Genomic DNA, 57,671 nt, shown 5'->3' on the forward strand with positions numbered 1-57,671 from the left:
CGCCCACCCTCACCCCCACCCCCGTCCGCCGACCCGGACACCTGTTGTCTTTCGACAAGGACTTCGTATGACAGCCACGATCACACCCCCGGGTGCCCCCTCGCCGTACGCGGGGATCAAAGCGCCGACCGCGGCTCGCAGGGTGCTCACGGCGCCTACCACCGGGCCGCTGGTCGCCCTGCTCCTGGCCTGTGCCTTTTTTTCCTTCTCTACCGAGCAGTTTCTGACCGGCGGGAACTTCTCGCTGATCGTGCAGCAGGTCATGGTCGTGGGGACGCTCGCCATCGGGCAGACGCTGATCATCCTGACCGCCGGGATCGACCTGTCGTGCGGGGCGGTGATGGCGTTCGGGAGCATCGTGATCGCCAAGATGGCCGCCGAGGGGTCGCTGCCGCCGCTCGTCGCCATCGCCCTCGGGATCGGTGTCTGTGGCGGGTTCGGGCTGGTCAACGGGCTGCTGGTGCAGAAGATCCCGCTGCCGCCGTTCATCGTCACCCTCGGCATGCTCAACGTGGCGTTCGCACTGACCCACATCTACTCCGAGGAGCAGACGGTCAGTGATCTGCCCGGCCCGTTGACCGCCCTCGGCGAGACCTTTCCCCTCGGGCACACCGACATCACGTACGGCTCCCTCGTCACGATCGGCCTGTTCCTGCTCCTCGCCTACTCGCTGAGCAACACCGCCTGGGGCCGGCACGTGTACGCGCTGGGCAACAGCGCCGAGGCCGCGCGGCTGAACGGCATCCGTACGTCCCGGCTCACCATCGGCATCTACACCGTGGCCGGTCTGCTGTACGGCATCGCCGCCCTGCTGCTCATCTCCCGTACCGGGGTGGGCGATCCGCAGGCGGGGCAGACCGACAACCTCGACAGCATCACGGCCGTGGTCCTCGGCGGTACGAGCCTCTTCGGGGGACGTGGCTCGGTGCTCGGCACCTTCATCGGTGTACTCATCGTCGGTGTGTTCCGCAACGGGCTGCAGCTGATGGGCGTCGCCTCCATCTACCAGACCCTGATCACCGGCGTCCTGGTGATCCTCGCGGTGACCGTCGACCAGCTCTCCCGGAAGAAGGCCCGATGACCGGCATCGCCACCTCCTCCCCCGTACCCGTCGTACCCGTCGTCCCCGTCCTTCAGGCTCGTGGGCTGGTGAAGCGGTACGGGCACGTCACCGCCATCGACGGCGCCGACTTCGATCTGCTGCCCGGTGAGGTCCTCGCCGTGATCGGCGACAACGGCGCGGGCAAGACCAGCCTGATCAAGGCCCTCACGGGTGCGGTGACCCCGGACGCGGGCGAGATACGGCTCAACGGCGAGCCGATCACCTTCTCCGGGCCGCAGAGCGCCCGCGCCCACGGCATCGAGACCGTCTACCAGGACCTCGCCGTCGCCGCGTCCATGGACATCGCCTCGAACGTGTTCCTGGGGCGCGAACTGCGCCGCCCCGGCGTCCTCGGCAGTGTCTTCCGCATGCTCGACAAGAAGCGCATGCGGCAGGAGGCCGCCGAGCACATGGCCGATCTGAAGATCGGACTGCGTTCGCTGACCCAGTCGGTGGAGACGCTCTCCGGCGGTCAGCGGCAGGCCGTCGCGGTCGCCCGTTCCGTCGCCTGGGCCAGCAGTGTCGTGGTCATGGACGAGCCCACCGCCGCGCTCGGCGTCAAGGAGTCCGGCCAGGTCCTGGACCTGATCCGCCGGGTCCGGGACAAGGGCATGCCGGTCGTCCTGATCAGCCACAACATGCCGCACGTCTTCGAGATCGCCGACCGGATCCACGTACACCGACTCGGCCGCCGCGCGGCCGTGATCAAGCCCTCCGACCACTCCATGGCCGAGGTCGTCGCCATCATGACCGGCGCTCTCACGGTCGACGCGGCCGGAGATACTGTCGTAGCGGACTCCGAGGCGGCGAAGGCCGCCGGGGTCCAGGCCACCTGACAGCACAACCCGGCTCTCCTGGTGTCCGGCCGAGGCCGCGGCCGGAACCGCGAGCCCACAGGACGGTTTCTCCATGGCAGCGAACCGCCGCCCCACCCTGACCGATGTCGCCCGCGAAGTCGGCGTCAGCGCCAAGACGGTCTCCCGGGTCCTCAACGAGGACGGACCCGCCTCCGCGCGGACCAGGGAGCAGGTGCTCGCCGCGGTGGCCAGGCTCGGCTTCCAGCCGAACCTCATGGCCCGCAACATCCGCGTCGGCGGGCCCGACACCACCGTCGGACTGGTCATCCCCGACCTCGGCAACCCGTTCTTCGGCGCGGTGGCCCAGAGCATCGAGGACACCGTCCGCGACCGGGGCCTGACCCTGCTGATGGGCTCCTCCGCGGACGACCCCGAACGCGAGCGCGCCCTGACGGACAAGTTCCTCGCCCGCCGGGTCAGCATCCTGATCGTCGTACCGTCCGTCGGCGCCGACCACTCCCACCTCAAGTCACACCGTACGGCGGGACTGCCGGTGATCTTCCTCGACCGGCCCGGCGTCGGACTCGCCACGGACAGCATCGTCAGCTCCAACCGCGCCGGAGCCCACGACGGCGTCGCCCACCTCGTCGCCCACGGGCACCGGCGCATCGGCTTCGTCGGCGACCTGCCCCTCAAGCTGTACACACGCCGGGAGCGGCTGGCCGGCTACCGCTCGGCGCTGCGGGAGGCCGGCCTCCCGGACGACCGCTCGCTCGTCACCAACGCCCACGACCAGCAGGGCGCCGAGGCCGCGACCGCCCGGCTCCTCGCGCTGGCCGATCCGCCGACCGCCCTGTTCGCCGGGAACAACATCACGGCGCTGGGCATCGTCGCCGAACTCGCCCGCAGCAAGCGCAAGGACGTCGCCGTCGTGGCCTTCGACGACCTGTCGCTGGCCGAGGCCCTCGAACCCGCCCTGACGGTCGTCGCCCAGGAGGCGGAGGAACTCGGCAGAGCAGCCGCGACCACCGCCCTGACCCGCCTCGACGGCGACCGCACCCGGGCCCGCACGATCACCGTGCCCACCCGGCTGATCGTCCGCGGCTCGGGCGAGCAGCGGGCGCCCAAGCGGTAGCCCCGCCGGGGCAGGAGCGCACACACCGAACTCGCCGGAGGACTTGGCGCCCCGAAGGCCCGTGCTCCGGCGCTTGGGTCCTCCGATGCTCCAGCGCTCTGAATACTTCGGCGCTCCGACGCTTCGGGTTCACCCGCCGTCGGGTCGTCCCGTCACCCGTCGTACCAGGTCCGTCCAGGTGGCCTGGAGTCGCGCCACCGGGATCTGGCGTCCGATGCGCAGGTAGTCCGTCGTCTCGAAGGTCGTGAAGGCGAGGAGGGCGTGGGCGAGCATGTCGTGGTCGCCGTCGACTCCGGCCTCTCGCAGGAGAGTTGAGATGTGCTGGTGGAAGGCGTGGCCGGTGGTGGAGGCGTGGCGGCGTTCGTGGCGGAGTTGGCGGCCGAGGGCGGCGCCCAGGTCCGCGTCGGCGGCGACGCGGGCGATCAGGGCGGCGCCGAACGCCTCCAGCCGTTCCCTCGGGGGTGCGCCCGGGCCCAGCGGCGGGGCGCCTTCGGTGTACGCCTCCTGGAACGCGGCCTCGGCCTCGTCCAGCAGGGCGAGCAGGAGGCCGTCGCGGTCGCCGAAGCGGCGGAAGAGGGTGCCCTTGCCGACTCCGGCGGCCTCGGCGACCGCCCGCATGGTCAGGTGCTCGGCCCCGTGTTCGGCGACCAGCCGGGCTGCCGCCGCCAGCAGCAGGGCGCGGTTGCGGGCGGCGTCGGCACGCTCGGCCGCGGTGTTCCTGGTGTGGCCTGGGCCGCGTCTCGTCACGGGGTGAGCTGCTGGTGCCCTATGACCGAGAGCAGTTCCAGCTTGCTGTGGCTCTCCGTGCCGGGGCGGGTGGTCAGTACCACCAGGGTCTGGGCGCGGTTCTCGGTGAACAGGACCTGGCCGTCGACCTCGATACGGCCCAGCTCGGGGTGAATGATGGTCTTGCCCTCGTCGTAGCGCTGGGCGACCTCCTGGAGTTCCCAGAAACGGACGAACTCGGGGCTGTGTGACCGGAGTTCGGCGAGGATGCGGGCGGCTCGGGGGATGTCGCTGCCTGCGGTCAGTGCGACCCGTAGGCGTGCTGCCTGGGCGCGGCCGTGGCGGTCGTGGTCCTCCTCCGGGTACACCAGGCGCTCGGCGGGGTCCATGAACCAGCGGTGGTAGGCGCTGCGGGACAGGCCGGTGTGTCGGGTCTGGTCGCCGAGGAGGGCGAGGGCCAGGGGGTTCATCGCGAGGGTGTCGGCCATGTCGGTCAGTACGAGGGCCGGGGAGTCGTCCAGGCGGTCCAGGACCCGCATCAGGGTCGGGCTGACGTGTTCGGAGCGGTGGAGACGGGCCGGGGCGTTGTGGCCGATGAGGACGAAGAGGTGGTCGCGCTCGTCCAGGGTCAGCCGCAGTGCCCGGGCGAGGGCGGTGGTGATCTGGACGGACGGCTGCGGGGCGCGCTGCTGCTCCAGCCGGGCGTAGTAGTCGGTGGACATGCCGGCGAGCTGCGCGACCTCCTCGCGGCGCAGCCCCTGGGTACGCCTGCGCGCACCCTCGGCCAGGCCGACGTCACGCGGTCGCAGTGCCTCACGCCGGTGACGCAGGAATCCGGCCAGTTCCTTCTTGTCCATGCCCACCATGCCCACCATCCTCACCGCTCGCCGCCCGGCTATCCAGAGACCGCCGATCCGTGGCTGAGCGGTCTGTACGCGCGTACGACGGTGTTCAGGCGCCGCTGAGGACGGCGAGGACGTCGTCGTAGGAGCCGTTTGCCTCCGCGTCGCGCACGAACCGGGCGCGTTCCACGACGAGTTCCTTCGCGTCGGGCTCGTCGCGCAGGATCCCGAGGGTCTCGTCGAGGAACTCCTCCAGCGGCATGGAGTTCTCGTCGTCCTGCTGACCCAGCAGTGTCGTCCGCACGCCCGGCGGCGCCACCTCGATCACCTGGACACCGGCGTCGGCCTGCGCGAGCTGCACGCGCAGGCTCTCGGAGAAGGAGTGCAGCGCGGCCTTCGTCGCGTTGTAGGTGGGGGTGATCGGCAGCGGTACGAACGCCAGCGCCGAGGTGACGTTCACGACGGCCGCGTCGGCCCTGCCGACCAGCAGCGGCAGGAAGGCGTACGTCACCCGGATCGTGCCGAGCAGGTTGACGGTGACGTGGTCCTCGGCGACCGGGAGCGAGGCCGGGTCGAGGAGGTTCTCGCGCTGCATGATGCCGGCGTTGTTGACCAGGACGTTCAGGTCGGGGTAGGTCGCCGCCACGGTCTCGCGGACCCGGGCGATCGAGCCGGGGTCCGCGACGTCGAGGACGAGCCCGTCGATGCCCGGGTGCCCGGCCGTGATCTCGTCGAGCAACTCCTCGCGCCGCCCGGCGACGACCACCTTGTTCCCGGCCTCGTGCAGCCGCAGGGCCAGCCCGAGCCCGATACCCGAGGTACCGCCGGTGATCAGGATCGTGTTGCCGGTCAACTTCATGGGATCTCTCTCCTTGGTCGAGGCTGCCGCGGGCTGGTGAACACCTGCGGCAGCCTCGACCGTAGGAGCGTCGGCGGAGGCGCGGGAGAGGAAGGTTTATCCGTGGATCAGCGGTCTCCGCCTGGTGGCGGCGGTGCACTCCGTGTGCGCTGCGGGCGCCTGCGCCCCTACCCGACAAGCTCCTTCCACAGTTCGAGTTCGGGTGCCTCCGACTTGTACGGGCGAGTACGTTCAGGGCGAGCCGCCTGGTAGCGGGCCACCAGCGACCTCGCAGTCCGTACGGTGGCGGCCGGCAGGTCGTGCTCGATCGCCTTCTCCCAGGGAAACGCCGACATGGCGTCGTGCAGGGCGTGCAGGGGCAGGGGCTGGGTCAGGGAACGGCAGGCCTTCCAGCAGATCAGTTCCGGCGCGTACTCGATCAGGTGGCCGTACCCCTGCCGAGCCCTCTTCGGCATCGCCGCCAGTGCCGCGTGCGCGGACTCCCATGCCTCGACGGCCCGCATCACGCCCACCGGGGTCATGCTCCTGTGGAAGAGGCTCCGGTAGACGGGGGAGGCGTGGTCCTCCCACAGGGCTTCCCGTCCTCCCGGGGTGGCGGCCAGGTTCGCCGCGACCGGCTGCGGGGCGGCCGACAGACAGGCCAGGGCAGACGTCACGTCCGCCATGGAGAAGCGCCGTCCACGGGGTCCTGCCGTCATGCCCCGACGGGGATCGAAGTAGCCCTTCTCCCAGTCGCCCCGCATCAGGTTCACGATGTTCGGGCACCGGATCAGGCGGTCCTGGGCCGTCGACGGGTTGAGAAGGCGATCCGCGACGTCGTGGACCCGACGGGCCCGATCCCGCTCGGGGCCGCGACGGATCTCAAGGCGGACGACGGCGCGCTGCAGGTGCTCGTACGGCAACCGGTGTCGCATGTCCGCGATGACCTTCAGGCGCTGCATACCGTCGATGCACTCCGGGCCGATGATGTGCACCGAGTCTCCGAACAGCCCACGGCTGGCCTGGACTTCGACCGTGTCCGCACCGAGCACGATGCAGCCCACGGCGCCGAAGTCCTCGGGCCGCTCCTCCAGCATCCGCGCCAGCCCGCTGTTGGCCTCGGTCGCCCCGAGGTGGCCCCGCCTGGCGGAGAGCTGACGCGTGGCGTCGACCGGTCCGGCGACCATGACGAGGTCGGCGGCGGTGACATCCACGGCCCAGCCCCGGGTCAACTGCGCGACGCGCAAGGGCCGGAGGCTGAGGACGTGTTCGGCCGAGAGTGGACGCTCGGCGGACGAGAAGATCGAATTCACGCCTGTTCAACGCAGCAGAGCGTGGTGTGTGACGGTATCCGGCCACACAACATCCCGGAGTTGACCACCCCCGCCGGAAGTAATGCGCGCGGCCGGCTCTGGCAGGTCATCCACTGGTCATCGGCTGAGCCCGACCGTCGGTTGGGTCCCGGACGTGTCTCCGGGCCGCCCCCGGACAGGACGGGGATGCAACCATTCACTACGGAGCTGGAACCCCCGGAAGCCGACCGCGCACTTGAGACCGTAGTCGTCGGCACTGACAACGGGTCCGACCGTGATGGACCCCGTGACCGCCAATCACGTCCGCTGGTTGTGTCCGCTCCGTGCTCAGGCCGTCCCCCGCGGTCTCACCAACCCGCTCTCGTACGCCAAGATCGTCGCCTGTACCCGGTCCCTCAACCCCAGCTTGGACAGCAGGGCGTTCACATGGGTCTTCACCGTGCCTGTCGTCACGCCCAGGGTGGAGGCGATTTCCGCGTTCGTCAGGCCCGACGCTATGTGCAGCAGGACCTGCCCCTCCCTCGGGGTCAGGGACGACAGGGCTCCCGTCATCGGCGGGGGTGGTGGGGCGGCTTGGGCGAAAGTGGTGATCAGGCGGCGGGTGATCGTCGGGGACAGGATCGCCTCTCCTGTGGCCACCACTCGGATCGCCGTCAGGAGGTCCTCCGGGAACGCGTCCTTCAGGAGGAAGCCCGACGCTCCGGCTCGCAACGCCTCGTAGACGTGGGCGTCCAGGTCGAAGGTGGTCAGGATCAGGATGCGGGGGGCGTTCTGCCGGGACGTGATCAGGCGGGTTGCCGTCAGGCCGTCCATGCCTGGCATGCGGATGTCCATCAACACCAGGTCCGGGGTCTTCTCGGCGGCCAGCGAAACCGCCGTCGCGCCGTCGCCCGCCTCGGCAACCACCGTCAGGTCGGGTTCGGCATCCACTATCGCGGCGAATCCAGCTCGGACCACCGCCTGGTCGTCCACGACCATCACTCTGGTCAGGGTGGGGGTGGGGGTCACGAGGGGACCTCCCCAATGGGCTTCGTCGGCTTCGGGAGCCTCGGGGTGGACAGCAACACCCGTACCGTACCTGTCCGTTCCAGGGTGATCCTGCCGCCCGTTCCTTCGCCCACCTGGACCCTCAGGCGTTCCGCCACCGGGTCCGTCGTCGCCAGTCGTACGCCCGTCACCGTCAGTTGGAGGGTGTCCCTTCGTCTGCGCAGCGTGATTCCTGACGGGGTTCTGTCTCCTGCCGTCAGTGCCGCCTCCACTATTCGGTACGCCGACAGAGTCACCGTGGGCGGCAGGTTCTGTGTCGCCTCCGGCAGGCCCCTCAGGGTTATCTCCCTGCCCGTCGCCCGTAGCGTCGCGCACAGGGTGGGGATGTCCTCCGCCGTGGGGGTCGGGGGGAGGGGGTGACTCGGGTTCTCGTCCGGGGTGGCCAGGTCGTGGAGGAGTTCTCGCATCGCCTTCAGCGCCGAGCGCGCCCCCGTCGCCACCTCCTCCAGGCGGCCCCTGCCCGCGTGTTCGACCACCTTCGCCGTGGGGTGCAGGACCGATTCGTGCAACTTCCTTGCCAGGCGGTGGCGTTCGGCGTCCGCCGCGCGTTCCGCTTGCCACAGGGCGCCGGCCAGCGCGTAGTCGTCCCAGGCCAGGGTGCTCAGGCGTTGGTGACGTACCGCCAGTCCTGCGCCCCACAGGGCTGCCATCAGCGCCGCCAGCGCCAGAGTCAGGGGTACCGACATCAGTACTGCGGTGGGCCATTGTGTGGGCCTGCCCAGCAACTCGCCGTCCGCGCCCGCCGTCGCCACCAGGGTTGCGGCCAGCGACACCGAACCCGCGCACCACGCCGGCCAGGTGCGGTCCGCTCCACCGCCGTAGACCGCCACCGCGTACACCGCCAGCAGTTCCGCCAGCGCGCCTCCCGCGAAGAACTCCGACACCCTCGGGTGCAGGCCGAACACCGTCACCGCCGGCGGCCACAGCCATGACGTGGCCAGCACTCCGGCAAGTGCCTTCCCCGGTGCGCGTCTTCGCCACAGCAGGGGGAGCGCGTGTGTCGTCAGCAGTACGGTCACCAGCAGTAGGTCCGGGAGAGTGGACCGTCGGCTCGTGGTCGGCCATTCCTCCACCGTGATCAGGGCGAAGACCAAGGGGAGGAGTGTCGCCGTCAGCACCAACGCCGGGTCTGCCAGGCGTTGTTCGCGTAGCACGTCGCGTCTGGGTCGGCCCTCCGGCGGGGTCCGCGGGCCCGTCGTGTCGGGGAGGGTGGCGTGGACCCGCCAGCCGCCGTCGGGTGCGGGGCCGGCCGTCAACTCCCCGCCCACGGAAGCCGCCCGCTCCCTCATGCCCGCGACACCGCGACCCGAGCCCAGGCCTCCCACGCCTTCCTGCGCCGTGCCTCGCGGGGGTGCGTTGGTGACGGTCAGTTCCAGTACGCCCTCGCCTCGTACGACGTTCACGTGCGCGGCGGAGCCCGGGGCGTGGCGCAGGGCGTTCGTCAGGGCCTCGCGGACGATTCCGTGGACCGCCTCGGCCGCCGGACCGGCCAGGTCGTCGGGGAGTACGGCGTCGATCGGACGGCCCAACCTGCCGAATCCCGCGATGAGTTCCTCGATACGGGCCGTCATCGGGCGGGGGTCCGGGCGGTCCGTCTCGTGCAGCAGGCCCACGAGGCGCTGCAGTGTCGTCAGGGTCTCGGTGCCCGTGCGCTCCGCGAACTCCAGCGCCTCCGCCGTCAACTCCGGTCTGCTGTCGCCCAGTCGGTGCGCCGCGTCCGCCGTGATGACCACCGAGGTGAGGTGGTGGGCGCTCACGTCGTGGAGTTCTCGGGCCAGTCGGCGGCGTTCCGTTTCGCCCGCGCTGCGGCGGGTCTCCTCCGCTCCCGCCAGGCGGCGGGTCGCCAGCGTACGGCCCTTCAGCCACTGGCGCCTCGCCTCGCCGAGGCCCGCGCAGGCCACGTACAGCAGTGCGCCCAGCGTCAACTCCGCGGCCAGTGCCGGGCGTAGGCCGAGGTGGAGGAGGGAGAGGAGCCACTCCACGCCCACGGTCGCCGCGACCGCTCGTATCGTCGTCGGTACCGGGCAGCGGACCGCCACCGAGTACAGCGCGATCGGTGTGCCCGCCCCCAAGTAGCCGTCCTGCCAGGTCAGTTGGCCCAGGATCAGGGCTGCCAGTGACCAGGCCAGGGCGGGGAGCGGGGTCTGTCGGCGTCCGGCCAGCGCGGTCGTCTCGACTGCCGTCGCCAGCAGTACCGCCGCCAGTGCCGCCGGGGCCGGCACCTCCGCGCCCGCCAGGCCGGCTCCCGGCCACAGCCACGCCAGTTGTGCGGTGGCGAGCAGTGCGGGGAGCAGCCAGTTGCGTATCGTCTCCGTCTCCGCCTCCATCGTCCGCACGAGCGTAGGACCAGGGTGCTACGGCGGGCACCGGACCCAGGTATTACAGCGCCATCTACCTTCCGGCATAGGCGGCGCTCGTGCTCGCGGGCGATGTGCGGGCCATGGGTCCGCGGGGAGGCTTGCCCCCATGAACACTCCCATGAGCACTCCGGTCAACATTCCGGTGAACATTCCGGCCGACGCCGCTCCCCTCCCCGAGGCTCTTGCCTATCACCGCATGGCACGCTCCTCGGTTCGCCATCGATGGTGGCGGTCCTTGCTCGGCACCGGGTTCGTGGTCGTCGCGGGGGTGGTCGCGGCCGTGCTCGTCTATGGGATCGGGTCTGTCCTCGGGATGGTCAAGGGGTATCCCGAATCCCCGGACGGGACCGTCGAGTTCGGGCTCGTCAGCGGCACCGCGCTCGATCTGCTGGCCATCGCCTCCGCCGTGCCCGTCGTGCTGCTCGCGGTGCGGTGGATCGGGCGGCGGCCGGCCGGCACCGTCTCGTCCGTGACCGGGCGGCTGCGGTGGGGGTGGCTGGGGTGGTGCGTGCTGGCGGCGCTGCCCGTTCTCGCCCTGACCACCGGGGGCGTCTTCCTGCTGCCCGTGGACGATGCCGAACCGATGCCGTGGGCGGGCTGGGCGGTCTTCGGGCCCGCCCTCGCCATGCTGCTGGTCCTCGTGCCGTTGCAGGCCGCCGCCGAGGAGTACGTCTTCCGGGGCTGGCTCACCCAGGCGGTCGGCGGCCTGCTGCGCAACCCGTGGTGGGCGCTCGTGCCGCAGGCCTTGCTGTTCGCCGCCGCGCACGGCTGGGGCACACCGTGGGGCTTCGCCGATCTGGCCGTGTTCGGGGTGGTCGCGGGCTGGCTGACCGTCCGCACGGGCGGGCTGGAGGCGGCGATCGGGCTGCACGCCGTGAACAACCTGCTGGCCTTCGGTGTCTCGGCCGCCGTCGTCGACGGCCTCAAGAGCGACGAGACCGCCGCCGACGCGCCCTGGCAGCTCGTCGCCGTCGACCTCGCGGGCATCGCCCTGTACGCGGCGGCCGTGCTGTGGCTGGCGCGACGACGGCCGCCGGTTCGTACCGTCCCCGCGCCCGTACTCGTCCCGGCGCCCGTGCCGGTCCCGGCGCCGCTGACCGTCCACCCCGCTCGTCTCCAGGCGCCCACCGCTGACGGTCCGTGGAGCCGTCCATGAGCGCACACCCCGCCCCTTCGAAGGTGTGTGCGAGCACCGGTTCGCCCCGAACGTGGTACGCCGCCACCACCAGGTCGGCCGCTTTCCGTGCCGTACCGCCTGTCACCTCGGAGTTGTCCGTCAGCCGGGCGTGCGCGGCGGTCACGGCCGTCCGCCGGGTCGGCGCATCGCGCCGGGGCTCACGCCCCACGTCACTGCTACGGCCCTCCTCGATCAGGTGATTTCTGTCCAGTCGGTGACGTAACTGGACCTAATATCCCGTCTCATGACAGAAAGCCAGACCCGGAGCACCGCCGACGTGGTCATCCTCGGCGCCGGACCCGCAGGGCTCGTACTCGGCAATCTCCTTCAGGACAGCGGCGTCGACTGTGTCGTCCTGGAGCGGGCCGAGCGCGCGCACGTCCAGACGCGGGCGCGTGCCGGGTTCCTGGCGGCCAACACCGTGCGCATCCTGGAGCGGCACGGGCTGGCCGAGGGGCTGCGGCGGCGCGGACAGGCCCACAGCACCTGCGAGTTCCGTACCGCCGACGGCCGGTTCCGGCTGGACTACAGCGGGCTCGGGCACGGCGAGCGGCACACCGTGTATCCCCAACAGGAGCTGGTCACCGACCTGTTGACCCGGTTCCTGGCGGTCGGCGGGCGGATCGGCTTCGGCGTCGAGGCCGTCGCCGTCCTCGACGCCGACACCGACCGGCCCTCGGTGACCGTGCGCGACGCGGACGGACGGCCCGGCACCTGGCGGGCGCGGTACGTCGCCGGCTGCGACGGGCGGCACGGCGCGGCCCGGCGCTCGCTGCCTGCCGGGTCGGTGCGCCGGCACCACTGCGACCACGGCGTGACCTGGCTCGGCCTGCTCGCCGAGGCACCGCCCAGCCTGGACGCCGTCGGCTACGCGGTGCACGAGCGCGGTTTCGCCGGGCACATGGCCCGTACGAGCGAGATCACCCGCTACTACGTGCAGTGCGAGCGCGGTACGGCGGCCGGCTCCTGGTCCGAGGAACGGATCTGGGACGAGCTGGACCTGCGGATGCGCGGCGCCGAGTACGGCCCGCTGCACCGGGGCCGCGTCGTCCAGCGGACCGTCGTCGACCTGGACTCCGACGTGCTCGAACCCCTGCGGCACGGCTCGCTGTTCCTGGCCGGCGACGCCGCCGGTCTCGTCAGCCCGTCCGCGGCGAAGGGCGCCAACCTCGCCGTCCTGGCGGCGGAGATCCTCGCCGAGGGTCTGACCGACGCCCTCCTGCGCGACAACTCCGCCGCGCTGGACGCCTATTCGGCGCGCTGTCTGGCGTACATCTGGCGGGCGCAGGAGTTCTCGCACTGGATGATCCGGCTGCTGCACGGCCCGACCGGCTCAGACGAAACGTCACTGTTCCACAACTCCCTGCGGCACTCCCGCATCACCTCGCTGCGCACCTCGCGCAGCCACCAGGACTGGTTCGCCGAGCACTACGTCGGCGTCTGACAGCCAAGTCCCCCCTCCCCACCGGGCGTACGCCATCCGAAGTCCCCAACCGAAGTCCCCAACCGAATGAGGAACCCCGCAATGATCACGACGTTGTCGGGCGACACGTCCCGCCTGCTCGCGACCGTCGACTTCGTCAGGGAGCAGGACACCGCCGCCCTGCTGCCGCTGCTGTTCCCCGGGCTCGACGGTCCCGAGCTGCGCACTCTCGTGGAGCACTGCCGCTTCTCGCACGCCGCGCTGCTCGTCTTCCCGTCCGACGAGGCCGAGTTGGGCGCCATGCTCGGCGACTGCGGGCTCGTCGCGGCCCTGCCCGCGCGGCCGAGTGTCGTCGTACGGGAGCGGCTCGCCGTACGACACCGGCGGCGGGCGGCCGAGCTGGACGTCGGCATCCTGCGGCCGGCCGTGGTAGGCGCGGACGGGGCGGACCGGATGGTCGAGGTGTTCGCGCTGACCGTGCCGCCGGGTTCGGGCCTCGATCCGATCGCCGTGCACGAGCGCGAGCTGCAGCACGAGACGCACGTCGCCTTCGACGTCGTATCGCCCGATCCGCTGCTGCTGCGCGGCCTGTGCGCGACCTTCGCGCGGTACGGGGCCGTCCCGGACGGCGGCGGCTACAACCCGCACGAGAACGGCACGGTCTTCTACTTCGGCGCCCCCGCCGAGGCCAAGGTCGGCTACCGGCGCGTCGAGCTGTACGTCCCCGGCGACCACCGCGACGTACTCGCCGCGCATCTCGACGAACACCGCGCCCGGCAACCAGCCGAAACGCTCCTGCGCCTGCTGACCGGGGCCTGGACGACGCAGGCGCTGGCCGCGTTCACCCAGCTGCGGGTGCCCGACGCCATGGAGGTCGGGCGCGGGACCGACGTCGAGGAACTGGCGCGGGAGGTCGGCGCGCGGCCCGGGAATCTGGCGACCCTGCTGCGCTATCTCGCGATGCTCGGCGCGGTCACGGAGGGCCGGGACGGCTTCCGGCTCACCGAGACGGGCGCCCTGCTGCGGACCGGGGCCCCGGGCTCGATGCGGGCGCTGGCGCTGATGTACGGCGGCCCGTTCTACGAGTCCTTCGCCGGGCTCGGGCACACCGTACGCACCGGAGAGGTCGCCTTCGAGCACCTCTTCGGCGAGAACCACTTCGACCACTTCGCCCGCGATCCCCGACTCGCCGAACTCTTCGACCAGTCGATGGCCGCCGGGTCCGCCATGTTCGACCCGGTCCCCACGCACCCGGCGCTCGTCGCGGCGGCCGAGGCGCCCGCCGGGGCCACGGTGGTCGACATCGCGGGCGGCAACGGGGAGTTGCTCGGCCGCGTCCTCGCCGCGCACCCCGGCCTGAACGGGGTCCTGCTGGAGCGCCCGCACGCCGTCGAGGCGGCCCGGCTGCGGCTGGCGGAGGCCGGCCACGGCGCCCGGTGCGCCTTCGTCACCGGCGACTTCGCGGACGTACCGCCCGGCGGTGACGTGTACGTCCTGGCCCGCGTCCTGCACGACTGGGACGACGACCGCTGCCGCGAGATCCTGCGCCACTGCGCCCGCGCGATGCCGGACCACGCCGATCTGCTCGTCGTCGAACGCGTCCTGCCCGCCGACGGCTCGGTCTCGCTGGCGACCGCGTGGGACCTCCACATGATGTGCAACGTCGGCGGACGAGAACGCCAACTCGGGCACTACGACCGGCTGTTCGCCGACGCGGGGCTCGCCCTGGTGGGCCGTTCACCGCTGCCGCTGGACGGCAATGTGCTGCACGTGCGGAAGGCAGAGGGGGTACGGGCGTCGGTACGGCCCGGTCAGGCAGTATGTAATGCATGACGAGCACCGATAACCCTTACGAACTGAGTGCCGGCGTCCCTTCCGTCGAGGTGTTCCGCCGTCTGCGGACCGACGCCGGCCTCTCGGACAAGTCCCCCGAGGCGGTCGAACTCGCCCTGCCCCACACCTGGTTCGGCGTGGTCCTGAGTCACGGGGGCGAGCCCATCGGCATGGGGCGGATCATCGGGGACGGCGGTACGGCGTTCCAGATCGTCGACGTCTGCGTGCACCCCGCGCACCAGGGGCGGGGGCTCGGCAGGCGCATCATGGCAGCGCTGACCGGGGAGTTGGAGCGCCGGGCGCCCGCGACCGCGTACGTCTCGCTCATCGCGGACGGCCCCGCCCGCTTCCTCTACGAGAAGTTCGGCTTCGCCGACACCGCCAGCCACGGCTCGATCGGCATGTACCGCGTGATGACGTGATTGACGTGATGACGCCCGCTGTTCCCCCCCGTTGTCCGGGAACCACACCGGGATTGTCCGTGATCGGTAACGGACGCATCCTGTGGCCCCTGTTCCTCGTCATGCCAGTTGGTCGCGAAGTGACCGAGGGGTCGGCGAGGAACTGCGGGAAAGCGGGGCGGACATGGCGCGGCACGGTGGCGGTCGGGGCTGGTACGGCAAGGTGCTCGGCGCGGCGCTCGGGGTGACGCTGCTCGCCACCGGCGCGTCGGTGTGGACCGCGCAGGCCGGCGCCGTGGGCGGTCCGTCCGCGAAGGCGAGCGCACCGGCCGAGCCGGCCACCGCCGTGAAGCCGGTCGCGGTGACCATCGCGCACGCCTCGGACGCGGGCGCACGCGGCGTCAACATCACCATCGACGACGGCCCCGACCCCGAGTGGACGCCCCAAGTCCTCGACGTGCTCAAGGAGTTCGGGGTGAAGGCGACGTTCTGCATCGTGGGGACGCAGGCACAGGCGCACCCCGAGCTGGTGAAGGACGTGGTCGCGGCCGGGCACCGGCTGTGCGACCACTCGGTGTCGCACGACACGACGATGGACAAGAAGTCCGAGGCCTACCAGTCGCAGCAGATCCTCGACGCCGAACGCATGATCACCGAGGCGTCGGGCGGCGTACGCCCGATGTACTACCGCGCCCCCGGCGGCGCCTTCACCCCCTACAGCCGCAAGCTCGCCGCCTCCCACGGCATGCGCCCGCTGGGCTGGAACGTCGACACGAAGGACTTCGAACAGCCGGGCGCGGACGCCATCGTCGCGACGGTCGAACGGGAACTGCCGAACGGCCCGACCCTCCTCTTCCACGACGCGGGCGGCGACCGCTCCCAGACGGTGGAGGCACTGCGGCGGGTGCTGCCGCTGCTCAAGGCAGAGGGGTATTCGTTCGGGTTCCCGGTGCGCTGAACCAGGGGGATGGAGCAGCGCGCGCTCGCCGACCTCGGTGTCGATCCCATCGTGGCGCAGACGCTGGAGCGGGCCCGCGAGCGGCTCGAAGCAACCATGCCGGACATCACTCGCATCCGAAACCGCGCTCCTCCACTTCGAGAACTGGTCGCGTGGCGAGGGCTTTGGCCTGCCGACACAGCTGGTCAGGGCAGGCAGCGAGGCAAGCACACCACCGAGCTGCGTGACGCCGTGGTCCAAGCCCTCACCGACGCCGAAGTGCCAGTCCGACGATCCAGGTGTTCACCTCGCCACCGGACAGGCACTCCGTATCGAGGCACATCCCGCGCGCACCACCGCCGTCGTGCGGCAGAACTGACGGCTCATCGGTAGTCTCACCCTCCGCACCGTGGAGGTGGGGGGAATCATGGGAACTGCCAGGCGGATTCAGGTTGTTGTCGGTGTTTCAGTCGTCTTGGCGGCCTGGACGACGGCAGCCCTGCTGACCCGAGTGTCGGTGATGGTCATCGCGCTGCCGGTGGTCGGAGCGCTCTGGCTGCTGGTTCTCCTGGAGAGCGGATATCTGCTCGGCAGGGAGTGGGCTCACCGTCGACGGCGCAGGGCAGGCAGGCCTCGACGTACGGCCTGGGCCCCCGCGCCCGAGGTGCGCAGACCGATCGACTACCCGAACATCGTGGCGCGTCCGGCGGGAGACACTCCGGTGGACCAGCAAGGGCGGTTCCGGGCGACCGGCATCCGCCTCGCCGTGCTGCCCGCGCTGGCGGTGGTGTTCCTGACCGTCCAGACCGTGTTCCTCCAGCACGGCAGCGACCTGGGACTGGGCTTCGTCCTCGCTGAATGCCTGCTTCTCGTCTCCATGGTCTGGACGGTGTGGACCGAACAGGAGCCGTCCCGTCCCTGGGTCACCAGCCGGATCAGGGCCGAGTTCTTCCGCCGTGAGATGTTCCTCCTCCTCACGGCCGTCGGGCCCTATCTGGGCAAGTCCGACGAAGAGGCGGAGCGGATACGGGACGCCAGGCTGAACCTGCTCGCCGCGGCAGGCCCGACCGAGCTCGACGGATTCGCCCGCCTCGCGGACCGGCACCCGGACGGCTCGGAGAGCCACTGGCAGGACGAGGTCCGGCGCCTGCCCGGTGTCGCCGGTTCCGACATCACCGAACGGATGAGCACCTACCTCGACTACCGGATCAGGCGCCAGGGGCTGTTCTTCGAGCTGGCCACCGAGAAGTGCGGGCGTACCGAGAGCATCCTCGGCAGAGTCGCCAAGGGCGCGGTCCTGGCAGCCGTGGTCATCGCCCTCGCCTATGCCGCGCTCCTGCTGTCGGGCCGGAACGGGGACGAGCCGTCGGTGGTCGCCTCGGTCATCGCCCTGCTCGCCGCGGGGCTGCCGCCCCTGTGCAACACGGTGCTGGCCGTGCAGAACCTGCTCGCCGCCCAGCGACTGGCCGTCTCGTACCAGGAGACCCGCCAGGAACTGCTGGGGCACGAGAACACGCTCCGCAAACTGCTCGCCGAGCCCGTCGGCCCGGAACTCGCGGTCTCCTTCCGGGCCTTGGCAGTCCGCGTCGAATCGACGCTCACGGAGGAGCTGCGCCGCTGGCGGATCATCGTCGCCAAGCCCGAGTTCGACGCGGGTTTGTGAGACTTTCCCCCACGACGGCTGACGATGGATCACAATCGGCGTCGTGGGGGAAGTCTTCATCAGTCATAGCGCCCGGGGCGACACGTTCGCCATGGCTGTCCTGAAAGAGATCGAAGAGCGTCTCAAGACGGAGTTGAACCACACCCCGCTGGTGGACGAGTCGGACATCCGGCCCGGCGCCGAGTGGTACCCCGAGATCGTCTGCTGGCTCGCCCGCTGTGACGCGGCTGTCGTTCTGCTCAACGCGAAGGCACTGAAGTCCACCTGGGTACAGCGCGAGGTCAACATCCTGCTGTGGCGAAAAGCGCTCGGCTCACCTCTGCTCGTGATACCGGTCCTGCTGGACGGGCTACAGACCAAGGACGTCAAGACCGCCGGACTGGCCGAGCTGGGGCCTATCCAGTACGCCCGGACCCCGCGGGACGAACAGCCGGATGTCAAAACCCTCTGCGACAAAATTCTGAATGAGTTCGCCAAGCTGCCCGAAGCGGCCACGGGCGACGATCCCATGGGCAAGTGGCTCGGGCGCATGGCCCTGTACCTCTCCGAGGCCCAGCAGCGGTCCAGCCTGTTGGTCGACACCGCGAGGGCCCTCAAGGCCGAGAACGAGTACCCGGCCGATGTCACCGGTCGGCACGGCGGCTGTCTGTTCCTGGCCCACCAGTTCCTGGTGGCTCCGCCCGACCGGATGGAGGATGCCTTCAACGTCCTCGCCCCGGCGCTGACCGACGGCACCCTCCGCCGACTGGCCGCCGAGCTGGCCCCCACCTGGGTAGACGAGGAAGCCGCCCGCGGTCTGCTCCCGGAACCGGACAGCCCGCCCCACAGGATGACGGTCCTGCTCAACGCCCGGGCTACCGGCACCGCCGAACAGTACATACGGCGAGCCACCTGCGCCGTCTCCCACGGCTTCGAAATGAAGTCGATCGGCAGTCTGCCGCTGGGCGAGGACCGGGTCGGAGAGCGGTTCCGCCTGTGGGAGACCGCGGTGTGGCGGGAGTTCTTCGAGGCCGACGCCGACGAGGACCGAGTCCTGCCCCACGATGTCGACAAGCGGACCCACTATCTTGTCATCAACGAACTCTGCCCGCCCGACGCCGAGTTCGCAGCGGCCGTCAAGCGATTGCACGAGGCCTTCTCCTGGCTGATCGTCCTGGTGGCGACAGGCACGCCGGAGCCGGACGACCAGGTCCTGGCAGCCTTCCAGGACGCCGTGCTGCTGCGACCCCTGCTCACGGCACAGGACGAAAAGACGGCGAAGCTCCGCAACAACCGCCTCAGCAAGAAGCACGAACATCTAGCCGGTATGTACCCATAGGAGCCCTCGTGACCGATCCCGTCTCGTACGGTCCCGACTCCAGGGACGGCCGGGTCTACGACATGCCGGACGGCCTCGGACTGGCCATCGATGTCGCGCTGGCCACCGACCGGCCCCTGCTGCTGAGCGGGGACCCCGGGTCGGGCAAGTCGTCCCTCGCCCCGTTCTACGCCCGCGCCAACGACATGCGGTACTACGAGCACGTGGTCACGTCCCGCACCCAGGCCACCGACCTGCTGTGGACGTTCGACAGCGTGCGCAGGCTGGCCGACGCGCAGACCCACCGCGGCATGCTGAACGACGGCGACTACATCGACCCCGGTGTCCTGTGGTGGTCGCTCGCCCCCGAGTCGGCCCACACCCGCGGCGGTCTCCTCAGGCCGCGCCACCGGCACGATCCGCTCGACCGGTTCTACCGGCAGCACCTGACGAAGGGTGCCGTCGTCCTCATCGACGAGATCGACAAGGCCGACCCGGACGTGCCCAACAGCCTGCTGGTGCCGCTGGGTTCGCAGGAGTTCACCGTCGCCGAGACCGGGACGCCCGTCCGCCGCGAGCCAGGCGCCGGCACGCCGCTGATCGTCATCACCACCAACGGGGAACGTGAACTGCCGCAGGCGTTCCTACGGCGCTGTATCACCTTCACCCTGCCCGACCCGACCCACGCGAGTCTGATGAGGATCGCGGCGCTGCATCTGCGGGAAGAGGGAGTGGACCTCGACCAGCAGACGGTGGACCTCGCCCATGCGCTCGCCGATGAGCTGATGAAGGCACGGACGGACGTGGGCGACCGGCGCGAGCGCCTGCCCAGCACCGCCGAGTACCTGGACGCCCTGCGCGCCTGCCGTGCGCTCGGCCTCGGGCCGGGCCATCCGCAGTGGCCCCTCGTCCGCAGTCTGACGCTGGCCAAGTCCCCGCAGCGGGAGCGGTGACGCGATGCGTCCGCAGATCTGGGCGGCCGATGTCGTCCGGGCCCTGAAGGTGGCGCGGACCGAGCGCGAGCGGGAACAGGTCCTGGAGATGCTGGGACTGGCCGGCGGCGTGCCCCGCACCGTCGATGTCCCGCCCCCGGTACGTCCTCCCGCACCGGAGCGTCCGGCCGAGGCCGTCCGGGAGGAACCCGACGCGAGGCCCGCCGACGAACGGACACCCGGTCCCGACGACGAGGACCGGAACGAGGCCGCGGACGTGACGGCGGAGTTGCCGCTGCTCCGTCCGGCACGTGTCGAGAGCACGGGCGTGCCGCGCGATCCGGTGGAGCCGCTCGCCAGACCGACAGCGGAGCGTGTTCCGCTCCCGCACCTGCCCCTACTCGTCCCGCGCTGGACCAGCGCGATCCTTCGCGCCATGCTCTCCTTGCAGGTGCGCGAGGGCCCCGTGGACATTCCGGCGCTGATCGACACGCTCGCCCACGGACGTCCGGTGGCACGACTGCCCCGCCGCCCCGTGCCCACCCTGCGGTACGGCGTCCAGGTGCTGGTCGACCGAGGCGTCGGTATGCAGCCGTTCCGCCGCGATCAGGACCAGCTCGTCGGTCAGATCCGTACGGTGGTCGGGTCCGGTCTGGTGGAGGTGGGCTACTTCTCCGATCTGCCCCAGCACGGCACGGGGCCCGGCGCCCGCTGGACGCGCACCGCGTACACCCCTCCCGAGGCGGGCAGGCGCATCCTGCTGCTCTCGGATCTCGGGCTCGGTGGCCCGCCTGACAACCCTCACCGCGCCCTCCGGACCGACTGGGAGGAATTCGTCGGTCTGGTCACCCGGGCCGGTTGCAGCGTCGTCGCGCTCTCGCCGTATCCGCCCGAACGCTGGCCGGGGTGGATGACGAGGCTGCTGCCACTGGTCAGTTGGGACCGCACCACCACCGCGAGCCGCACAAAGGTGAGGGTGCGATGACGGCACGACCGCAGGACCTGCCGCCCCCGCCCCCGGCAGGAGCACTGGAGCTGGCCACTCTCCTGAGCATCGCCACCCGTATCGAACCCGAACTGATCCGCGCGGTCCGACTCCGGCTGCTGCCGCACCTGGATGTCGGCGCCGAGGCCGACCTGTGGTTCTGCGACTGGGTGGGCGCCCGTACGCCCGAGGCCATCGCGCTCCTCCCGGAGTGCCTGCCCTACCTGCGCGCCGGTCTCGTACAGCGGCTGGAGACCGATCCGCGTCTCCGGGAGATCATCGACATCGTCACGGAGGTGCACCGCGGCCTGTCCCCGGCGCTGCTCCTGGAGGAACAGGTCACCTGGAGCACGCTGACCGGAGACACCGAGGCCGCGGCCCAGCACCTCAACCGGGCCTTGCACGCCCTGGTACGGGAGAACCGCTCCGGCCTGGCCGGCTGGTTCGCGGAGGCGTGGACGAGACTGCCCGTCGAGACCCGTGCGACCACCACCGCCTGGAGTCTCGCCAACGCGGCCCGCCCCCACGTCCCGTCCCTCGACCCGGGTACGGCGCCGGAACTCACCCTCACCACCGTCTCGTCCATCGCCACGGCCGTCGGGGAGGCCCGGCTCGGCGTCCAGCGCGAGGGGTCCGCGCTGCTGCTGGGAGACGTACGCGGGACATCCGCAGCCGAGATCCTCGTCCCCGACACCCATCCGCGCGTCGTCGAGGTCGTCACAGGCTCCAGCACCCGGACAGTTCGGGTCGACGCGACCGCGGTCGTCCGCGTCGAGGTGGGGCTCGGGCGGGTCGACCTCCGCACGGGTGCCGGGCATGTCTACGAGCTGGATCGGCCGGCCCAGCCTTCGCAACGGACCGGGAGTTCCGACTACCAGCTGCTGCGCAACCTCCTCGGCCCCGATCCACGGCCCGAGGTGGTTGTGCCACTGACCTGGGCGATGCAAGACCTTGTCCACCGGTTCCGCCTGGAGGACGACCTCGCAGCCCTGCGCGAGGCATTCGATCTGGCCGAGCGTGTCGTGGCGGTCGGATACGACCTGGCCGTCTTCCCCGAGCTGGGCGCGGAGGCCGCAGAGGCCGCGTACCTCCAGGGCTTCCGGCACGGCACCCGGAAGCCGCTTGAGCTGGCTGTCCGGATCGGCCAGGACCTGCTCGACACCGCGGACCCCGAAACGGTCGTACGCGTCAGGTCCGTGCTCGGCGCCGCCTTCCGTGAGCTGTTCTCCCACACGGGTGAGCCGGCTCAGCTGGACAGGTCCGTGGACACCCTCGAAAGGCCCTTGGACCGGCTGTCGGCGAGCGGGGTCGACACCCAGCAGCTCGTCTCCGAGTTGCTGCGGACGTATGTGGTTCTCCACGAGGTCGAACAGCACGAGGGGATTCCGCGGCGCGCGATGGCACTCGCCGCGGAAGCCTCCAGGACCGCTGACTCCCCGGAGGCCTCGGCACTGCCGCTGGCACAGATCCTCGTGGCTCACCACAGGACGACAGGGAGTCCCGAGGACCTCGATCGTGCGGAGTGGCTGGCCCGTCGCCGCTCGACGGCCGAGGAACCCAGAGCCGTCCAGTCCGAACGGGCAGCCACCGTCGCCGCCGTGAACCTTGCCCGGTTCTGGGCGACCGGCTCACAGGTGGCACTCGCCGACGCGCTGGAGGACTCACTGTCGGCAATGACTCTCAGCCCTCCGGGCGACCGTCTCCGCCTGGCCCGGCTACGGATCGCGCGCGCCGATGTGCTGCGCGTGTCGTTCGCCCTGTCGGGCGACCCGGCAGAACTCGCCGAGGCCGTGACCCGTACCGAACAAGCGGTCAAGTCCCTGCCCAGGATGTCGCCCTGGCGGAAGGCCGCGTACAACAGCCTGACTCGGTGTCTGCTCGACAGGTTCCGGCAGGGAGGCGACGTGTCCGACCTCGACCGGGCCATCGACGCCTCCATGGAGGTCGTCACCGACGACCTACCCGACACCGGACTCCCGTACCGGTACACGGCGCTCGTACAGGAGGCCGAGTGCCAGTTCTTGCAGTACCGGGCGACCATGGACATCGACTTCCTGCACAGGGCCGTCACCAGCTTCCGGGAAGCGAGGGCGAGTGGTCCTCGTGTCACCTCCGCCCAGCATGTGGCCTGGGTCACCGGCTACGCGTCCGCCCTGCTCGAAGTGCACACGATCGACGGTTCGCACGCCGCCCTCGCCAGCGGACTCACCGAGCTGGACTCCGTACTGGAGGAGGTCTCCGCCTCTGAGCACGTGTACGCCATGCTGGCGTCCGCGCTGCTGGCCAGGGGCGAGGTGATCTCGCGTATGGCGGACTCGTCCGACTCATGGATCAGGCCTGCGGCGGACGACGCGAGGCTGATCGCCCGTGAACCGTTCGCGCAGCCGCTGCAACGGCTGCGGGCCGCACTGCTCTGGGGAAGCCTCGCGATGCGAATGGGCCTCCACGACGAGGTCGTCCAAAGCTACGAAACCGTCACCAAGGAGCTCCCGCCGGTCCTGCTGCTGCCCGGCGGCGAACGCGGAGCCATCATCAGGGCCTGGGAGGAGCGGAGCCGGGAAGCCGCGGCCTGCGCGATCGAGGAGGGAGAACCGGAGCGCGCGCTGGAGTTCCTCGAACAGCGGAGCGTTCTGCTGTCGGCGTGGACCATGGACTCCCATGCCGAGGTGGACCGGCTGACCAGAGCCGCGCCGAGTCTCGCCACGGAGCTCCGGTGGCTGTGGACGCTGCTCCACCTGGACAACGGCCCCGCCGACAAGGTGGCTTTCCGGCAAAGAGGCCCCCTGCAGGCCCGGATGGCCCATCTGGTCGAAGCGGTCCGGGCCGTTCCCGGCTTCGAGTCCTTCCTCGCCCCGCTGACCGCCGACCGGATGATCACGGCGGCACGCGAGGGACCCGTCGTCGTGCTCAGCGCCGTCGCGCGCCGCTGCGACGCACTGCTCGTGACCCGCAAAGGGGTGTCTGCACTCCCGCTGCCGAACCTGAGCCTGGCCGAGCTGACAGACCAGGCGCGTCGGTATCACCGTGCCTGGGCCAGAAGCCCGGGGCTGCCGGACGACGGCGAGGCCTGGGGCGTACTCGGCTGGTTGTGGGAGACCACGGTGTGGCCGGTCCTCTCCGCTCTCGGGCTCGCCGACCCCACCACGTTCAGCCCCGCCATGTCCGACCCCGACAGGTCGGTGTCCAGGGCGCCGGACTCACGGACGCACAGCCTGATCCCGTCCGACTTCCTCCCCCGGATCTGGTGGTGTCCCACCGGCCCGTTCACGGTGCTTCCCCTTCACGTGGCGGGACAGCCCGAGAGAACAGCCCTGGACCATGCGGTCCACTCCTATACGCCCAGTCTCGAAGCGCTCATGACCGCGCGAAACCGCGAGAGGCACCAGGGCAAGAGCCAGGAGCAGCGAATGCTTCTGGTGCTCGCGGAGGAGGGGCTGCGGTATGGGGCGACGGAGGTCGACGTGATCCAGGGAATCGTTCCCGACGCTCACGTCCTTCGTGGTCCAGAGGCCACGGTCTCGAATGTCGCCATGCGACTCGCCGATTACTCCTTCTTCCACTTCACCGGGCACGCCCACCTCCAACACGGCGTCCCCCAACTGCAGTTCGCCGCCGGCGAAGGACTCGACTGGCGGCACCTTCCGCAGAATCTCTTGGCCGACGGGGCACTGGCCTATCTCGCCGCCTGCGAAACGGCGGGCGACGACCGGGGATTCGAAAGCGGGGGATGGACGATCGCCGCGTCCTTCCAGGCCGCCGGATACCGCCATGTGATCGGGGTACTGGGCATGATCACGGACAGGGAATCCACGCGCATCGCGGTTCAGGTGTACGAGTTGCTCGTGGACTCCGTCGGACGGCTTCGTCCGGAAAACGCGGCGCGCGCCCTTCACACAGCCACACAGCAGGCCCTCGCCACTTCCCACCCTCGCTCGCTCGCCTCTGCCAACGTGGTGCACCTGGGCCCCTGAGCCGCCTGCCATCAGCTGTCAGCTGTGACAGACATGCGGCCGTTGGCCGTCGCAGAGGCCCGAACCCGTTCCATGCCGACCGCCCGTTTCCGCCATACGATGACATGACGACTGGGTCCATCCGTCGTCGGCGTCCGCGCAGACAGGAGCAGGGCATGATCCGTTCAGCCGACATCCGTGAGTGGCGCAACCAGGACGTGGTCGACGTCAAGCAGCGGCGGATCGGGATGCTCGAAGCGGTGTACGTGGACACGGCCACCGACGAACCCGCCATGGCCACCGTCCGGACCGGGCTGCCCACCCGTCACCGGCTGGTCTTCGTCCCGCTCGACGACGTGGTCCTCGGGCCGGGGTACGTCCAGGTCGCCTACGACAAGGGGCAGGTGCGCAAGGCCCCGTCGATCGGTACGGACGACGTGCTGCCCGCCGAGCAGGAGGAGGAGATCTTCCTGCACTACGGCATGACCTACCGGCCGGGCGCCGGGGGCGAACGGCAGCTCGCCCGTCGCTGAACGTACGGAGGAGGTGGTCCGGTGTGATGGCGCTCTTTCTTCTGCTGGTTCTCGTGGCCGTTGTCCTGGGAATCATCGGGACGGTCGCGGACGGGCTGGGGATTCTCCTGGCCGTCGGGATCGTGATCTTCGCCGCCGATCTAGTGTTCTTCGGGGCGCGGCTGTCCCGGCGGGCCCGGCGGCGGCCCGTTCGTTGACGGACGGCGACTCCTACTGCCCCTACTGCTCCTACCGCTCCTACCGCCCGGCGGCTACCGCAGGCGTTACGTCGCAGGTGCCCGACCTTGTCGTGCCGTCCTGGCCCCGCAGCTCCACGGCGATCCGGCCGTCCGGGTCCTGACCGTAGGCGATCGTGCAGGTCAGCTGGCGTAGAGCCGTGCTGTTCAGGGGTCTGAGGGGGAAGGGCAGGAGGGTGGTGATCCTGCCGGACCGGGAGCGGTCCACCTCGATCTTCGCGCCGGGGCGGACCTTCGGGAGGGACGTGGCCAGGCCCGCCGCCAGGTCTGCGGTCTTCGGGCCGGTCAGCAGCTCCGCCACGATCTGCTCCGTCGGTACGGGGCCCGGGTCGTCCTCGGTGTTCTCACTCTCGGTTTCCGGGTAGTAGTAGGTGCCGCCGAACTCGGACGCCGACGGGCGCGTCGAGCGGATCACGGGGCTCAGGCCGCCGTCGGAGGCGTGGAAGAAGAGCACCATGTCGTGGTCGCGGTCGAGGAAGGCCTGCACGCTGGCCGGGGCGCCCGCCTCGATGACGTCGGTCTCCGGGATGCCGGTGCCGCAGCCGCCGAGCAGCAGCGGCATCGCCAGCGCGACAGCTGCCCGCACGGCTGCCTTTGCCGTGGCGGCAGCCGGCCCCCCGCCTCGTCTCATCCGGCTGCTCCCTCCACGTTCAGCGGTATCTCGACCGCGAAGACGGCGCCGCCTCCCGGGCGGTTCCCGGCGTGGATGGTTCCGCCGTGCAGCTTCACGTTCTCCAGGGTGATCGCGAGGCCCAGGCCGCTGCCCGCCGAGCGGGTGCGGGCCGCGTCGGCCTTGTAGAAGCGGTCGAAGATGTGCGGGAGGGACTCCGGGCGGATGCCGGGGCCGCTGTCCACGACGTCGGTGATCAGTACGGACGGGCCCTGGGCGCGGGTCTCGGTGCGCAGGCGCACGGTGACGGGGGCGCCGCCGTGCCGCAGGGCGTTGCCGACCAGGTTCGCGATCACGACGTCGAAGCGGCGCGGGTCGAGCCGCGCCCTTACGCCCTCGGGGAGTTCGGTGCGGATGCGGTCGTCGGTCCAGTGCCGGTTGCCGAGGGTCTTGCGGATCGCCTCGGCCACGTCCACCTCGTCGGCGTTCAGCTCGGCCGCGCGGGCGTCGAAGCGGGAGATCTCCATCAAGTCCTCGACCAGCACGGCGAGTTTGCCGGTCTCCGCGCTCACCAGCCGGACCGCGCGGGCGGTGTCGGCGTCCAGGCCGTCGTCGTCCGCGCCCTCGTCGAGCACCTCGGTGACGGCGAGCATGCCGGCCAGGGGGGTACGCAGTTCGTGCGAGACGTCGGAGGCGAAGCGGCGGGCGCGCGCCTCCGCCTCGCGCAACTCCCGCACCGAACGCTCCAGTTGGGCCGCCGTCTCGTTGAAGGTACGGGCCAGGTCGGCGAGTTCGTCGCTGCCGCGCACCGGAATCCTGGTGTCGAGCCGGCCGCTGCCCATGTGCTGGGCCGCCTCGCGCAGTTTCCGTACCGGACGCAGCACGCTGCGGGCGGCGACCAGGGCCGGGACCAGCGCGACGGCGAGGCCGGGCAGGGCGCCGTCACGGCCGGCCATGAGCAGGGCGTCGACGTTCAGCTCCTCGTCGGTCAGCCGCATGACGGCGTACAGGACGAGCCCGGTGGGCAGCACGCTGTCCGGGCTGGTCTTGAAGACGGTGGGCATGGCGATCGTGAGGTAGGGGACGCCGTCCTTGACGACCCGCTCGAAGCTGCCGTGCGGGTTGGCCCCGGTGACCCCGGCGGCCCGTGCGCTGCGGCGCAGTTCGGGCGTGATGACGGTGGACACCGGGTGCTCGCCGGAGGAGACGCGGATCGAGCCGTACTCGGCGAACACCACCCAGGGGTGCGGCTTGCCCTTGCGGGCGATGTCCCGCAGCACGTCCTGCATGCCCTCCTCCCCCACGGGCAGCCCGAAGCCGGTCAGCTGGACCTGCTCACGGAAGTGGGCGACCGCCGTGTCCTGGGCGGTCTCCAGCAGCGCGTTGCGGGCCTCGCGGTAGGTCAGCGCGGCCGTCGTGCCCGCGCTGACGGCGGCGACCAGCAGGAACGCCAGCAGCAGCCTCGTACGCAGCCCGAACGCTCTGATCCGCGGGCGCCCTGGGCGGGAGCCGCCGGTCACAGGGGGCCGAAGCGGTAGCCGAAGCCCCGCAGGGTCTGGACGTAGCGGGGGCTGCCGTCCGTGTCCTCGATCTTGCCGCGCAGCCGGGCCACGCACGCGTCGACCAGCCGGGCGTCGGCGTGGAAGCTGTGCTCCCAGACGTGCTCAAGGAGCTGCTGCCTGCTGAACACCTGCTCGGGGGCGGCGGCCAGGTGCAGCAGGAGCTTCAGCTCGGAGGGCGCGAGCGCGAGCGGGCGGCCCGCCTTGGTGACGGTCAACCCGGCCCGGTCGATGGTGAGTTCGCCGTACACCTCGATGGCAGGGCGGCCCGTGCCGCCGTCGTCGAGGCGGCGCAGTACGGCCCGGATGCGGGCCTCGATCACCTCGGGGCGGGCGGGCTTGACGATGTAGTCGTCGGCGCCCGCCTCCAGGCCGATGACGACGTCGAAGTCGTCGCCGCGCGCGGTGAGCATGATGATCGGCAGCTGGCTGCGCTCGCGGACCTGGCGGCAGACCTGTACGCCGTTCATGCCGGGCAGCATCAGGTCGAGCAGGAGCAGGTCGGGCCGGAACTCGGCGAGCGCGACGAGACCGGCCTCGCCGGTGGCAGCCGCCCGTACGTCGTGGCCTCGGCGGCGCAGACCGAGTTCGACCCCTTCGCGTACGGAGGGGTCGTCCTCGATGAGGAGCACGCGGGGCATCGGTGGTTCTCCCTAGGTGGTGAGTGGGGGTGATGGGGAGGGGTGGGGTGGGATGGGGTGGGATGGGGTGGGCGTGATGGGGAGGGGTGTTCAGGTGCGGGGCCGTCGTCGGCGTACGCCGTCGAGCAGTGCGTCGAGTTCGGTGAGCCGCAGTGGGCGGATGAGCAGGGCGAAGGTGAGGACGACGGCAGCGGCCCCGGCAGTTGCAGCGGCCGGCGGGCCTGATGGTGCCATGCCATGGGCCGCCAGGTGGCCGAGGGCGGTTGCCGGGACCGCCGCCAGGAGCAGACGGGCGTGGGTGCCGACGGCCGAGGTGCGCAGGGGGCGGCTGACGGCCAGGCGGCGGCTGAGCACCAGGGCGGTCAGCGCCCAGCCCGCGCACAGGGCGAGGGAGTACGCCGCCGCCATGCCGGTCACGGCCCAGCGGGCGGGCAGGAGGTGGGCGGCGGCCAGCGACAGGCCCGCGTTCAGGGTGACGATCACGAGGTTGAGCAGGAACGGCGTACGGGTGTCGGAGAGGGCGTAGAAGGCGCGGGACAGGACGTACTGGCCGGACAGCGCGACCAGGCCCGGCGCGAAGGCCATCAGGATGCCCGCCATGGCCGTCGTGTCGTCGGCGCCTGTCCTGCCGTAGCCGAAGACGAGAGCCATGACCGGCTGCGCGAGGGCGAACAGCGCGCAGGCGGCGGGGACGACGGCGGACGCGCAGACGCGCAGGGCGTGCGAGACGTCGCGGCGTACGGCGGCGGTGTCGCCGTCGGCCGCCGCCGCGCTCATCCGGGGCATCAGCGCCGTGACGACGGAGACGGTGACGATGCCGTGCGGTACGACCCACAGGGCGTAGGCGTTGTTGTAGGCGCCGTAGCCGGGGCCGCCGTCGAGGCCCGCGGTGGTGGCGAGGCGGGTGGTGACCCAGTAGGCGGCCTGGTTGGCGAGGACCAGCAGCACCAGCCAGCCCGCCGCGCGCAGCGGGCGGGTCAGTCCGCTGCCGCGCCAGTCGAAACGGGGGCGCCAGCGGAAGCGGGCCGCGCGCAGGGCGGGGAGGAGGGCGAGGGCCTGGACGGCGATACCGGCGGTGGTGCCCCAGCCGAGTACGGCGGTCTCGGTGGCGGTGAGGGTGTCGTCGCCGCCTCCCATCGCCAGGGCCAGGTACAGGCCGAACACGGTGATCACGACCAGGTTGTTGAGGACCGGCGCCCACATCATGGCGCCGAACCGGCCCCGGGCGTTGAGGACTTGGCCGAGGAGGGTGAACAGGCCGAGGAAGAGGATCTGGGGGAGGCAGTAGCGGGCGAGGGCGGTGGTCATGGCGGCCTGTGGGCCGGTGTAGTCGGTGTACGCGTCGACGATCGCGGGGGCCGCCCAGACGGCGGTCGCGGTGATCGCCAGCAGGGCGATCAGGCAGACGGTGACGAGCCGGTCGGTGTAGGCGGCGCCGCCGTCCTCGTGCTCCTTGGCGGCCCTGACCAGCTCGGGCACGAAGACGGCGTTCAGGGCGCCGCCGAGGAGCAGGACGTAGACGATGGTGGGCAGGGCGTTGCCGACCGCGTAGCCGTCGGCGACGGGGCCGATGGTGCCGAGGGCTGCCGCGACGACGGCGGAGCGGGCGAAGCCGGTGGCCCGGGAGACGATCGAGCCCGCGGCCATGACAGCCATGGCGGCACCGCCACGGGTCGCCGCCGACTTCAGCTGCGTAGTGGTGGTCGGGGTCGTCTGGGTCGTCCGGGTCATCGGCGGTTCAGGTAGGCCTGGAAGGCGCGGTGGAGGGTGTGGTTGGCGCTGCCCGCCAGGGGCCGCTCCCACTCCCCCAGCGTCTCGACGACCTGTCCGCCGGTGCCGAGCTTCCAGCGCAGCAAGCCGTACGTCCGGACGTCCGGATCGAGGGTGGAGGGCACCCCGCGCATGTCGTAGACGTCGGCGCCCAGGGCGTGGGCGTCGAGCAGCATGCGCCACTGGAGGGCGTTGGAGGGGCGGACCTCGCGGCGGTGGTCGGCGGAGGCGCCGGTCTGGTACCAGGCCCGGCGGCCGACGGTGATCATCGTGTGGGCGGCGAGGATCTCGCCCCGGTGACGGGCGAGGTACAGCTTCATCCGGCCGGGTTCCTCGGCGTTGAGGGCGGCGTACTGGCGCTCGTAGTAGGCGAGGGAGCGGCCGAGGCGGAAGCCGTCGCGTCGCTCGGTGATGCCCAACAGGCGGTGGAACTCGGTGAGTTCGGCCGCACTGCCGACGACCACCTCCACGCCCTCCTTCTGGGCGCGGCGGACGTTGCGGCGCCATTCCTGGTTGAGGCCGGACCAGAGGTCCTCGGTGGTGCGGCCGGCGAGGGGCACCTGGAAGACGTGCCGGGGCTGGGCGTCAGCGTCCCCTCCGGTTCCGCCCGCTCCGGTGCCGTCGCCGCCGCAGCGGCGCCAGCCCCGGGCGCGCAGCCGTTCGGCGACGGCGGTGCCGAGGGGGTCGACCTCGCTGGCGAGTACGTCGCCGAGGCGGCGGCCGGGTCCGGCGAGCGGCTTGAGCAGGGCGGCGTCCCAGCGGCGGTAGGCGGGCGAGGGGCCGATACGGACGGCGAAGGCGCCGGTGCGGCGCAGGTGGTCGAGGAGCGGGCCGAGCCAGCGGTCGAGGTCGGGGTCGGCCCAGTCGGCGACGGGTCCCTCGGGGAGGTAGGCGAAGTACTTGCGGGTGCCGGGGAACTGGCGCAGCAGCACGAGGGCGACGCCGGTGAGCCGGCCGGCCTCGGGATCCGGTCCCCAGCCGAGGAGTTGGGACCGCCAGCCCTCCTTGACGTCGGCCCAGGAGGGGCACTGGAGGAATCCGGCGCCGAGGGCGGACCCGGCGGGGGACGCGAGGAAGGCGCGGTAGGTCTCCGCGGTGATGGTTCGCAGGGCCACGCCCCGGTCCCGTGCGTGGGGCAGGTGGCTGGGCGGCACGAGCAGCGCTGACACAGTCTGGCCTCTCCTTCTCCCCGGGCGTTTTCGCGGGCCTGGTCCCAGGCCTTCTCGCGGGCCTGTCCTCAGACCTTTCGCGGGCCTCTTCGCGGGCCTTTTTCGTGGGGTCGCAAAGGATGCTCACAGCCGACCGTGACCGCTCCGTCCGGCGAATGTGACCGGAGCATGACCGTTCCTCACCAGTGGCCGTCATACAGCCCGAAGGCGGCTGACCTCGGGTTTTACGGCTCTACAGTCACGACATCCGCCGACTCGGCAAACCCTTTGTCACCTCGCTCCCGCCTCCCGGAGGTCCAGATGTCTCGCACACCCGCATCAACGAACGCCCGCGTCCGGGCCACCGTCGTGACGGCGCTGCTGGCCCCGCTCACCCTGGCCGCGTGCACGTCGAACGGCGCTACCGGCGCGCCGGACGCGAAGGTGAAGCCGACCGTCGCGGACCGCCCGGTGACGGTGACCGTCACGCCCACGGGCGAACGGGTCCCGGCGGGCGCCCCGGTACGGGTCAGGGCGACGGGCGGCCGGCTCACCTCGGTGACGGTCACCGACGCCGAGGGCCACCGGCTCACGGGGAAGGTCGCCGCCGACGGCCGCTCATGGGTCTCCGCCCGCAAGGCGGCACCCGGCGCGGCCTACACGGTCACGGCGGCGACCAGGACGACCGGGAGCGGCAAGGCGGCGACCACCAAGGCCGCCTTCACCACGGCTCCGGCGGAGAAGGTGAACAAGGTGGACTGGCGCCCGGGCGCGGGTGCGACGGTCGGTGTCGCCCAGCCGATCTCCCTGGTCTTCGACAACCCGGTGAAGAACAGGGCCGAGGTGGAGAAGCAGCTGCGCATCACCACCTCGAACGACACCGAGGGCTCCTGGGGCTGGATAACCGACTGGTCGGGCAAGGACCGGGTGGACTGGCGCCCCCGGACGTACTGGCAGCCGGGCACGAAGGTCACCCTGAACGCCGCCCTGAACGGCACGGACTCGGGCACGGCGGGCGGCTGGTTCGTACGGGACTACACGACGACGTTCACCATCGGCGCCCAACAGATCGCCAAGGTCGACCTGGACAACCACCAACTCACCCTGGTCCGCGACGGCAAGACGATCCGCACCATCCCGGTCTCCGGCGGCACCCCCGGCGGCGACCGGCGCTCCTGGCGCGGAACGGCCGTACTGATGGCCAAGGAGGGCACGATCAACATGAACTCCGAGACGGTGAACCTGGGCAACGCCTACAACAAGATGGTCGACCACTCGATGCGCCTGACCTGGTCGGGCATGTACGCCCACGCGGCCCCCTGGAACGCCCGCTACTTCGGCAACTCCAACCACAGCTCGGGCTGCATAGGCATGAGCGACGCGGACGCGGCGTGGTTCTACGACCAGGTGCGGCCGGGCGACCCCTTCGAGATCACGGGCAAGGACACGAAGGGGGTGGTGGCGCCGGGGAACGGGTTCGGGGCGTGGAATCTGTCGTGGGGCGCTTGGCAGGGGAAGAGTGCGTTGCGTTGAGGGAGTTGGGGGAGTCGAGGTAGCTGGGCAAACCGAGGCCTTGCGGGGTGGCGACGACCCCGACGTCCCAGCGCCGCCCGTGCGCCGCGTCGACCAACTTGCCGCCCCGCCCAGCTCGAAGCCCCAGCTCGAAGCCCCAGGTCAAGGACCCGGGGCCAAGGGCAGGGCACGTTTGGACCGGGGAGTCAGCTCGTTGAGCCGAAGTCCTGGGTCCAGTAGTTGCCCGGTTGGGCCAGGCCTATGCCTATTTCCTTGAAGCCGCAGTTCAGGATGTTCGCTCGGTGGCCCGAGCTGTTCATCCAGCCGTCCATGACGCTCTCCGGCGTCGTGTAGCCCGCCGCCACGTTCTCGCCCGCCGACCTGAACTTGTAGCCGACGCGGGTCAGGCGGTCGCTCATCGACGAGCCGTCCGAGCCGGTGTGGGACATGTTCTGGTGGTCCGCCATGTCCTGGCTGTGGTCCTGGGCCGCCTTCGTGAGCTTCTCGTTCTCCGTCAGGGCCGCGCAACCCGCCTTCGCCCGTTCGGCGTTGACCAGGGTCAGGACTCGTTCCGTGGGCGTCGGGGTCGCTGCCGCGGTCGGGGTCGACGTGGTCTCCGTCGGCGTGCTGCTCGGGGTCGCCGTCGGGGTCTGGTCCTCCAGCGTGCCCGCCGTGGGCGTTGCCGTCGGGGTGGCCGTCGTCGGCGAGGGGGACGCGCTCGGGGTCGCCTTCGCGGGCGACTCGCTCGGAGTCGCGGACGGTGTCGCCGGCGTGGTCGCGGACGGGGTCGGGGACGCCGTCGGGGTCGGGGTGCTCGACGGCTTCGGGGGTGTTGGCGGGGTCTGCTTTCCCCAGCCCCACCACGAGAACGAGACGATGCTCCAGCCGCCCGCATCGCTGCCGCTCGCCTGAGCCGCCGTGGGAATGCCCACGGCGCCCACGACCACCACAGCGGCGACCGCGCCGGTTATCTTCCGGCGTCTCGGTTTCTGGCGGTGCTTGGTCGTACGTCCGGTCATGCGTGGCCTCTTTCAGTGGTCCGGTTACCGCCGGTAAATGGGTCCCCCACAGCCCGTTCACCGGCCTTGGCCCTGCAGAGCCCGGTCATTATGGGGAGCGCCGAGCACGCCGGGCAACGAACACCCCCTCCGCCGAACGGCGTTCGGCGGAGGGGGTGTTGACAGGGCGTCCGGTCGGCGGGAGGGCGGGAACCGGCCCGTCCTCACCCTCCCTTCGCCCCTTGCGCACACTTGCCACCAGCGCAAAGGTTCATTTTTGCGACCGCGATCATCGGCGCGACACTCTCGGCGAATGAGCCTCTCCTGGCGGCAAGGTCCCGTTCGGTCACCAAAACGGCACAGTTGCCGCTATTGGCGATCAGCCAATTACCTCCAACGAGTGCAATTCCGGCGTGATACAGATCACCTCGAATTGAGGTGTGGGAGTCCGCGGCCCGGCTGTGAATCGAAAGTGAACGGAATTCGGCGGCAACCTATTCGCCGTGGGCGGCAACTGATACCACCAAAACCGCCTCCCTCACGGCGCCACCACGCGCCGTCGCCCGCGACCGTCAACTGGTCGGCATCAGCACCGTGTCGACGATGTAGACGTTGGCGTTGGCGGTCTTCACGTCGCCGCAGACCACCTTCGCCGAGTCGTTCACGGTGTACGACTCCCCCGAACCTGCCGTCGTCAGCTTCGACTTCTCCAGCGTGTCGAAGGAACCGCTCGCCAGATCCGTAGGCGTCAGCTTCTGGCCGACCACGTGGTACGTGAGGATCTTCGTCAACTGGGCCTTGTCGGCCAGGACCTTGTCCAGCGTCGCCTTGGGGATCTTGGCGAAGGCGTCGTTCGTCGGCGCGAACACCGTGATGTTCTGGGCGTTGTTGAGGGTGTCGACCAGCCCCGCCTTCTGCACGGCCGCCACCAGCGTCGACAGGGCCGGGTTGTTGGACGCGGCCGTGGCCACCGGGTCCTTCGCCATGCCGTCGAAGGAACCGGCGCCGTCCGCCGGGACCGACGAACAGGCCGGCCCGAAGGGGGCGTCCGCCGAAGAGGCGTTGCCGCTGCCGGAGTTGGTCATGCCGTCGTCCTCCGTGGCGGCCGGGGCCGACGCCTTCGTGGAGGCGTCCGACTTGGCCGAGTCGGCGTCGTTGTCGGAGCACGCCGTCAGGGCCAGCGGCAGGACGGCCGCCGCGGCCACGGTCATGGCGATTCGGCGCATGCGTGTGTTCATGGTGTCTCTCCTGGGGGTGAATTGCATGGATGTGCGGATGGATGTACGGGTGGGTCAGTCGACGGTCACGACCACCGAGTGGTGGCCGGCGGCGCCGTCGGGGATCGTGGGCGTGCGTTTCGCGGGCTGGACCGTGCCGGTGCGGTCGGTGGCGCGCACGGTGAGGGTGTGGCCGCCCCTGGTGGCCTGCCAGGGGAAGGACCACTGGCGCCAGGTGTCCCGGGAGTCCTCGGCCGCGAGCCGGGCCTCCTGCCAGGGGCCGTCGTCCACCCGGACCTCGACCCTGTCGACGCCCCGGTGCTGCGCCCAGGCGACCCCGCCGACCATGACGGGACCGGCCTCGGGGCGGGCGAAGGGCTTCGGGGTGTCGATGCGCGACTGGGTCCTGACCGGCGCCCTGCGGGCCCAGCCGCGCTTGACCCAGTAGGGGTCGTAGGCGTCGAACGTGGTCAGCTCGATGTCCTCGATCCACTTGCAGGCGGACACGAACCCGTACAGGCCGGGCACCACCATGCGGACCGGGAAGCCATGGGCGAAGGGGAGCGGTTCGCCGTTCATGCCGACGGCGAGCAGGGCGTCGCGGCCGTCAAGCACGTCCTCGACCGGGCTGCCGATGGTCATGCCGTCCACCGACCGGGCCACCAGCTGGTCGGCCGGTCCGCCCCGCGACGGCGGCCTCACCCCGCACTCGGCCAGCAGCTCGTCCAGTCGTACGCCGATCCAGCGGGCGTTGCCGACGTAGGGGCCGCCGACCTCGTTCGACACACAGGTGAGGGTGATGTCGCGTTCGATCAGCTCGCGCCGGAGGAGGTCGTCGAAGGACAGCGTTACCGGGCGGGTGACGCCCCGGCCGTGGATGCGCAGCCGCCACGCGGTCGCGTCGACCTTGGGCACCACCAGCGCGGTGTCCACCCGGTAGAAGTCCTTGTTCGGTGTCGTGAAGGGGCTGATGCCGGGAATCCGGAGCTGCGCGCCCCTGGGGACCGCGGGGGCCGGGGAGGCCGGTGCGGGCAGCACCAGGTTCGCCCGGGAGGCGACGGCGTCACGCCCTCGCGTCCCGTTCAGCGCCCGCCCCAGCACCCCGGCCCCGGCGGACGCCACCGCGGCGGCGGACGCGGCCAGCACGAACCCGCGCCGGTCCCAGCCGGGCCCCTGCGGAGTCTCGACGGATTCCCTCGTGGGCGGGTCCGGCACCGCCCCGCCCGCCATGAGCCGACCGGCGAGCACGAACAGCACAACCGCCCCGGCCACCGCGCCCACCGCCGACGGCAGTGCGTCCGCCGGGCCCGTCGAGTCCGGTCTGCCCGTGGCCGCCAGGGCGCCGACGACCCCGAACAGCAGGACCCCCGCCGCCCCGGTCCGCCGGTACCGCAGCGCGGTAATTCCCAGTGCCAGCGCGAAAAGGGTCAGGACCGCCAGAATTCCGAGCTGCAGGACCAATTTGTCGTCGGTGCCGAAATTCCGGATCGCCCAGTCCTTGACCCCGGCCGGCGTACGGTCGATCGCCGCACCGCCGACCGCGACGACGGGTCCGGCCTCCGGCCGCACGCCCGCCGAGACCAGCTCGGCGACGGCGAGCGAGGCGAAACCCGCGAGAACGCCGCTGAACGCCCCGAGCGCCCGCCTCGACCACCGGCGGCTAAGCCGGTGCCGGGAAGACCACCGCAGGGAATTCCGCGCTTCCTTCTCGTTCTCCTCGTTCGTCACGTGGGGAATCCGGCCCTGAAAGCCCGGCGGATTGGTCGGTCACCCGATCGAGGGAAATTGCTTTTCAGACCAATCCGCTCGCCCCGCAGCTTCGGATTACGCGCGAGATCCATGTCCGCGTCCGACCGGGAGGAGAGGCGATGTCACCCACGCCAGCAAGCGCCGCGCAGGGGCGGGAGCGGGAGCGGCGTACCGCTGTGATCGGCAGCGGAGTGGCGGGCCTGACCGCCGCCCATGTGCTCGCGCGAGCACACCACGTCACGCTGTACGAGGCCGACGACCGGCTCGGCGGGCACGCCCACACCCACGAACTGGTGTCACACGGCGAGACGTACCGCGTCGACTCCGGCTTCATCGTGCACAACCACCGCACCTACCCGAACCTCCTCCAGCTCTTCGCCGAACTCGGCGTAGCCACACAGGAGTCGGAGATGAGCATGTCGGTACGGTGCGAGGGCTGCGGACTGGAGTACGCCGGCGCCCGCGGCCCCGCCGGACTGCTCGCCCGCCCCCGCAACGCCCTCAGCCCGGCCTATCTGCGCCTCCTCACCGAGGTCCCCGCCTTCCACCGCACCGCCCGCCGACTCCTCACGCAGGATGAGCAACAGGCACTCACCCTCGGGGAGTTCCTGGACGCCGAACGCTTCTCCCCTTACTTCCGCACCCACTTCATGACCCCGGTCGTATCCGCCGTCTGGTCCTGCGACGCCGAAACCGCCCTGCGGTACCCGGCCGCCTACCTGTTCCGCTTCCTGGAGCACCACGGCATGCTCTCGGTGGGCGGTTCGCCGACCTGGCGCACCGTCACCGGCGGCTCCCGCTCCTACGTCGACGAAGTCGCCGCCCGGCTGGGCGCGATACGCCTCGCCGACCCGGTCCGCGCCCTGCGCCGGCACCCCGACGGCGTCAGCCTCACCACCGAGGACGGCACGACACACTCGTACGACTCCGTGGTCGTCGCCACCCACCCGGACCAGGCGCTGCGGCTGCTGGCCGACGCCACCCCGCAGGAGAAGGAGGTGCTCGGCGCCTTCCGTTACTCCCGCAACACCACCCTGCTGCACACCGACACCCGGCTGCTGCCCCGGGCGCGCGGGGCGCGGGCCTCGTGGAACTACCTGATGCCCGCCTGCGACGCGGGCGCCGACCGGGTCCGGGTCAGCTACGACATGAACCGGCTCCAACGGCTCGACGCCGCCGAGACGTTCGTCGTCACGCTCGGCGGCGAGGACCGGGTCGACCCCGCCCTGGTCCGGGCCCGGATGGTCTACGAACACCCCGTCTACACCCCGGAGTCGGTGGCCGCCCAGCAGCGGCTGCCCGAACTGGCCACCTCCGTGACGGCGTTCGCGGGCGCCTACCACGGCTGGGGCTTCCACGAGGACGGCTGCCGCTCCGGCGTGGAGGCCGCCGCCGCACTGGGGGTGCGATGGTGACCGCCTCGCCACCGGCTCTCATACCGGCACCCGCGCCCGCCCTGTACCGCTGCGCGATCGTCCACGTACGCACCGCGCCCTGGCGGTACACGCTCCGCCACCGCACCTACATGTGGCTCGTCGACCCCGACCGGATCCCCCAACTCCCGTGCCCACTGCGCCCGTTGGCCCGTTTCGAGGCACGTGACCACTTCACCGGCGAGCACGCGTCCGTCCGCGCCGGACTGGACGCCTTCCTCGCCGGCCAGGGGGCTGAACCGGCCGGCGGACGGGTCGTGATGCTCACCCACGCCCGGGTGTTCGGGTACGTCTTCAACCCGCTCACCCTCTACTGGTGCCACGACCCCGAAGGCACCGTCCGCCATGTCGTCGCCGAGGTCCACAACACGTACGGCGAACGCCACTCCTACCTGCTCCACCCGGACGCCTCGGGTACGGCGGAGGTGGACAAGGAGTTCTACGTCTCGCCGTTCTTCCCGGTCGACGGCCACTACCGCATGCGCCTGCCCGCGCCCGGCGAACGGCTCGACCTCACCGTGCACCTCGAACGCGAGGGCGGCAGGCCGTTCACCGCGACCGTACGCGGCACCCGGCACGAGGTCCGCACCGGAACCCTGCTGCGGCTCGCCCTGCGCCGCCCCTGGTCCACCCTCGCCGTCGCCGCCGCCATCCGCGTGCACGGCATCCGCCTGTATCTGCGCGGGCTACCGATCCAGCCCAGACCAGTCCACGATCACAAGAACAGGGAGAACTCCGTATGACGACAGCCGAACTGCGCACCGGCGACGCGGGGCGGACCGTGGCCGTGCCCCTCGGGCGGGCCGCCGTGGACGCCGACCGCTGGCCCGACGTCGCCGCGCCCCCGGACGCCTCGCGGGCCCGGACGGCCGTCGCCGCAGCCGTCGTACGACGTGCCCTGCGCGAACTGCCGCTGCACGTACGGTTCCCCGACGGCGGCTCGCTCGGGAAGGGCGGGCCTGTGGTGGACGTACACGATCCGAAGGCGTTCCACGGGCGGATCGGCGCGCAGGGGCTCGTCGGGTTCGGGGAGTCGTACATGGCGGGCGAGTGGGACGCGCCCGATCTCGTCGGCGCGCTCACCGTGCTGGCCGGGCACGCGGCCGAGCTGATCCCCGTACCGCTGCAACGGCTGCGCGGGCTGTGGGCGCTGCGGCACCCGGACGCCCAGCGGAACACCCCCGAGGGCTCCCGCGCCAACATCAGCCACCACTACGACCTTTCCAACGACCTCTTCGCCCTCTTCCTCGACGACACCCTCAGCTACTCCTCGGCCGTGTTCCGCGGCTTCCCCGCCGATTGGGACCTGCTCGCCGCCGCCCAGCACCGGAAGATCGACCGGCTGCTCGACCTCGCCGAGGTGCGGGAGGGCAGCCGGGTGCTGGAAATCGGTACCGGGTGGGGCGAGTTGGCGATCCGGGCCGCCGCGCGCGGCGCGGACGTCACCTCGCTCACCCTCTCCCGGGAACAGCGCGACCTCGCCCGTGAACGGGTCGCGGCGGCCGGTCTCGCCGACCGCGTCTCGATCGAACTGTGCGACTACCGCGAGGCGCGCGGCAGTTACGACGCCGTCGTGAGCGTCGAGATGATCGAGGCCGTCGGCGCCGACTTCTGGCCCGTCTACTTCCGCACCCTCGACGAACGCCTGGTCCCCGGCGGACGCGCCGCCCTCCAGGCGATCACCATGCCCCACGACCGGATGCTGGCCTCCCGTTCCACCTTCACCTGGATCCACAAGTACGTGTTCCCCGGCGGCCTGTTGCCCTCCGTGGAAGCCGTCGCCGACACCGTCCGCGACCACACCCGGCTCACGGTCACCCGCCGGGACGCGTACGGCGCCCACTACGCGGAGACCCTGCGCCTGTGGCGCGAACGCTTCACCGAACACGCCGACGACGTGGCCGCGCTCGGCTTCGACGAGACGTTCCGGCGGATGTGGACCTTCTATCTCGCCTACTCCGAGGCCGGTTTCCGCTCCGGGTATCTGGACGTCCAGCAGTACCTGCTGACCAAGGGAGCGGAGAGGGCGGAGGGAGCGCAGGGGGCGGAAGGGACGGAGGAGGTGGATCTGCCGTGAACGGGTTCGACTGGGCCGCCTTCGGCAGCGGACTCGGCTGGTCCGCCGTCGCCGCCCTCGGCGTCATGCTGGCCACCTTCGGTGTCGCCCTGCGCAAGGGCATGCACCGGATCGTGGACGTCGCCTGGGGGCTCGCGTTCGCCGCCGTCGCGCTGGTGGGGTTCGTGGCGTCGGCGGGGATCGGGGACCCCGGTCGGCGGGTGCTGGTCACCGTCCTGACGGTCGGGTGGGGGCTGCGGCTGGCGGGGCACATCGCCCTGCGCGGACGCGGCCACGGCGAGGACCCGCGTTACGAGGCCATGCTGGCCAAGGCCCCGGGCAGCCCGAACCTGTACGCGCTGCGCATGGTCTATCTGCTCCAGGGCGCCCTGGTGTGGCTGGTGTCGCTGCCGGTGCAGGCGGCCCAGTACATCGCCGGGCCCATGAGTGCGGTGGCCTGGGCGGGCGGCTGTCTCTGGGCCGTGGGGGTGTTCTTCGAGGCGGTCGGGGACGCCCAGCTGGCACGGTTCAAGGGGGACCCGGCGAACAAGGGGCGGATCATGGACCGGGGGCTGTGGCGCTACACCCGGCACCCCAACTACTTCGGGGACTTCTGTGTGTGGTGGGGGCTGTTCCTGATCGCCTGCGACTCGCCGGCCGCGGCGGCGGTCTCCGTCGTCTCGCCCGTGGTGATGAGCCTGCTGCTCACCAAGGGGAGCGGGCAGCGGCTGCTGGAGCGGCACATGGCTCAGCGGCCGGGGTATGCCGAGTACGTGGCCCGGACCAGCGGGTTCTTTCCGCTGCCGCCCAGGTAGACCACACCAGGACGGGCGGAGCCCTCCCCTGCGGGGCTCCGCCCGTCCCGTACTCGGTGGGGCAGTTCTCGGTGGGGCAGTTCTCGGTGGGGCAGTACGAGGTGGGGCAGTACTCGGTGGGGCCCGGTTCAGGCGGGCAGGCTCATCAGTGCCAGCGGTGCCGAGGTCGGCTCCTCGGAGCCGCCCGCCGGTTCGACGGTGATCCCCATGCCCGACGCCGTGCCGACGTTGCCTTGCAGCAGGACGGCCTGGTCGGTCTGGCCGGGGTCCATGAGCCCGGCGGAGCGCATCGTGCCGCCGCCCTCGTCGAACCAGAGTTGGTAGACCTTGCCGCGCGGCGGATCCGTCATCCCGGAGACGACGAACACGGCCCGGTCCCGGTCCGCGGAGACGACGACGGTGCCGGTGGCCCCGCCGCCGAGTTTCGCCGTACTGGTCCTGGCGTCCGGCGCCGCGAGCACGGCGGCGATCCGGTCGGCGGCCTGTTCCGCGCGCCGGGCCTGGGCCACGGCGTCCTCGGCCCGCTGGTGCTGCCACACGGCGGTGCCGCCGAGCGCGACGGCGCCCGCGAGACAGGCGGCGAGCGCCCACCGCGAGAGCGCGCGCCCCCGTACGGCCGTACGGACCGCGCGGGGCAGGACCGGCTCGCGGGGTGTCTCCTGGCGGACGGTGGTGATCCGGCGCAGCACCTGCTCGCGCAGCGCCGGGCGGGGCGTGACCGAGACGGCGAGGCCGAGGCGGGCGGCGGTGGCGGCGAGTTCGGCGGTCTCCTGGGCGCACTGCTCGCAGGCCGCGAGGTGGCGCTCGAAGGCGTCACGTTCGTCGTCGGACAGCGCGTGCAGGGCGTAGGCGCCGGTCAGGGTGTGGAGGTCGGCGGTGGTCGTCACGCGGTCACCCCCAGGCAGTCGCGCAGCCGGATGAGTCCGTCGCGCAGGCGGGTCTTGACGGTGCCCAGGGGGAGGGTGAGGGCCTCCGCGACCTGGCGGTAGGTGAGCCCCCGGTAGTACGCGAGGGTGACGGCCTGGCGCTGGAGGTCGGTCAGGGTGCGCAGACAGCGCCGTACCTGCTCCCGTTCCAGCCGGGCCTCGACCTGTTCGGTGACCTCGTCGTACTCGGGGGTGTGGTCCAGCAGGGCCGCCTTGTGGTCGCGGGCGGCGGCGGCCTCGGCGTAGCGCACGCGGTCGACCGCGCGGCGGTGCGCGAGGGTGAGGATCCAGTTCATCGCCGTGCCACGGTCGGGCCGGTAGCGGGGCGCGGTGCGCCACACCTCCACCAGGACCTCCTGGGTCACCTCCTCCGACTGCGCCTGGTCGCGCAGAACGGCACGGGCGACACCGAGGACGGGGCTCGCCACAGCGTCGTACACCTGCCCGAACGCGGACTCGTCGCCCAGGGCGACACGGCCCACCAGTTCCTGCAGATCGGGCTCGGTGGACGGGTTTCTGCCGATATGCACGGCTTCTTTCACGGGGGGCCTCCGTGGTCGGGACATCTCCGGACGTAATCCGATCCTGTACAGGTCGCGGATTGGTCCCGTGCTCATGAAAACGCAGGTGAAACCGGACGGCATGGGCAGAAGTCCGGGAAACGTGCACCATGGGGCGGCACGCGGGTGCCGCCGGGCGGCCAATCCGCGCGCGGACCGGCGACGGATCACCTGTGGGACGACGGCGGAACGACAGCATGGGCGAGGAGAGCGGATGACGGTGCACGAGCGGGAACCGGCACACGGTACGGCCGGTGCGCCTGCCGCGCTGGTGTCGCGCCGCGACCCCGGTACGACGCCCCGGGCGGCCGTCCTCTTCCTGCACGGCGGCACCGACGAGAGCCGGTCCCCGTGCCGGCCCTGGCAGCCGGCGGCCCTGCGGATGCGGCCCTTCGTACGGGCGGTCGCGTCCGCGCTCCCGGCGGGCGGCGCCGGAGTCTTCCTGGGCGAGGTCCGCTACCGCGTACGCGGCTGGAACGGCCCCGACGAGGACGCGCTACGGGACGCACACCGGGCCCTCGAAGAGCTGGCCCTGCGCGCCGGTGACGTCCCGGTGGTCCTGGTGGGCCACTCGATGGGCGGCAGGGCGGCGCTGCGGGCGGCGGCGGCTCCACAGGTCAGGGCGGTACTGGCGCTGGCCCCCTGGTGCCCGGAGGGCGAGCCGGTGACCCACCTGCGCGACAAGGAGGTCGTCGTCCTCCACGGCGACCACGACCGGGTGACGGACCCTCGCGCCTCGGTGACCTACGTGACCCGAGCGCAGGAAGCGGGCTCCCAGGCAACCATCCACCTGGTACCAGGAGGCGACCACGCAATGCTCCACGGCGCCAGAAACTGGCACCGCACGGCAGCATCGACGACGGCAGCTTTGCTGGGCTTGTAGGTCTTTGGGCTTTTGGGCTTTGGGCTTTTGGGCTTTGGGCTTTTAGTCCTTTCGTCCTTTAGGGGCGCGGGGAACTGCGCGCTCAACTCCCACCCACCCGCACCCGAACAACCACACCCCCAACCCCCGTTCACCCAGACGAGTGAACGAACTTCCCGCTCCGGCCCGCAGGCCGGACAGACTGCCCGGGTGCTGAGCGATCTCCCCGACATCCCTGACGACTTCATCGGCCGCGACACCGAACTGGCCCACCTCACCGACGCGTTGAACCACCACCGCCTCACCACCCTCACCGGAACGGGCGGCGTGGGAAAGAGCCGCCTCGCTCTGCACCTCGCCCACACGGTGCGGACCCACCGCGAAGTGATCTGGGCGGAGTTGTGGCCCCTGCGGGACGGCCAGCTCCTCGCCTCGGCCGTCGCGGACGCCGCCGGCTTCGCCGACCACTCCGCCGGTACCCCCCTGGACGCCCTCTGCGCCTGGCTCGCCGACCGGGACGCCCTCCTCGTGCTCGACTCCTGCGAGCACCTCCTCGACGACTGCCGCCACCTCGTCGCCGACCTGCTCATGACCTGCCCCTCCCTCACCGTCCTCGCGACCAGCCGGGCCCGCCTTGAGGTACCCGGCGAACACCTCGTCACCGTCCGCCCGTTGCCGGTCGCGACCCACGCCCAGGAACTGCTCCGCAGCCGGGCCGCCGCAGCGGGCGCCCCCCTGACCGACCCGGCGGACCTGGTGACCGCCGCCCGCGTGTGCGCCTGGCTGGAGGGAGTACCGCTGGCCCTGGAACTGGTCGCGGGACAGCTCGGCCAGCGCACGATCGGCGAGGTCGTCCGCACCCTGCGCTCCCGTCTGGACCTGGGCACGGAGGCCACCAAGGACACCGGGGCCGTGTCGGGTCCGGGCCGGCACCGGTCGCTCCGTACCGCCATCGGCTGGAGCCACGAACTGTGCGAGCCCGCGGAACGGCTGCTCTGGGCGCGGCTGTCCGTCTTCCGGGGCACGGTCGACCGGGACACCGTACGAGCCGTGTGCGGCGGCGGACCCCTGCACCCCAGGGCCCTGGACGCCGCGCTGTCGGGCCTGGTCGCCAAGTCCGTACTGTCGCGCGGGCCCGAGGACGGCTACCGGATGCTCGACACCGTGCGCGAGTACGGACGTATGTGGCTGGACCAGGTCGGCGAGGGCGACGCGCTCGCCGAGCGGCACGCCGCCCACTTCCTGCACCTCGCCCGCGCCGCCCACCGCGACTGGACCGGCCCCCGGCAGGCGGCCCGGTACCGCGAGATCGGCCGGGTCCACGCCGACCTGTGCGCCGCGCTCGACCATCTGCTGGCCACCCGTCCCCGCGCGGCGCTCGACATGAGCGGGCTGCTCGCCTTCTTCTGGAGCTGCTGCGGACACCTCCGCGAGGCCACCCACTACGTGGAGGCGGCGCTGCGCGCGGACGCGGAGCCCGGTGCCGCCCGGGCCCGCGCCCAGTGGGCCCTCGGCGTGACCTGCGCCCTGCGGGGCGAGTACGCGGCGGCCGACGCGCTGGCGACGTCCGCCCGTACGCACGCGGCGGCCCGCCAGGACGCCGAGGGCATGCTGACGGCGGCGTACCTCTCGGGCCTGGTCCACCTGCTGCGGGGCCGCCCGCTGACGGCCAGATGGCTGGTGGAGGGCGCGCTGAACCTCGTAGAAGGAACCGAAGGAGTGGAAGGGACCGGCGGCCGTCCCGATCCCGCCGCCCGGGGGCGGGCCATGTGTCGTCTCGTGCGCGTGTTCGCCCTTACCTCGGAGGGTCGCCTGGACCACTCCCGCCGCGAGGCGGAGGCCCTGTACGACGACTGCGTGGCGCGCGGCGAGTGGTGGACCCGGTCCTACGCCGCCTACCAACTGGCCCTGATCGCCGTGTTCGAGGACCGCACGGAGGACGCGGCGGCGCACGCCAGATGCATGCTGGAGGGCAAGCGGCTGATCGGCGACAGCTTCGGCCTCGCCCTCGGCCTCGATCTGCTCGCCTCCGCACTCGCCGCCCAGGGCTCGGCCGAGCTGGCCGTCACGGCGTTCGGGGCGGGCGAGGCGTACTGGAGCGCCGTCGGTCACCCCCAGCGGGGCACCCCGGAGCTGAGACACCTGCGCGACCGCCTCGAACAGACCGCCCGGCACGCCCTGGGCGACGACGCGTACGACGAGACCCTGCTCCGTGTGATGGGCCGGAATCCCGAGTCCGTACTGCGCGACCTGCTGGACGTGCCGTAATAGATGAGCGGGGCTCAGTCCATAGCCGCCCCCGCCGGCCGGGTCGCCGGCACCGCTCCGTGGCCCAGTTGTTCGGGGTAGCCGTTGTCCGCGCCGTAGATCTGCACCCGGTAGTACGAGACGGCCCCCGCCGGTGCCGCCGTGTCCAGGTAGGACGTCTGCGTGGCGGGGAGGGACGAGGTCAGTTCGTCCCAGGTCTGGGTGGTGGTGTTCCAGCGCTGGATCGCGGTGTAGGACGGGGACGCGCAGGGTTCCCAGCGGCAGGCCCACGTCCAGCTGAGCAGGATGCCGTCCGGGGAGCTGTCGGCGGTCAGCGTCATGGAGTTGCCGAAGCCCTCGCCCATCCAGGGCAGCACCTTCGCCTCGGAGCGGACGCCCGCCGCGTTCACGGCGATGACGGCGTAGTAGCCGTTGGAGTAGTCGACCATCGCGTCGGTGTCGGTCACCGTCGCGGTCGTCACCGGCTGGTCCTGGATACGGATGCCGGGGTGGGCGGCGTCGTTCCAGTACCGGTAGACGAGGTAGCCGGTGGCGTCGGCGACCGGCTGCCAGGACAGCACCACCGTCAGGTCGCCGGTACGGCGTCCCGTGAGGTCGGCGGGCCGGGCGGGGCGCGTGACGCCGTCGGCGTACGGGCGTACGGCGCAGGTGTTCTCGGAGAAGTTCGAGCGGACGCCCGTCGCGCTCACCGCGATGACCTGGTAGCAGGAGGGGATGCCGGCCGGGGCGCCGGTGTCGGTCCACTCCGGGGCGGCCGACGCGGTGATGCCGTCGGCCTTCTTGATGTGGACGGCGTCCGTCTCGGTGCGCCGCCAGACCTCGTAGCTCGCCGCCGCCGGGTCGTTGAGCGGCCAGGTCAGCCGGATGCCGTCGGCGGTCGCCGTGGTGGCCGGTGTCTCCGGGATCTGCGGGGCGCCGGGCAGCGGTCCGTCGTTCGGGTCGGGCACGTCGACCGAGATCCAGTCGCTGTAGTTGCCCTCGAAGCCGCGTACGCGCACGCAGTAGCGGGTCTTGCGGTACGGATTCGGGTCCAGCTGATAGGAGTCGGCCGTCTCGAAGGTGTAGGTGCCCATGTCGCACACGCCGCCGTAGTTCGTGCGGAACACGTGGTAGCGGTAGACCTCGGAGGGCGGGGAGTCGTTCCAGTCGAGCAGGATGCCGCCGGTGGAGGGGTCGCGGGTGGCGGTCAGTCCGGTGGGCGTCGGCGGCTCGGGCGCGGGCGGGGCCAGCCGCTGGAGCCGTACGACGGTGCCGCCTGAGCGGTTGCCCAGCTGGTCGACGGCGACGACCCGGTAGTACGGGCTGTCGTCGGCGGCGACCGGGCTGTCGGTGAGGGTGCAGCGGACCTGCTCCTCGCCGTCCGGCACGGCCGCGCACTGCGGCGTACGGGCGCCGCCGACGTCGGTGAACGGGCCTTCGGCGTCCGCGCTGCGGGTGACCTGGTAGCCCGCGAAGTCCTGCTCGTAGCCGGGCCAGCCGGTGGTGGTCCAGGTCAGGGTGGCGGTGGTGGCGCCGACGGGTGCGGTGACCACGGGCGCGGCGGGCGCCTGGGGCGCGGTGGTGTCCGGCGGCAGCGGACGGCTGACGGAGACCGGCGCGGTCCAGGCCGAGTACGTGCGCGGGGTGTCGGCGTCGACGACCTTGCCGACGGTACGGACGCGGTAGTGCCGGGTGCCGCCCACGGGTACGCCGGAGTCGGTGAACGCGGACGAGGTGAGCGGATCGGCGGCGTCGACGAGCAGGTCCCAGGGGCCGTCGGCCGAGGCGGCGGACTGCACCTGGTAACCGGCGCCGAGGCCGTGCACGGGGCTGCCGACCGCGTTGTCCGCCCAGTCCAGGACGGCGGTCTCGCCGCTCAGTGTGCCGGTGAGCCCGGTCGGCACCTGCGGCGGGTACAGCCCGGTGTCGGGGCGCAGCGCGGAGGCGACGGTACGGGCGTACTCACCGGCCTCGGTGACGGCAGGCGCGGACTCGTTGCCCGCCGTGTCGACGGCCGTGACCTTGTAGTACGCGGTGACGCCGATCGGCGCTGCCTTGTCGGCGTACGCGTTGTCCTGGACGACCCGGGTGTCGGCGGCGCGGATCCTGGTCCAGGGGCCGGCGGGGGCGGTGGCGCGGTAGACGTGGTAGCCCGCGAAGGCGTCCGTCGTGGTGTAGTCGTCGTCCCAACTCGGCGCCCAGGTGAGGTGGTTCTCGCCGAGGTCGTCGCCCGCGTCCGGTACGCCGTTGTCGTTGAGGTCGATGTCGCCGTAGCCGTCGGCGCCGAGGAGGTCCGGGGCGCGGGGCGGGGTCTTGTCGGCGGGGAGCGCGGAGACGTCGGCGGAGGCGCGGGACTGGTTGCCCGCGCGGTCCACCGCGGTGACGGCGAACCAGTACTTGGTGCCGTTGCGCAGTCCGGTCGAGTCGAAGGAGGCGCCGGTGAGCAGGGCGGAGCCGCTGACCCGGTGGGCGGTGTCGATCTTCACGGGGGTGCTGGTGGAGCGGTAGACGCGGTAACCGGCCAGGTCCGCCTCGGCGTTGCGGGCCCAGCCGACGGTCGCCTTGCCGTCCCCTGCCACGACCTTCACCGAACCGGGGGCCAGCGGGGCCACCTTGTCCGGGGTGGTCGGGGCGAGGGAGGCGGAGACGTTGGCGGCGCCCGTGACGGCGACGTAGTCGACGCGGACGGTGTGCGTCCCGGCGGGCACGGTCACCTTGACGTTCGCGCGCTGGGTGGAGGCGTAGTCGCGCCAGAGATCGACGTACCGCTTGCCGTCGACCCAGACCCGGATGCCGTCCTGGGCGGCGGTCCTCAGCAGGAAGGGCCCGCCGCCGCCGAAGTTCTTGCGCATGGTCCAGCGGACGCCGAAGCGATCATTGGGCAGGGAGATCCCGGCCGGGTGCCCCGTACCCCAGTTCTCGCTGACGGCCTTGTCGCACAGGGACTTGCGGGGTGTGCCGGTGAGGCTGGTGTTGGCGTAGTAGTCCGCCTTCCACACCCCGTCGGCACAGCTCACGGCCGCGACGGGCACCGCGTCCGGCCGAGCCGGGGGCGCGGGCGGGGTCTGCACGGTACTGGCGACGAGCGCGACCCCGGCAACGGCGGTGACCGGCAGCGTCAGCCGGGGCCGTACGCGGACACGGGATCGCGGGGGAACGGGTCTGCCCATGCGGGGCGGCATCCTTCCTCGGACCCGGGGCAGCACACATGACCAGATGGCAGGACGGATCGGACGGCTCCCCCGGGTGATCACTTTTCCTGCCCCGCGATGATGGCATGGGAACAGATATTCGCGTGCGGATTGGGCAGAACTCGTACGTAAATCGCACCCATATCCCCATCCGGATGCCGCCGTTCCGAGTCGGGTTCCGAGTCGGGGGTTCAGTCGCCCCCGGCGCCTTCCGCCGCCAGGTCAGACCAGTTCGAGTCGGCGTTCCGGATTCTGCTCCGCGTCCGAGTCCACGCCCGCGCCCGGTCGCTTCTCCCTCGGCCCGGCCGTCGCCGTCGCGTCCCACGCCCTCGTGGTCCTGATGTACGCGACGATCACCGACGCCATCGTCAGCAGGAGCAGCGGGCCGTACAGCCAGGGGCGGTCGGCCAGTTCCAGGGGCAGGAAGCGGTACGACAGGAGGAGTCCGGCGAAGGCCGCCGTGCCGTGTGCGACCAGCAGGGTCGCCGAACGGTCCCAGCCTCGGGCCTGTGCGCGCAGGCTCGCCTCGACCGTGAGGGCGAAGACGACGCCGGCCACGAGGTCCGCGCCGTAGTGGTAGCCGAAGCCCAGTGTCGCTGTGAGCGTGGCGGCCAGCCAGAAGGTGCCCCCGTGGCGCAGCAGGCGCGGGCCCCTGCGGGAGTGCAGGAAGATCGCGGTGGCCCAGGCCGTGTGGAGGCTCGGCATGCAGTTGCGGGGCGTGATCTCGTCGTACGGGATCGGTCCCGGGGCGGTGAGCGGCAGGGGCGTGTTCGGCCACAGGTCGGCGACCGCCCAGTGCGCGCCGCCCGTGCCGAAGGCGCCGGAGCCGTAGGCGAAGACCGGGCCGACCACGGGGAAGACCATGTAGACCGCCGGGCCCAGGACGCCGATCGCGAGGAACGTGCGGACCACGTGGTGGCGGGGGAAACGGCCGTCGGCCGCCACGTTGCGCAGCTGGTAGAGGGCGACGAGGACGGCGGCCACCGCTAGCTGGATGTAGACCCAGTCGAGGAGGTGAGCGGTGATCGGGCCCGCGGCGCGGACGAGCCGGCCCATCAGCCACGCCGGGTCACCCAGCGCGTGGTCGGCGGTCGCGACGTACTGGTCGAGCACCGCAGGGCGGGTCTTCGCCGTGATCAGCAGCCAGGTGTCGCCCGCCTTGCGGCCGGCCACCAGCAGCAGGGCCAGGCCGACGCCCTTCAGCAGCAGGGCCCGTTCACGGCCCGTGCGGCGCGTGACGGCGAGGACCCCGCAGCCCAGGATCACCCACAGCGCGCCGTTGCCGAAGCAGTGGCTGCCGCCCGTACCGGCGCCGGCCGCCCAGCGCACCAGCGCGAAGACGAGGTCGATGCCGATCGCCGCACCGACCGCGACGAGGCGCTGTCTGCGGCCGAGCACCACCAGCATCAGCGCCATGCTCGCGTACAGCAAAGGCCCTGATTTCGGGGCGAATATCACTTCTCGCGCTTGACCGGTGATCGGTCCCGGCAGGCCGTAGCGGCGTGCGGCGAATTCCAGCGCGAGCAGGAATCCGGAGGCCGCGACGGCCGCCACGGCCCAGGGTCTGTGCCGCGCGAGCAGGTCTTTTGTGCTTTTTATTCGCTTTGTATCTTTTGCAAGCTTTGACTGCTCTACAAGTTTTGCTTGCTTTGCTTGCCTTGCTTGCTTTGCTTGCGAAGGTACGGGCGATGTCATACGTGGCTTTCCCTTCTATTCACCGGGTTTCTATTTAGGCCCCCGGCAGAGGAAGAGGGAAAGATTACGGTTCGGGTTGCTTCTACCGCGTCAGTGGTGCCGGACGGTAAGGCGTGTACGCCGCTCCGTCCAGGCCGAGCGCGACCGCGGACCGCTGGAGCGCGGCCGGGGTCGCCACCGCGTCCCAGCGGCCGGTGTCGACACGGTGTTCGAGGGCACGCAGGGCGGCGACCGTCTCGGCGGTGGTGAAGGCGCAGTGGCCCTGCCGCTCGACGTACGCCTGCCGCAGCAGCGCGCCGTCGCCCGAGGCGCGCACCCGCGCGGCGAAGCTGCTCTCCTGCTCCACCGGGACCAGGTTGTCGGCGGTGGTGTGGACGTCGAGCAGCGGCACCTCAAGTCCCTGACCGGCGGAGGAGGTCCGCCGTGCGGTGCGGACGGCGGCGGGGTCGGCGGTGATCGTGGCGTCCTTCGTCAAGGTGCGCAGGTCTGCGCGGAGATCGAGCCCCGCCGTCCGGTAGAGGGCGCGGACCAGGGGCGCGTGCTGCGAACCGGCGAGCAGCCGGGTGTAGTCGACGCCCTTGGTCCAGGAGTTGTTGCCGCCCACGGACTGCTCGATGGCGTACCGGCCGCCCTCGACGAACGTCAGAATGCCCTGCGCGAACCAGTCGTACTGCTGCGCCTGCTGCTCCGCCCAGTCGGTCGGGGCGGGCCGCTCCTTGCCGGGCGACCAGGCGGGCAGGTTGAGGAAGGCGGCGGCCAGGGCGACCCGGGCGCGGCCCTGCGGGGTGGCCTGGGCTGCGGTGACCGCCTTCGTGAGCAGCCCGGCGGTGGCCGCCGCGTCGGCGGGACTGTCGAACCGTACGAGCTTCACGTCCTGTTCGGGCAGCAGCAGGCGCGCGATCGTGTACTCGGCGTCGAGCTGGTAGTTCTCCAGGTCGGTGGCGCCCGCGACCAGGCCGCACTGGCCGAGGGCGCCGTCGATGCGCCCGCCGCCGTCCCGGGCGAGCTGGGCGTTGACGAGGCCGCCCATGGACTGGCCGATGGCGAGGGTGCGGCGCGGGGTGCCGATCTTCGCGGTGACCGCGTCGAGGGTGGCGAACTGGTCGCGTTCGGCGCTCTCCAGGGCCCACATCGAGCCGTTGGGGTCGTACGACGACCCGGTCAACGCATAGCCCTGGCCGAGGAGTTCGGTGCGTACGGCCTCGGTGGGGGCGTTGCGCGCGACGAGCGGGCCGAAGCCGTGGCTGAACAGCAGCAGGGTGCCGTTCCAGTCCTCGGGGACGTCGGCGATCCAGGTGGCGCCGTCGGCGAGGGTGCCGGTGAGCCGGCCGCTGACCGAGGTGTGGGTGGCGGTGTCGACGGCGGCGGCCGGTGCGGGGAGGGTGGTGAGCGTGGCGGAGGTGAGCGCGGCGAGCGCGACCAGGGCGATGCGCAGACGGGTGCTGGCGGGCATGGGGCGGCTCCTCGTGGGGGGCGCGGCGGGGCCCGCATCGGACAGCCGGTGGGGGCGCGTGTCCGGTGCGTGCGGGCGGACGGTCGGTGCGCGGGAGTACGGAGACGTCGAGGAATGTAGGGCTTATTTGTTACGGCCGTCAATGGAATGCACAACCTTGAAGGGCTCGCGCTCGCTAGTGGGCGCGGAGGGCGTCCGCGGGCGGGGTGCGCAGGGCCTGGCGGGTGGGCAGTTCGATGGTGAGGAACGCGGTGACGGTGACCGTCAGGGCGAGCGCGGGCAGCAGCCACACCGGGCCCGCCGGCCAGGGGCGGCCGAGGAAGCCCTGGCCCAGCAGGGCGAGGGGTACGGCGGACAGCAGCAGGGCGGTGACCAGCGCGGTGGCCGCGGTGACCGCCGCCTCGCGGCGCATCATGGCGCGGATCTGGCGGGGCGTCGTGCCGTTGAGGCGCAGGGCGCCCAGTTCGACCCGGCGCTGGGCGGTCGCGGCGACGAGCTTGTTGGCGATGCTGAGCAGCAGATAGACCAGCAGGACGACGATCGTGGCCAGGTTGATCCACACCTCCGGCGGCGCGTCCGCGAGACCCTCGCCGGTGGCGGCCGGACCGGTGTCCTCGACCGCGAGGCCGGGGCGGGACGCGGCGAAGGCGGCCACCGCCTGCCGGGCGTCCGCCGTGCCGTCCGTACGGACCAGGACGTTCTCGTCGAGCCCGGTCGTGGTGTGGCCCGCGGCGAGGTCGCGGGAGAGGACGACCGAGCCGAAGCCGAGGCCCCGGTCGTAGACGGCGACCACCTCGGCGTCGACCTTCGCGCCGTCGCCGAGCACGAGCCCCACCCGGCGCCCCACCGACGCGCCGCGCGACCCGGCGACCTCGCTGCTGACGGCGACGGTCGCACCGGTGAGCCGGCTCAGACCGCCGTCCCGCACACCGAGGTCGAGGACGCCCGCCGCGTCCGGGGTGAGGATCAGCGCGGACCCCGCCTCGGCCTGCGGTTCGCCGAACTGCTCGTACGTCCACACCACGCTGGTCTCGCTCACGGTCGCCGCCGCCCGCACACCGTCCACCCGCCGTACGTCGGCGAGCGTCCCGGCGGGCAGTCCGCCCAGGCCGGGGGCGCCGAGGCGCTGCTGGGCGAGGGTGCCGGTGCGGGTGTCGTCGGCGGTGGCGGCCAGCACGGTGGTCTGGGTGAGGGTGTACGTCAGCACGAACACGACCGCCATCGCCAGGGTGCTGACGATCCCGGCGTTGCGCAGGGCGTAGGCGCGGAGGTTCGCCATCGCCAGCCAGGTCGGCGCGGAGGCCCCGGAACGGGTCAGCCGGGCCGCGCCGCCGCCGATGCCCCGGACGAGGGCCGGGCCGGTCATGGCGAGCCCGATCGCCCCGAGAATCCCGGCGATGGAGGTGGCGGTCGCGCCGATGACCGTACGGGAGAACAGCGGCAGAGCGGACATGGCCGTCGCGCCGACGATGACGAGGACACCGACACGCGTCCGCACCCGCGAGGGCTCACGCGGCTCACTGCGCGACTCGGCGACCGCCTCGGTGGCCGCCATCCGCGAGACCCGCCACGCGGAACCCCGGGCGGCGACCTGCACGGTGAGCGCCATGAGCAGCACGGCCGCGAGCGCGGGCAACGGGCTGACGGTGAGCGGCAGTTCGCCCGGGACGACACCCCGGTCCGCCAGCAGCCCACGGAACTGTCCGGCCAGCAAGTAGCCGAGGGCCACACCGGGTACGAGGGCCACGGCGGCGACGAGGGTCGACTGGGCGGCGGCAAGTCGCCGTATCTGGCGCGGAGTTGCCCCGACGGCCCGCATCAGCGCGAGGTCACGGCGCTGCCCGCCGAGGGAGACGGCGAGCGCACTCGCCAGCACGAAGCCGGTGATCAGCAGAACGATGCCGGAGAGCGAACCGGCGAGCAGGACGAGAAGCGAACGGGAGGCACCGGCACCGGGCGACACGAGGTCGCCGCGCTGGGCGCCGGTGACTGTCTTGAGTCCGGTGCCGTTGAGCTTCGCTCGGACTTCGGCGGCGACTTGGGGGGTTGTGTCGGGGGCGGTTCGGAGGGCTATCAGGTCGACGGTTCCTGGGCGTTGGGCACTCGTGGCGGGGCTGGTGGCGGGGGCGCCGCCGGTGGCTGCGGCTGCGGCTGCGGCTGCGGCGGGCGCGTCGCCGGTGGTGGTGCCGGTATCGCTGCCGTCTCCGGCGCCGGGAGTGAAGGTGCCGCTGTTTCCGGTGCTTGGGCTCGCGCCCGTGCTGGTGGCTCGCCCGTTTCCGGTGCCCATGCGGGTGCGGGTGCTGGTGCTGGTGGCGTGGCCGGTCGCTGCGGTGAGCGCGTCGCCGGTGCCGGTGCGGTCGCTGCCGTCTCCAGTGCCGGGGCTGGAGGCCGTGCCGGTGTCTCCGCTGGCCCGGCTCGACAGCCGTGCTGCCGTGCGGTCCGTGAAGAAGACGCCGGCGTCCGGGGCGTTCATGATCGCCGAGACGCGGTAGTCCTCGGCCGGGCGGGCGCCCGTCGACACCTGGACCTTGTCGCCCACCTCGGCGCCCGCCGCCTTCGCCGTGGCGCTGTCCAGGGCGATCTCGGCGGCACCGGCGGGCTCGGCGCCCTCGATCCGGGCGTCGTCCAGGAGTCGCACCGAGGACCAGCCGTGCCCGGCGGACTTGGGGTCGCCGGACGCCGGTACGACCCTGCCGTGGGCGTCGATGAGCGCGGCCGGGAAGCCGAGGTCGCCGACAGCCGCGGTGACCCCGGGCAACTTGGCCAGTTCGGCGACCAGTTGGGCAGGCACCGTACGGCGTTCCGGGAGCGCGATCGGCAGGTCGCCCGGCGGATGGAACTCCTGGTCGGCGGCGACGATCACGTCCGCGCCGGCCAGGCGGCCCGCGGGCAGGTGCGAGCGCAGGCCGGACTCGGCGAGCACGCCCGTACCGGTGATCAGGGCCGCGCCGCCGAGAACCGCGCAGGCCACGGCGACCAGCGCGGCGGTCCGGTGCCGGACCATCTGTACGGCGAGACCGGTGAGGCCGGAGAGACGGGCAGAGCTGAAAGAACCGGCGGAACCGGAGGAACCGGCGGAACCGTCGGCACCGAGGGAACCGGCGGAGCCGGAGGAACCGAGAGAACCGTGGGCCCTGTGGGCACCGTCGGCACTGTCGGCACTGTCGGAAGCTAGCTTGGCGGACATGGTCAGACCTCTCCCAACTCGACGAGACGGCTCGCTAGTTCAGGGGCGGTCGGCGCGTCGAGGGACTCGACGACCCGGCCGTCGGCCATCACCAGTACCCGGTGTGCGCGGGCCGCCGCTGCCGGGTCGTGGGTGACCATCACGACCGTCTGGCCCAGCTCGTCGACCAAGTCCCGCAGCAGGTCCAGCACTTCGTGGGCGCTGCGCAGATCCAGCGCCCCGGTCGGCTCGTCGGCGAACACGACAGCCGGTCTCGCCACCAACGCCCGTACGACGGCCGCCCGTTGCTGCTGCCCGCCGGACAGTTCCGCCGGGCGGTGGGCGAGCCGGGCGCCGAGGCCGACCCGGTCCACCAGGGTCCGCAGCCAGTCGCCGTCCGGCGTACGGCCCGCCAGGCGCAACGGCAGCGTGATGTTGTCCTCGATACTGAGCGAGGGGATCAGGTTGTACGCCTGGAACACGAACCCGACGCGCTCCCGGCGCAGTTCGGTACGGCGGGTCTCGTTCAGGCCCGCGATCTCGTGACCGTCGATCCGGACACTGCCGGAGGTCGGGGAGTCGAGCCCGGCGGCGCAGTGCATCAGCGTGCTCTTGCCGGAACCCGAGGGGCCCATCACCGCGAGGAACGTGCCGCATTCCACGGTCAACGACACCTCGTCGAGGGCGCGTACGCCACCCGCGTACTCCTTGCCGACCCGGTCCAGGGCGATGGCCGGTGCCGTCGCGTCGTACCCGGTGGCCGCCGGGCGGCGGCGGGCCCGGGCGAAGACGGGGCTCATCGACGGCCCCGCAGGCTGCGTACGACGAGGGTGCCGCCGCAGAGCACGGTGACCGCGCCGCAGCACAGGCTCACCCAGGTGTGCGTGCCGCCGAACGACGCCGCCATGTTGGCGACGGCGCTGGCCACGACCAGGCTCCAGAGCAGGCCGCGGACCAGGTCGGCACGGGTGGGGGCGGGCAACTGCGGTTCGAGCGGCGGGTGTTGGCCGGTGTGCTGCATGGGGTTCCTCCGGGGGTCGGCTGTCGTCACCGACGCTATGGATCCGGACCCCCTCCGGCCGATCCCGCAGCCCGCCCGGTCCGGGGTACAGCAGGCTGTACCTTCCGCGCCCCGGGCGGACGGCGAACACGCTTACGCCCTAGGGTCGTTGGCGACAGCGGGATGGGCAGGACGGCAGGGGGAGGGCACATGGCCGGTCCGTCGGAGGCCGCCGACGCCACCACCACCGGCGCCGACTGGCGTTCGGGGCTCACGGACACCGTCGTACGGAGTCTGAGTGCCGCGCGCGCCGCCACCGGCGAACTCGCGTCCGGGCTCGGCACCGCCCTCCCCGCGCTGCTGTTGCTGCTCTGGCTGGCCGTCACCGCCGTCACGAGCGTGGTCGGTGTCGGCCTGCTGATGGCTCCCGCGCCGCTGCGCACGCTGCACTCCCTCGCCGCCCGCGAGCGCGCACGGCTCGGCCGCCGGGGCCCGGAGGTCGTCGCGCCCGAGCCCCCGCCGACCCGGCTGCGGCCCGCCCTGGTCGACCCCACCACCCGGCGCGAACTGCGCTGGCTGGTCCGGCACGCCACCCTGGGACTGGCGCTCGGGCTGCTCGGCGTGCTCCTGCCGCTCGTCGCCGTACGGGACACGCTCTTTCCGCTGTACTGGAAGTTCATGCCGGGCAACATGACGGCCACGTCGGTGGGTTACGGCAACGCGCACTCCTGGCCGGACGCCCTCGCCGTGGCCATGCTGGGCCTGGGCTGGGTCTTCATCGTCCTGGGGCTCGGCCCCGGCATGGCCAGGCTGCAGGCCAGGCCCGGGCGCCAACTCCTCGCGGCCGGGCCGGAGACGGACCTGTCCCTCCGTATCGTCGAACTCACCGCCACCCGGGCCGCCGCGCTCGACGCGCACGCCACCGAACTCCGGCGGATCGAGCGGTCGTTGCACGACGGCACGCAGAACCGGATCGTCTCCGTGACCGTGCTGCTCGGCGCGGCCCGGCGGATGGTGGCCCGCGACCCGGCGGGCGCCGACGCGCTCCTCGAACGCGCCCAGTCCGCCGCCGAACAGGCGTTGGCAGAGCTGCGTACCGTCTCCCGGAGCATCCTGCCGCCGGTGCTCGCCGACCGGGGGCTGGCCGGAGCGCTCTCGGGGCTCGCCGCCAACTGCGCGGTGCCGTGCCGGATCGACGTGGACGTGCCCGCCCGCTGCGCGGCCTCCGTCGAGGCGACGGCCTACTTCGTCGTCGCCGAGGCCCTGACCAACATCGCCAAGCACAGCGGCGCCGAACACGCCACCGTCACCGCGTACAGCAGGGGCGGCCGTCTCGTGCTGTGCGTCGAGGACGACGGGCGGGGCGGCGCCGACGAGGACGGCGGCTCCGGACTCACCGGCATCCGCGACCGGATCGCCGCCCACGACGGCACCCTGTCCCTCACCAGCCCGACCGGCGGCCCGACGACCCTGAAGGTGGAACTTCCCTGTGGAGCATGACCGTACGGATACCGGCACGAACGCCGGTACGGACGC

At 71.8% G+C, this 57,671-nt stretch carries 46 protein-coding genes; 24 read left to right on the top strand and 22 right to left on the bottom strand.

Annotated features, from left to right (window positions below; translation table 11 throughout):
* The first annotated feature begins 67 nt into the window (after window positions 1-67).
* The 3 genes from CW359_RS20970 to CW359_RS20980 all read left to right on the top strand — a co-directional run bounded on the left by CW359_RS20970 (window position 68) and on the right by CW359_RS20980 (window position 3,034).
* Entirely contained in the window at window positions 68-1,081 is a 1,014-nt protein-coding gene (locus CW359_RS20970; protein WP_105971602.1) for an ABC transporter permease, read from the top strand.
* Window positions 1,078-1,938: an ATP-binding cassette domain-containing protein gene (locus CW359_RS20975; protein WP_105971603.1), complete on the top strand. Its 861-nt coding sequence runs from the start codon at window positions 1,078-1,080 to the stop codon at window positions 1,936-1,938. Before CW359_RS20970 ends, CW359_RS20975 begins: the two co-directional genes overlap by 4 nt.
* A gap of 73 nt (window positions 1,939-2,011) precedes the next feature.
* Window positions 2,012-3,034, top strand: coding sequence for a LacI family DNA-binding transcriptional regulator (locus CW359_RS20980; RefSeq protein ID WP_105971605.1), 1,023 nt, complete (start codon window positions 2,012-2,014; stop codon window positions 3,032-3,034).
* Between the two features lie 129 nt (window positions 3,035-3,163).
* On the opposite strand, the gene CW359_RS20985 is transcribed toward CW359_RS20980, so the two are convergent.
* From CW359_RS20985 to CW359_RS21010, 6 genes are all read right to left on the bottom strand, one after another.
* Window positions 3,164-3,781: a TetR/AcrR family transcriptional regulator gene (locus CW359_RS20985; RefSeq protein WP_105971606.1), complete on the bottom strand. Its 618-nt coding sequence runs from the start codon at window positions 3,779-3,781 to the stop codon at window positions 3,164-3,166.
* Entirely contained in the window at window positions 3,778-4,617 is an 840-nt protein-coding gene (locus CW359_RS20990; RefSeq protein ID WP_105971744.1) for a helix-turn-helix transcriptional regulator, read from the bottom strand. The genes CW359_RS20985 and CW359_RS20990 overlap by 4 nt, the downstream gene beginning before the upstream one ends.
* 94 nt (window positions 4,618-4,711) lie before the next feature.
* Entirely contained in the window at window positions 4,712-5,461 is a 750-nt protein-coding gene (locus CW359_RS20995; RefSeq protein ID WP_105971607.1) for an SDR family oxidoreductase, read from the bottom strand.
* Between the two features lie 167 nt (window positions 5,462-5,628).
* On the bottom strand, window positions 5,629-6,753 hold the full coding sequence (locus CW359_RS21000) for a hypothetical protein (protein ID WP_105971609.1): 1,125 nt from the start codon (window positions 6,751-6,753) through the stop codon (window positions 5,629-5,631).
* 327 nt (window positions 6,754-7,080) lie between these two features.
* Window positions 7,081-7,731: a response regulator gene (locus tag CW359_RS21005; protein ID WP_105971745.1), complete on the bottom strand. Its 651-nt coding sequence runs from the start codon at window positions 7,729-7,731 to the stop codon at window positions 7,081-7,083.
* A 26-nt stretch (window positions 7,732-7,757) separates the two neighbouring features.
* Window positions 7,758-10,127, bottom strand: a complete 2,370-nt coding sequence (locus CW359_RS21010; RefSeq protein WP_105971611.1) for a histidine kinase — start codon at window positions 10,125-10,127, stop codon at window positions 7,758-7,760.
* Window positions 10,128-10,266: 139 nt separating this feature from the next.
* Here CW359_RS21010 and CW359_RS21015 point away from each other — a divergent pair, with 139 nt between their 5' ends.
* From CW359_RS21015 to CW359_RS45910, 12 genes are all read left to right on the top strand, one after another.
* A complete protein-coding gene (locus CW359_RS21015; RefSeq protein WP_232838497.1) occupies window positions 10,267-11,316 on the top strand; it encodes a CPBP family intramembrane glutamic endopeptidase in 1,050 nt (349 codons plus the stop codon).
* 265 nt (window positions 11,317-11,581) lie between these two features.
* The gene (locus CW359_RS21020; protein WP_198655312.1) at window positions 11,582-12,781 is read left to right on the top strand and encodes a 4-hydroxybenzoate 3-monooxygenase; all 1,200 of its coding nucleotides are present in this window, start codon (window positions 11,582-11,584) and stop codon (window positions 12,779-12,781) included.
* Between the two features lie 81 nt (window positions 12,782-12,862).
* The gene (locus CW359_RS21025; protein ID WP_105971614.1) at window positions 12,863-14,593 is read left to right on the top strand and encodes a methyltransferase; all 1,731 of its coding nucleotides are present in this window, start codon (window positions 12,863-12,865) and stop codon (window positions 14,591-14,593) included.
* Window positions 14,590-15,015, top strand: coding sequence for a GNAT family N-acetyltransferase (locus CW359_RS21030; RefSeq protein WP_105971615.1), 426 nt, complete (start codon window positions 14,590-14,592; stop codon window positions 15,013-15,015). The genes CW359_RS21025 and CW359_RS21030 overlap by 4 nt, the downstream gene beginning before the upstream one ends.
* Before the next feature lie 163 nt (window positions 15,016-15,178).
* Window positions 15,179-15,952, top strand: coding sequence for a polysaccharide deacetylase family protein (locus CW359_RS21035; RefSeq protein WP_105971616.1), 774 nt, complete (start codon window positions 15,179-15,181; stop codon window positions 15,950-15,952).
* Window positions 15,953-16,358: 406 nt separating this feature from the next.
* Window positions 16,359-17,594: a hypothetical protein gene (locus tag CW359_RS21040; RefSeq protein ID WP_157968603.1), complete on the top strand. Its 1,236-nt coding sequence runs from the start codon at window positions 16,359-16,361 to the stop codon at window positions 17,592-17,594.
* Window positions 17,595-17,637: 43 nt separating this feature from the next.
* Entirely contained in the window at window positions 17,638-18,912 is a 1,275-nt protein-coding gene (locus tag CW359_RS21045) for a toll/interleukin-1 receptor domain-containing protein (protein WP_105971618.1), read from the top strand.
* An 8-nt stretch (window positions 18,913-18,920) separates the two neighbouring features.
* On the top strand, window positions 18,921-19,844 hold the full coding sequence (locus CW359_RS21050; RefSeq protein WP_105971619.1) for an AAA family ATPase: 924 nt from the start codon (window positions 18,921-18,923) through the stop codon (window positions 19,842-19,844).
* Between the two features lie 4 nt (window positions 19,845-19,848).
* Window positions 19,849-20,808 carry a hypothetical protein gene (locus CW359_RS21055; RefSeq protein WP_105971620.1) on the top strand — a complete coding sequence of 320 codons (960 nt, stop codon included), beginning with the start codon at window positions 19,849-19,851 and terminating at the stop codon, window positions 20,806-20,808.
* Window positions 20,805-24,779 (top strand): CHAT domain-containing protein, encoded by a 3,975-nt coding sequence (locus tag CW359_RS21060; RefSeq protein ID WP_105971621.1) that lies wholly within the window; start codon window positions 20,805-20,807, stop codon window positions 24,777-24,779. The genes CW359_RS21055 and CW359_RS21060 overlap by 4 nt, the downstream gene beginning before the upstream one ends.
* Window positions 24,780-24,934: 155 nt before the next feature.
* A complete protein-coding gene (locus tag CW359_RS21065) occupies window positions 24,935-25,291 on the top strand; it encodes a PRC-barrel domain-containing protein (RefSeq protein ID WP_105971622.1) in 357 nt (118 codons plus the stop codon).
* Window positions 25,292-25,317: 26 nt separating this feature from the next.
* The gene (locus tag CW359_RS45910) at window positions 25,318-25,488 is read left to right on the top strand and encodes a hypothetical protein (RefSeq protein WP_198655313.1); all 171 of its coding nucleotides are present in this window, start codon (window positions 25,318-25,320) and stop codon (window positions 25,486-25,488) included.
* Between the two features lie 40 nt (window positions 25,489-25,528).
* Here the strand turns inward: CW359_RS45910 and CW359_RS21070 are convergent, their stop codons facing one another.
* From CW359_RS21070 to CW359_RS21090, 5 genes are all read right to left on the bottom strand, one after another.
* Entirely contained in the window at window positions 25,529-26,158 is a 630-nt protein-coding gene (locus CW359_RS21070) for a hypothetical protein (RefSeq protein WP_105971623.1), read from the bottom strand.
* Complete coding sequence (locus tag CW359_RS21075) at window positions 26,155-27,657, bottom strand: sensor histidine kinase (RefSeq protein ID WP_232838498.1); 1,503 nt, start codon at window positions 27,655-27,657, stop codon at window positions 26,155-26,157. The genes CW359_RS21070 and CW359_RS21075 overlap by 4 nt, the downstream gene beginning before the upstream one ends.
* Complete coding sequence (locus tag CW359_RS21080) at window positions 27,654-28,337, bottom strand: response regulator transcription factor (RefSeq protein WP_105971625.1); 684 nt, start codon at window positions 28,335-28,337, stop codon at window positions 27,654-27,656. Before CW359_RS21080 ends, CW359_RS21075 begins: the two co-directional genes overlap by 4 nt.
* A gap of 90 nt (window positions 28,338-28,427) precedes the next feature.
* Window positions 28,428-30,068: a murein biosynthesis integral membrane protein MurJ gene (murJ, locus tag CW359_RS21085; RefSeq protein ID WP_105971626.1), complete on the bottom strand. Its 1,641-nt coding sequence runs from the start codon at window positions 30,066-30,068 to the stop codon at window positions 28,428-28,430.
* Window positions 30,065-31,276: a lipid II:glycine glycyltransferase FemX gene (locus tag CW359_RS21090; RefSeq protein ID WP_105971627.1), complete on the bottom strand. Its 1,212-nt coding sequence runs from the start codon at window positions 31,274-31,276 to the stop codon at window positions 30,065-30,067. Before CW359_RS21090 ends, murJ begins: the two co-directional genes overlap by 4 nt.
* 300 nt (window positions 31,277-31,576) lie before the next feature.
* Here CW359_RS21090 and CW359_RS21095 point away from each other — a divergent pair, with 300 nt between their 5' ends.
* Window positions 31,577-32,788, top strand: coding sequence for a L,D-transpeptidase (locus CW359_RS21095; RefSeq protein ID WP_105971628.1), 1,212 nt, complete (start codon window positions 31,577-31,579; stop codon window positions 32,786-32,788).
* 185 nt (window positions 32,789-32,973) lie between these two features.
* Here the strand turns inward: CW359_RS21095 and CW359_RS47390 are convergent, their stop codons facing one another.
* The gene (locus CW359_RS47390) at window positions 32,974-33,330 is read right to left on the bottom strand and encodes a CAP domain-containing protein (protein WP_332874990.1); all 357 of its coding nucleotides are present in this window, start codon (window positions 33,328-33,330) and stop codon (window positions 32,974-32,976) included.
* Between CW359_RS47390 and CW359_RS47395 the strand changes: the two genes are divergently transcribed.
* Entirely contained in the window at window positions 33,233-33,679 is a 447-nt protein-coding gene (locus CW359_RS47395) for a hypothetical protein (RefSeq protein WP_332874991.1), read from the top strand. The genes CW359_RS47390 and CW359_RS47395 overlap by 98 nt on opposite strands.
* A gap of 658 nt (window positions 33,680-34,337) precedes the next feature.
* Here CW359_RS47395 and CW359_RS21110 read toward each other — a convergent pair.
* Together CW359_RS21110 and CW359_RS21115 are read right to left on the bottom strand one after the other, a co-directional pair.
* Window positions 34,338-35,003, bottom strand: a complete 666-nt coding sequence (locus CW359_RS21110; protein ID WP_105971631.1) for a fasciclin domain-containing protein — start codon at window positions 35,001-35,003, stop codon at window positions 34,338-34,340.
* A 54-nt stretch (window positions 35,004-35,057) separates the two neighbouring features.
* A complete protein-coding gene (locus CW359_RS21115) occupies window positions 35,058-36,671 on the bottom strand; it encodes a sulfite oxidase (protein ID WP_105971747.1) in 1,614 nt (537 codons plus the stop codon).
* Between the two features lie 179 nt (window positions 36,672-36,850).
* Between CW359_RS21115 and CW359_RS21120 the strand changes: the two genes are divergently transcribed.
* The 4 genes from CW359_RS21120 to CW359_RS21135 are packed head-to-tail and all read left to right on the top strand — an operon-like array spanning window position 36,851 to window position 41,035.
* A complete protein-coding gene (locus CW359_RS21120) occupies window positions 36,851-38,146 on the top strand; it encodes an NAD(P)/FAD-dependent oxidoreductase (protein WP_105971632.1) in 1,296 nt (431 codons plus the stop codon).
* Entirely contained in the window at window positions 38,140-38,907 is a 768-nt protein-coding gene (locus tag CW359_RS21125) for a DUF1365 domain-containing protein (protein WP_105971633.1), read from the top strand. The genes CW359_RS21120 and CW359_RS21125 overlap by 7 nt, the downstream gene beginning before the upstream one ends.
* Window positions 38,904-40,241, top strand: a complete 1,338-nt coding sequence (locus tag CW359_RS21130; RefSeq protein ID WP_105971634.1) for a class I SAM-dependent methyltransferase — start codon at window positions 38,904-38,906, stop codon at window positions 40,239-40,241. Before CW359_RS21125 ends, CW359_RS21130 begins: the two co-directional genes overlap by 4 nt.
* Window positions 40,238-41,035, top strand: a complete 798-nt coding sequence (locus tag CW359_RS21135) for a DUF1295 domain-containing protein (protein ID WP_105971635.1) — start codon at window positions 40,238-40,240, stop codon at window positions 41,033-41,035. Before CW359_RS21130 ends, CW359_RS21135 begins: the two co-directional genes overlap by 4 nt.
* A gap of 128 nt (window positions 41,036-41,163) precedes the next feature.
* On the opposite strand, the gene CW359_RS21140 is transcribed toward CW359_RS21135, so the two are convergent.
* A complete protein-coding gene (locus CW359_RS21140) occupies window positions 41,164-41,922 on the bottom strand; it encodes an anti-sigma factor (protein ID WP_105971636.1) in 759 nt (252 codons plus the stop codon).
* Entirely contained in the window at window positions 41,919-42,503 is a 585-nt protein-coding gene (locus CW359_RS21145) for a sigma-70 family RNA polymerase sigma factor (RefSeq protein WP_105971637.1), read from the bottom strand. Before CW359_RS21145 ends, CW359_RS21140 begins: the two co-directional genes overlap by 4 nt.
* Before the next feature lie 232 nt (window positions 42,504-42,735).
* Here CW359_RS21145 and CW359_RS21150 point away from each other — a divergent pair, with 232 nt between their 5' ends.
* Together CW359_RS21150 and CW359_RS21155 are read left to right on the top strand one after the other, a co-directional pair.
* Complete coding sequence (locus tag CW359_RS21150; protein WP_105971638.1) at window positions 42,736-43,404, top strand: alpha/beta hydrolase; 669 nt, start codon at window positions 42,736-42,738, stop codon at window positions 43,402-43,404.
* 189 nt (window positions 43,405-43,593) lie between these two features.
* Entirely contained in the window at window positions 43,594-45,651 is a 2,058-nt protein-coding gene (locus tag CW359_RS21155) for an ATP-binding protein (RefSeq protein WP_198655315.1), read from the top strand.
* Window positions 45,652-45,665: 14 nt separating this feature from the next.
* On the opposite strand, the gene CW359_RS21160 is transcribed toward CW359_RS21155, so the two are convergent.
* The 6 genes from CW359_RS21160 to CW359_RS21190 all read right to left on the bottom strand — a co-directional run bounded on the left by CW359_RS21160 (window position 45,666) and on the right by CW359_RS21190 (window position 56,156).
* The gene (locus tag CW359_RS21160; protein WP_157968604.1) at window positions 45,666-48,800 is read right to left on the bottom strand and encodes a PA14 domain-containing protein; all 3,135 of its coding nucleotides are present in this window, start codon (window positions 48,798-48,800) and stop codon (window positions 45,666-45,668) included.
* Window positions 48,801-49,043: 243 nt separating this feature from the next.
* Window positions 49,044-50,375 (bottom strand): phosphatase PAP2 family protein, encoded by a 1,332-nt coding sequence (locus CW359_RS21165; RefSeq protein WP_105971640.1) that lies wholly within the window; start codon window positions 50,373-50,375, stop codon window positions 49,044-49,046.
* Window positions 50,376-50,598: 223 nt separating this feature from the next.
* Complete coding sequence (locus tag CW359_RS21170) at window positions 50,599-51,969, bottom strand: alpha/beta hydrolase (protein ID WP_105971641.1); 1,371 nt, start codon at window positions 51,967-51,969, stop codon at window positions 50,599-50,601.
* Between the two features lie 175 nt (window positions 51,970-52,144).
* The gene (locus CW359_RS46595; protein ID WP_232838499.1) at window positions 52,145-55,156 is read right to left on the bottom strand and encodes an ABC transporter permease; all 3,012 of its coding nucleotides are present in this window, start codon (window positions 55,154-55,156) and stop codon (window positions 52,145-52,147) included.
* A gap of 2 nt (window positions 55,157-55,158) precedes the next feature.
* The gene (locus tag CW359_RS21185) at window positions 55,159-55,935 is read right to left on the bottom strand and encodes an ABC transporter ATP-binding protein (RefSeq protein WP_105971643.1); all 777 of its coding nucleotides are present in this window, start codon (window positions 55,933-55,935) and stop codon (window positions 55,159-55,161) included.
* On the bottom strand, window positions 55,932-56,156 hold the full coding sequence (locus tag CW359_RS21190; protein WP_105971644.1) for a hypothetical protein: 225 nt from the start codon (window positions 56,154-56,156) through the stop codon (window positions 55,932-55,934). The genes CW359_RS21185 and CW359_RS21190 overlap by 4 nt, the downstream gene beginning before the upstream one ends.
* A 189-nt stretch (window positions 56,157-56,345) precedes the next feature.
* Here CW359_RS21190 and CW359_RS21195 point away from each other — a divergent pair, with 189 nt between their 5' ends.
* Entirely contained in the window at window positions 56,346-57,635 is a 1,290-nt protein-coding gene (locus CW359_RS21195; RefSeq protein ID WP_105971645.1) for a sensor histidine kinase, read from the top strand.
* Window positions 57,636-57,671: the final 36 nt, after the last annotated feature.

Source organism: Streptomyces geranii (genome assembly GCF_002954775.1).
In the GTDB taxonomy this organism is placed as follows: domain Bacteria; phylum Actinomycetota; class Actinomycetes; order Streptomycetales; family Streptomycetaceae; genus Streptomyces; species Streptomyces geranii.

What these genes read in the sequence shown, in the direction of transcription:
- CW359_RS20970 (WP_105971602.1), top strand. Translation starts at nt 68, where the DNA reads ATGACAGCCACGATCACACCCCCGGGTGCCCCCTCGCCGTACGCGGGG.
- CW359_RS20975 (WP_105971603.1), top strand. Translation starts at nt 1,078, where the DNA reads ATGACCGGCATCGCCACCTCCTCCCCCGTACCCGTCGTACCCGTCGTC.
- CW359_RS20980 (WP_105971605.1), top strand. Translation starts at nt 2,012, where the DNA reads ATGGCAGCGAACCGCCGCCCCACCCTGACCGATGTCGCCCGCGAAGTC.
- CW359_RS20990 (WP_105971744.1), bottom strand. Translation starts at nt 4,617, where the DNA reads ATGGACAAGAAGGAACTGGCCGGATTCCTGCGTCACCGGCGTGAGGCA.
- CW359_RS20995 (WP_105971607.1), bottom strand. Translation starts at nt 5,461, where the DNA reads ATGAAGTTGACCGGCAACACGATCCTGATCACCGGCGGTACCTCGGGT.
- CW359_RS21005 (WP_105971745.1), bottom strand. Translation starts at nt 7,731, where the DNA reads ATGGTCGTGGACGACCAGGCGGTGGTCCGAGCTGGATTCGCCGCGATA.
- CW359_RS21010 (WP_105971611.1), bottom strand. Translation starts at nt 10,127, where the DNA reads ATGGAGGCGGAGACGGAGACGATACGCAACTGGCTGCTCCCCGCACTG.
- CW359_RS21015 (WP_232838497.1), top strand. Translation starts at nt 10,267, where the DNA reads ATGAACACTCCCATGAGCACTCCGGTCAACATTCCGGTGAACATTCCG.
- CW359_RS21020 (WP_198655312.1), top strand. Translation starts at nt 11,582, where the DNA reads ATGACAGAAAGCCAGACCCGGAGCACCGCCGACGTGGTCATCCTCGGC.
- CW359_RS21025 (WP_105971614.1), top strand. Translation starts at nt 12,863, where the DNA reads ATGATCACGACGTTGTCGGGCGACACGTCCCGCCTGCTCGCGACCGTC.
- CW359_RS21030 (WP_105971615.1), top strand. Translation starts at nt 14,590, where the DNA reads ATGACGAGCACCGATAACCCTTACGAACTGAGTGCCGGCGTCCCTTCC.
- CW359_RS21035 (WP_105971616.1), top strand. Translation starts at nt 15,179, where the DNA reads ATGGCGCGGCACGGTGGCGGTCGGGGCTGGTACGGCAAGGTGCTCGGC.
- CW359_RS21040 (WP_157968603.1), top strand. Translation starts at nt 16,359, where the DNA reads ATGGGAACTGCCAGGCGGATTCAGGTTGTTGTCGGTGTTTCAGTCGTC.
- CW359_RS21055 (WP_105971620.1), top strand. Translation starts at nt 19,849, where the DNA reads ATGCGTCCGCAGATCTGGGCGGCCGATGTCGTCCGGGCCCTGAAGGTG.
- CW359_RS21060 (WP_105971621.1), top strand. Translation starts at nt 20,805, where the DNA reads ATGACGGCACGACCGCAGGACCTGCCGCCCCCGCCCCCGGCAGGAGCA.
- CW359_RS21065 (WP_105971622.1), top strand. Translation starts at nt 24,935, where the DNA reads ATGATCCGTTCAGCCGACATCCGTGAGTGGCGCAACCAGGACGTGGTC.
- CW359_RS45910 (WP_198655313.1), top strand. Translation starts at nt 25,318, where the DNA reads ATGGCGCTCTTTCTTCTGCTGGTTCTCGTGGCCGTTGTCCTGGGAATC.
- CW359_RS21070 (WP_105971623.1), bottom strand. Translation starts at nt 26,158, where the DNA reads ATGAGACGAGGCGGGGGGCCGGCTGCCGCCACGGCAAAGGCAGCCGTG.
- CW359_RS21080 (WP_105971625.1), bottom strand. Translation starts at nt 28,337, where the DNA reads ATGCCCCGCGTGCTCCTCATCGAGGACGACCCCTCCGTACGCGAAGGG.
- murJ (WP_105971626.1), bottom strand. Translation starts at nt 30,068, where the DNA reads ATGACCCGGACGACCCAGACGACCCCGACCACCACTACGCAGCTGAAG.
- CW359_RS21095 (WP_105971628.1), top strand. Translation starts at nt 31,577, where the DNA reads ATGTCTCGCACACCCGCATCAACGAACGCCCGCGTCCGGGCCACCGTC.
- CW359_RS47395 (WP_332874991.1), top strand. Translation starts at nt 33,233, where the DNA reads ATGTCCTGGCTGTGGTCCTGGGCCGCCTTCGTGAGCTTCTCGTTCTCC.
- CW359_RS21110 (WP_105971631.1), bottom strand. Translation starts at nt 35,003, where the DNA reads ATGAACACACGCATGCGCCGAATCGCCATGACCGTGGCCGCGGCGGCC.
- CW359_RS21120 (WP_105971632.1), top strand. Translation starts at nt 36,851, where the DNA reads ATGTCACCCACGCCAGCAAGCGCCGCGCAGGGGCGGGAGCGGGAGCGG.
- CW359_RS21125 (WP_105971633.1), top strand. Translation starts at nt 38,140, where the DNA reads ATGGTGACCGCCTCGCCACCGGCTCTCATACCGGCACCCGCGCCCGCC.
- CW359_RS21130 (WP_105971634.1), top strand. Translation starts at nt 38,904, where the DNA reads ATGACGACAGCCGAACTGCGCACCGGCGACGCGGGGCGGACCGTGGCC.
- CW359_RS21150 (WP_105971638.1), top strand. Translation starts at nt 42,736, where the DNA reads ATGACGGTGCACGAGCGGGAACCGGCACACGGTACGGCCGGTGCGCCT.
- CW359_RS21160 (WP_157968604.1), bottom strand. Translation starts at nt 48,800, where the DNA reads ATGGGCAGACCCGTTCCCCCGCGATCCCGTGTCCGCGTACGGCCCCGG.
- CW359_RS21170 (WP_105971641.1), bottom strand. Translation starts at nt 51,969, where the DNA reads ATGCCCGCCAGCACCCGTCTGCGCATCGCCCTGGTCGCGCTCGCCGCG.
- CW359_RS46595 (WP_232838499.1), bottom strand. Translation starts at nt 55,156, where the DNA reads ATGTCCGCCAAGCTAGCTTCCGACAGTGCCGACAGTGCCGACGGTGCC.
- CW359_RS21185 (WP_105971643.1), bottom strand. Translation starts at nt 55,935, where the DNA reads ATGAGCCCCGTCTTCGCCCGGGCCCGCCGCCGCCCGGCGGCCACCGGG.
- CW359_RS21190 (WP_105971644.1), bottom strand. Translation starts at nt 56,156, where the DNA reads ATGCAGCACACCGGCCAACACCCGCCGCTCGAACCGCAGTTGCCCGCC.
- CW359_RS21195 (WP_105971645.1), top strand. Translation starts at nt 56,346, where the DNA reads ATGGCCGGTCCGTCGGAGGCCGCCGACGCCACCACCACCGGCGCCGAC.